The 57,671-nt window shown below is 41.5% G+C and carries 41 protein-coding genes (1 of these 41 running past the window's edge); 11 read left to right on the top strand and 30 right to left on the bottom strand.

The window, feature by feature from the left end:
• From DWX62_RS11855 to DWX62_RS11740, 25 genes are all read right to left on the bottom strand, one after another.
• Positions 1–518, bottom strand: partial view of a zinc-binding alcohol dehydrogenase family protein gene (locus DWX62_RS11855; RefSeq protein ID WP_007560927.1) — the 5' portion only. The gene continues 499 nt to the left of window position 1, outside the view; the window shows 518 of its 1,017 coding nt (coding positions 1–518); its start codon is at positions 516–518; its stop codon lies off the left edge, out of view.
• A gap of 37 nt (positions 519–555) precedes the next feature.
• Positions 556–1,809 carry an L-fucose:H+ symporter permease gene (gene fucP / locus DWX62_RS11850; RefSeq protein ID WP_007560929.1) on the bottom strand — a complete coding sequence of 418 codons (1,254 nt, stop codon included), beginning with the start codon at positions 1,807–1,809 and terminating at the stop codon, positions 556–558.
• Entirely contained in the window at positions 1,806–2,729 is a 924-nt protein-coding gene (locus DWX62_RS11845) for an amidohydrolase family protein (RefSeq protein WP_025018820.1), read from the bottom strand. The genes fucP and DWX62_RS11845 overlap by 4 nt, the downstream gene beginning before the upstream one ends.
• An 11-nt stretch (positions 2,730–2,740) precedes the next feature.
• Complete coding sequence (locus tag DWX62_RS11840; protein ID WP_007560932.1) at positions 2,741–3,673, bottom strand: aldo/keto reductase; 933 nt, start codon at positions 3,671–3,673, stop codon at positions 2,741–2,743.
• Between the two features lie 40 nt (positions 3,674–3,713).
• On the bottom strand, positions 3,714–4,097 hold the full coding sequence (locus DWX62_RS11835; RefSeq protein WP_007560934.1) for an L-rhamnose mutarotase: 384 nt from the start codon (positions 4,095–4,097) through the stop codon (positions 3,714–3,716).
• 193 nt (positions 4,098–4,290) lie between these two features.
• Positions 4,291–4,464 carry a hypothetical protein gene (locus DWX62_RS21965; RefSeq protein ID WP_007560936.1) on the bottom strand — a complete coding sequence of 58 codons (174 nt, stop codon included), beginning with the start codon at positions 4,462–4,464 and terminating at the stop codon, positions 4,291–4,293.
• Positions 4,465–4,526: 62 nt separating this feature from the next.
• On the bottom strand, positions 4,527–4,955 hold the full coding sequence (locus tag DWX62_RS11830; protein WP_117899356.1) for a hypothetical protein: 429 nt from the start codon (positions 4,953–4,955) through the stop codon (positions 4,527–4,529).
• A 163-nt stretch (positions 4,956–5,118) separates the two neighbouring features.
• A complete protein-coding gene (locus DWX62_RS11825; RefSeq protein WP_007560940.1) occupies positions 5,119–6,690 on the bottom strand; it encodes a hypothetical protein in 1,572 nt (523 codons plus the stop codon).
• 20 nt (positions 6,691–6,710) lie between these two features.
• Complete coding sequence (locus DWX62_RS11820) at positions 6,711–8,999, bottom strand: DUF2264 domain-containing protein (RefSeq protein WP_120172919.1); 2,289 nt, start codon at positions 8,997–8,999, stop codon at positions 6,711–6,713.
• A gap of 111 nt (positions 9,000–9,110) precedes the next feature.
• Positions 9,111–10,841 carry a fimbrillin family protein gene (locus tag DWX62_RS11815; RefSeq protein ID WP_007560944.1) on the bottom strand — a complete coding sequence of 577 codons (1,731 nt, stop codon included), beginning with the start codon at positions 10,839–10,841 and terminating at the stop codon, positions 9,111–9,113.
• A gap of 63 nt (positions 10,842–10,904) precedes the next feature.
• Positions 10,905–11,417 carry a hypothetical protein gene (locus tag DWX62_RS11810; RefSeq protein ID WP_007560946.1) on the bottom strand — a complete coding sequence of 171 codons (513 nt, stop codon included), beginning with the start codon at positions 11,415–11,417 and terminating at the stop codon, positions 10,905–10,907.
• Positions 11,418–11,654: 237 nt separating this feature from the next.
• On the bottom strand, positions 11,655–12,146 hold the full coding sequence (locus tag DWX62_RS11805; protein ID WP_007560950.1) for a carbohydrate binding domain-containing protein: 492 nt from the start codon (positions 12,144–12,146) through the stop codon (positions 11,655–11,657).
• Positions 12,147–12,192: 46 nt separating this feature from the next.
• The gene (locus DWX62_RS11800; protein ID WP_007560951.1) at positions 12,193–13,158 is read right to left on the bottom strand and encodes a family 16 glycosylhydrolase; all 966 of its coding nucleotides are present in this window, start codon (positions 13,156–13,158) and stop codon (positions 12,193–12,195) included.
• Between the two features lie 401 nt (positions 13,159–13,559).
• Positions 13,560–13,754, bottom strand: a complete 195-nt coding sequence (locus DWX62_RS21815) for a hypothetical protein (RefSeq protein ID WP_007560953.1) — start codon at positions 13,752–13,754, stop codon at positions 13,560–13,562.
• 410 nt (positions 13,755–14,164) lie between these two features.
• Positions 14,165–15,475: a hypothetical protein gene (locus DWX62_RS11790; protein ID WP_007560957.1), complete on the bottom strand. Its 1,311-nt coding sequence runs from the start codon at positions 15,473–15,475 to the stop codon at positions 14,165–14,167.
• Between the two features lie 5 nt (positions 15,476–15,480).
• Entirely contained in the window at positions 15,481–17,667 is a 2,187-nt protein-coding gene (locus tag DWX62_RS11785; protein ID WP_117713917.1) for a carbohydrate binding domain-containing protein, read from the bottom strand.
• Positions 17,668–17,717: 50 nt separating this feature from the next.
• Entirely contained in the window at positions 17,718–19,541 is a 1,824-nt protein-coding gene (locus DWX62_RS11780) for a beta-porphyranase A (protein ID WP_117892265.1), read from the bottom strand.
• A 95-nt stretch (positions 19,542–19,636) separates the two neighbouring features.
• The gene (locus DWX62_RS11775; RefSeq protein ID WP_007560964.1) at positions 19,637–20,191 is read right to left on the bottom strand and encodes a hypothetical protein; all 555 of its coding nucleotides are present in this window, start codon (positions 20,189–20,191) and stop codon (positions 19,637–19,639) included.
• Positions 20,192–20,206: 15 nt separating this feature from the next.
• A complete protein-coding gene (locus DWX62_RS11770) occupies positions 20,207–21,931 on the bottom strand; it encodes a hypothetical protein (protein WP_007560966.1) in 1,725 nt (574 codons plus the stop codon).
• Positions 21,932–21,936: 5 nt separating this feature from the next.
• Positions 21,937–23,973: a RagB/SusD family nutrient uptake outer membrane protein gene (locus tag DWX62_RS11765; protein ID WP_120172848.1), complete on the bottom strand. Its 2,037-nt coding sequence runs from the start codon at positions 23,971–23,973 to the stop codon at positions 21,937–21,939.
• A gap of 19 nt (positions 23,974–23,992) precedes the next feature.
• Positions 23,993–27,091, bottom strand: coding sequence for a TonB-dependent receptor (locus DWX62_RS11760; RefSeq protein WP_007560970.1), 3,099 nt, complete (start codon positions 27,089–27,091; stop codon positions 23,993–23,995).
• 132 nt (positions 27,092–27,223) lie between these two features.
• Positions 27,224–31,195: an ATP-binding protein gene (locus DWX62_RS11755; RefSeq protein ID WP_120172847.1), complete on the bottom strand. Its 3,972-nt coding sequence runs from the start codon at positions 31,193–31,195 to the stop codon at positions 27,224–27,226.
• Between the two features lie 264 nt (positions 31,196–31,459).
• Positions 31,460–32,632 carry an iron-containing alcohol dehydrogenase gene (locus DWX62_RS11750; protein ID WP_007560974.1) on the bottom strand — a complete coding sequence of 391 codons (1,173 nt, stop codon included), beginning with the start codon at positions 32,630–32,632 and terminating at the stop codon, positions 31,460–31,462.
• 24 nt (positions 32,633–32,656) lie between these two features.
• Positions 32,657–34,267, bottom strand: coding sequence for a sulfatase (locus DWX62_RS11745; RefSeq protein WP_007560976.1), 1,611 nt, complete (start codon positions 34,265–34,267; stop codon positions 32,657–32,659).
• The gene (locus tag DWX62_RS11740; RefSeq protein ID WP_007560978.1) at positions 34,245–36,038 is read right to left on the bottom strand and encodes an alpha-L-fucosidase; all 1,794 of its coding nucleotides are present in this window, start codon (positions 36,036–36,038) and stop codon (positions 34,245–34,247) included. The genes DWX62_RS11745 and DWX62_RS11740 overlap by 23 nt, the downstream gene beginning before the upstream one ends.
• Positions 36,039–36,333: 295 nt before the next feature.
• Here DWX62_RS11740 and DWX62_RS11735 point away from each other — a divergent pair, with 295 nt between their 5' ends.
• The gene (locus DWX62_RS11735; RefSeq protein ID WP_007560980.1) at positions 36,334–37,236 is read left to right on the top strand and encodes a family 16 glycosylhydrolase; all 903 of its coding nucleotides are present in this window, start codon (positions 36,334–36,336) and stop codon (positions 37,234–37,236) included.
• A 103-nt stretch (positions 37,237–37,339) separates the two neighbouring features.
• Here DWX62_RS11735 and DWX62_RS11730 read toward each other — a convergent pair whose 3' ends face one another.
• The 5 genes from DWX62_RS11730 to DWX62_RS21960 all read right to left on the bottom strand — a co-directional run bounded on the left by DWX62_RS11730 (position 37,340) and on the right by DWX62_RS21960 (position 49,238).
• On the bottom strand, positions 37,340–38,971 hold the full coding sequence (locus DWX62_RS11730; RefSeq protein ID WP_007560982.1) for a RagB/SusD family nutrient uptake outer membrane protein: 1,632 nt from the start codon (positions 38,969–38,971) through the stop codon (positions 37,340–37,342).
• 11 nt (positions 38,972–38,982) lie between these two features.
• On the bottom strand, positions 38,983–42,045 hold the full coding sequence (locus tag DWX62_RS11725; RefSeq protein ID WP_081458114.1) for a TonB-dependent receptor: 3,063 nt from the start codon (positions 42,043–42,045) through the stop codon (positions 38,983–38,985).
• A gap of 237 nt (positions 42,046–42,282) precedes the next feature.
• Complete coding sequence (locus DWX62_RS11720) at positions 42,283–45,543, bottom strand: glycoside hydrolase family 2 TIM barrel-domain containing protein (protein ID WP_120172846.1); 3,261 nt, start codon at positions 45,541–45,543, stop codon at positions 42,283–42,285.
• A 793-nt stretch (positions 45,544–46,336) separates the two neighbouring features.
• On the bottom strand, positions 46,337–47,962 hold the full coding sequence (locus DWX62_RS11710) for an IS66 family transposase (RefSeq protein ID WP_165859014.1): 1,626 nt from the start codon (positions 47,960–47,962) through the stop codon (positions 46,337–46,339).
• Positions 47,963–48,410: 448 nt separating this feature from the next.
• The gene (locus DWX62_RS21960) at positions 48,411–49,238 is read right to left on the bottom strand and encodes a hypothetical protein (protein WP_165859012.1); all 828 of its coding nucleotides are present in this window, start codon (positions 49,236–49,238) and stop codon (positions 48,411–48,413) included.
• A 220-nt stretch (positions 49,239–49,458) separates the two neighbouring features.
• On the opposite strand from DWX62_RS21960, the gene DWX62_RS11695 reads away from it, so the two are divergent.
• The 10 genes from DWX62_RS11695 to DWX62_RS11655 form a co-directional block, all read left to right on the top strand.
• Entirely contained in the window at positions 49,459–51,276 is a 1,818-nt protein-coding gene (locus DWX62_RS11695) for a DUF3945 domain-containing protein (protein WP_007560992.1), read from the top strand.
• Between the two features lie 53 nt (positions 51,277–51,329).
• Entirely contained in the window at positions 51,330–51,590 is a 261-nt protein-coding gene (locus DWX62_RS11690; RefSeq protein ID WP_007560994.1) for a DUF4099 domain-containing protein, read from the top strand.
• Between the two features lie 75 nt (positions 51,591–51,665).
• On the top strand, positions 51,666–53,435 hold the full coding sequence (locus tag DWX62_RS11685) for a DNA topoisomerase (protein WP_120172845.1): 1,770 nt from the start codon (positions 51,666–51,668) through the stop codon (positions 53,433–53,435).
• A 292-nt stretch (positions 53,436–53,727) separates the two neighbouring features.
• On the top strand, positions 53,728–53,943 hold the full coding sequence (locus DWX62_RS11680; protein WP_032946538.1) for a hypothetical protein: 216 nt from the start codon (positions 53,728–53,730) through the stop codon (positions 53,941–53,943).
• Positions 53,944–53,961: 18 nt separating this feature from the next.
• Positions 53,962–54,171 (top strand): hypothetical protein, encoded by a 210-nt coding sequence (locus DWX62_RS21810; RefSeq protein ID WP_004294135.1) that lies wholly within the window; start codon positions 53,962–53,964, stop codon positions 54,169–54,171.
• Between the two features lie 18 nt (positions 54,172–54,189).
• Positions 54,190–55,251, top strand: coding sequence for a PRTRC system protein E (locus DWX62_RS11675; protein ID WP_120172844.1), 1,062 nt, complete (start codon positions 54,190–54,192; stop codon positions 55,249–55,251).
• Between the two features lie 44 nt (positions 55,252–55,295).
• On the top strand, positions 55,296–55,517 hold the full coding sequence (locus DWX62_RS11670) for a PRTRC system protein C (protein ID WP_004326366.1): 222 nt from the start codon (positions 55,296–55,298) through the stop codon (positions 55,515–55,517).
• A gap of 36 nt (positions 55,518–55,553) precedes the next feature.
• A complete protein-coding gene (locus DWX62_RS11665) occupies positions 55,554–56,663 on the top strand; it encodes a peptidase (RefSeq protein WP_120172843.1) in 1,110 nt (369 codons plus the stop codon).
• 5 nt (positions 56,664–56,668) lie between these two features.
• Positions 56,669–57,370: a prokaryotic E2 ligase family D protein gene (locus tag DWX62_RS11660; protein ID WP_120172842.1), complete on the top strand. Its 702-nt coding sequence runs from the start codon at positions 56,669–56,671 to the stop codon at positions 57,368–57,370.
• Positions 57,367–57,671 (top strand): ThiF family adenylyltransferase (locus tag DWX62_RS11655; protein ID WP_207806023.1); only part of this gene is annotated, 305 nt, incomplete at its 3' end. The genes DWX62_RS11660 and DWX62_RS11655, both read left to right, overlap by 4 nt.

Raw genomic sequence — 57,671 nt, 5'->3', positions numbered from 1 at the left:
CCAATCATTCCGCAACCTATCACGGCCACAGTATCAATGTCAGTTACCTGTGCTCTTGAGACGGCATGGAAACCTACGCTCATAGGCTCAATCAATGCACATTCCTTATCCGAGAGGCCGGCAGCCGGAATAACCTTTGTCCAAGGGAGGACAAGGAACTCCTGCATCGAACCGTTACGCTGAACGCCCAAAGTCTCGTTGTGTTCGCAGGCATTGACACGTCCGTTGCGGCATGAGGCACACTTTCCGCAGTTGGTATATGGATTTACAGTCACGTTCATTCCCTTCTCGAAACCGACAGGAACGCCTTCGCCTATTTCCTCTATCACAGCACCCACTTCATGTCCCGGGATAACAGGCATCTTGACCATAGGATTTCTTCCAAGGTAAGTATTAAGGTCGGAACCACAGAATCCGACATATTTGATACGAAGTAAAATTTCTCCGACTCCAAGTGTTGGTTTAACTATATCAGCTACTTGAACCTTTCCGGCTTCAGTAATTTGAACAGCTTTCATAATCTATGTATTTATTTAAATTTGTTATTGTATTATTTTAATGATGTTTTTTCTCTATCTTATAACCTTTCCAGCCATAATATGCTGTAAAGAAGAAACATATCAGAGGTATTATATATGCCACCTGATAGAAATCCGCGTTATGATTCATCACAAATGCGGTAAACTGAGGGATACATGCATTACCTATAATAGCCATTACAAGGAATGCCGAACCACTCTTGGTGTCCTCGCCGAGGTCGCGTAGAGCAAGTGAGAATTGGGTAGGATACATGATTGACATGAAAAACGACACTGCAAGCATGGCATAAAGTCCTGTCATACCACCGAACATAATAATTACTCCACACAGTATGATATTTACTATAGCGTATGTAAGCAGCATATCCTGAGGTCTGAATTTCGACATTAGCATAGTACCTATCCATCTGCCGCCAAGGAAAGCCAGCATATACAGTCCGAAGAATGTGGTCGCCTCATCCTCCGACAGACCTGCATACATGCAGCAGTAAACCAGGAACAGGCTGTTGATGGCTGTCTGCCCTCCGTTATAGAAGAACTGTGCGATGACTCCCCATCTCAGATGCTTGCGTTTCAACACTGCAAAATTGATAAGCTTGCCCTTCTCTCCGTGCGATTCTTCGTTATCTATGTCTGGAAGTTTACACAGTGTAAACACTACTGCAAGAATGATGAGTAACACGGCAAGAACCAGATAAGGCATCTTCATGGAGTCTGTCTCCATCTGGATAAATCCTTCCCAGCCTCCCGGGAAGTCGGCAGGCAGCGTTTCGCGCGTATAGTTCTGTCCGGTAAGTATAAGCTTGCTCAGAAACATTGCGGAGATGAAAGCACCAAGACCGTTGAACGACTGTGCAAGATTCAATCTTCGCGAAGCCGTGTCATGTGTACCCAAAGCTGTCACATACGGATTGGCAGCCGTCTCAAGAAAGCACATTCCCGTTGCCATAATAAAGAAGATTACAAGATATGCCCAGTATTCCTTTATCTCAGCTGCAGGGAAGAAAAGCAGACCTCCGATAGCAGCAAGAATGAGACCGACTATTATACCCGACTTATAGCTGAAACGTTTCATGAACATTGCTATCGGTATGGGAAACAGGAAGTAGGCCAGCCAATAGGCAGATTCAGTGAACGAGGCCTCGAAAGCATTCAGTTCACAGGTTTTCATCAACTGCCTGATCATTGTAGGCAACAGATTACTGCTGATAGCCCACATGAAGAACAAGCTGAATATCAGTAAAAGCGGTATAAAATATTTGTTTTTCATTCTGACATGTTTTTAATATAAGGTAACTCAGGCAGATTCTTGAAACCGTAAAAGGCTTTCGCGTTCTCGCCCAAGAAAAGTTTTTTGCTTCTCTCTTCCAATTCTTTTGATTTAATCACAAAGTCGTACGACATTTTGTAGGTGATGGCTGTAATTGTGCGCGGATAGTCGGAACCCCACATCAGTTTCTCGAAACCGACAAGGTCGGCAGCTTCGTTGATAGCCCTTATAGCACCGTTGAACGGATAGAACTCGTCATTGAACAGCCATGTGATACCGCCAGACTCAATCATTACATTTTTATGGCGGGCAAGCATTATCTGCTTCTTCCAGTCCGGTTTTGTAACCATGCCGAAATGACCGATGGCTATTTTCAAACCCGGACATTCTGAAATGATTTCTTCCATCTCGCCAACCTGAAGGTCTCCCTCTATCATATCTATGGAAAGAATCACTCCTTTATCTTCCATCAAATGAAACATCTTCATCATTTCGTCCGAATTGAGCATCACCCTTCCGTCCTTTAGCTGCAGACGGTGTCCTGGAATCTTTATGGCCTTAAACCCTTTGTCTATAAGTTCAACAGTCTGATTAAAGTAACCCTGCTTCCTGAATTCACACATACCGCACACAAAAAACCTGTCGGGATAATTTGTCATGACCTCTAGTAGATAGTCATTCTGTATACCATCGATATACTCCTGAGTAACAACAGCTCCTCCAACCTGGGCATAGTTCATATTTGCCAGGAAAACCTCTGCCGTATTTCTTCCGTCAATCATAAAGGGAGGAAGCATTTGTCTCACCTCCCCCATAAACAATGATTGACCATTCTCTGTAGTTTTTATTTTCAGGCCATCTACTTCAGTATCCTGATAAAGCCACAGATGTGAGTGAGCGTCAATTATTGTATAATCCATAGCAACAGTATTTATGAATTTGCCCAACTTACTCTTTGTTGATCACCTATTATCTCCTTAACCTTTTCCACAAGACTCCAGTCGATAGGTTCCTCAATGTATTTAATATTCTGAAGTACAGATTCTGATTTTGCCGAACTGAACAGTGTTGTAGGTATTCTTGGGTTACTAACAGAGAACTGTACTGCAAGCTTCTCAATAGGATATCCCTGTTCCTTACAAAACTTCGCAGCCTTTGCACATGCCTCAATCAGTGATTTTGGGGCTGGATGCCATTCAGGAACACCTCTCTGTGTGAGAAGTCCCATACCAAATGGTGAAGCGTTTATCACCCCTACACCCTTTTCATCGAAATAATCGAGGAAGTCAACAAGTTTGTCATCGTTAAGCGAATAGTGACAGAAATTAAGCACCGCCTCAACTGTGTCCGGAGCTGCATGGTCAATAACCCATTTCAGGTTTTCAAGCTGAAGGTCGGTTATACCCACATGACCCACCAGGCCTTTCTCCTTCAGTTCCACCAGAGCAGGCAATGTTTCGTTCACCACCTGGTTCATATCCGAAAACTCAACATCGTGAACATTGATAAGGTCAATATGATCTATATTCAGACGTTCCATACTTTCGTATACACTTTCCTGTGCGCGCTTGCCCGAGTAGTCCCATGTATTAACACCATCCTTGCCATAACGTCCCACCTTGGTTGAAAGTATGAACGATTCTCTTGGCAACTCCTTAAGAGCCTTACCCAGTACTGTTTCTGCCTTATAATGTCCGTAATATGGAGAAACATCAATAAAGTTCAGTCCATGTTCTACTGCTGTAAAAACAGACTGTATAGCCTCACTTTCTTTAATAGAATGAAAAACTCCACCCAACGAAGATGCACCATAACTCAATACAGGCACTTTCAGTCCTGTCTTTCCCAATTCACGATATTCCATTTTGAAAAAGAATTTAAAGGTTAATTTTTTACTCTATTTATTATTCATACAGATAGAACATACGTTCCATCATCTGCCATTTCTCGTCCGATGTGGCTCCCTCGGCACACTGCTGAAATTTTGCCACATATTCCTCCCATTCGGCCTGACGAGGCAGAGTGGCAAGCTTTGCCATTGCTTTATCCCAGTCAAAATTCAGAGGAGTTTCCACTATCATAAAAAGTTTAGACCCCAATATGTATATTTCCATTTCCAGAATTCCCACTTCACGTATTCCGGCACGTATCTCAGGCCATGACTCTTCCTTACTGTGAGCCTTCCTGTAGGCTTCAATCAATTCCGGATTGTCACGCAGACTCAAAGTCTGACAATATCTTTTCACTGGCTGAGAATAACTTTTCACTTTATATCCTTCTGTCTTCATGATATTATTAATATTATTATGTTAGTATTACATTTCACTTTCTTTATATTTTCGATGATGCTAAAGTATGAAGTATCCATCAAAACAATAGAGGAGATTTTTAAAAAAGAAAGAGGGGATATTATACCCCCTCTTTTTCGACATTTTTACCCCTCATGAAGGAGATAAAAAGTCACCCCAAACTCTATAAAAATCAAAACAGATTGAACTGCATTCCTGTGTAGAAAAATCCCTGGTTGGATTTCGGATTCCAATACGTCATCACCGTCAACGGGATTTCATATTTCATTACCCGAAGTTTATAAATTACATTCAAGGACACCTGAGTAATTCCTGCCGATTCGGCATACATGGTTCTGTTCACCATTTCCCCACTTTCATTTCTTGAATTTCTTAATGCGAAAGCTGTTCCAATACCAGGACCGACCCTTAGCTTTTCGTTCTGATAGATGAGATGGTATAGCCCACATATACGAAACTGGAGTATATGTTCTTGCTGTTGTCCAGATCCCTGTCGCGACCGTAAACAAGTGTAGAGAGGCTCAACTCCAGCGGAAATTTCCTGTCGCCCGTATAATTGAGCATAAGGTCTATAAAACGTCCCGTCTCATCAGGCTTATAGTTGAAGAACTCCTTATTATTATATGTAGCCCCCGGCGAGAAATTATATGTATCTATAGCCTTAATCTGAAACCTGCCATGAGTATATATTATATACTGGCTCAGCTCCTTATAACTCCCCCTGGTGTTCGATCCGCCAAGGAAACCGACGGTAAACCTCCCCGATGGGTCGGAAACCGACAAATCGGACGAGAGAATCAGTCCGTCGGCCACTTCAATGCCACGCCATAGAATCATGTTCTGTAGAGTAGTACTGAAATGAAGCTGAGCCTGAACATTTGCTGACAAAAATATAAATACTGGAATTAACAGTCGCTTTTTATACTTACAGGTATCCAATGATAATATATGTATCATACTCAGAGCAGTAGAAAATCGGTTCTAAATTATTATTATGGATTTATTTGTCGAAATAATCTATAAGATTATAAACATTCCAGTTAATATCCGACATGTATTTGGTCAATGATGTATAAGGTTTATAGTTATAATCGAGCATACCTTTATTGCAATCCTCATCATCCAGATACTTGAAGAAAACCCATCCTACACAATTCTTGGCTTCGAGCAGTCCCAAGGTAAAATGCTGGTAAGCGAATCCACGGTTTTGCTGGTCGCGTACCACGAAACCGGCTCCACTTGAGTTGTCAAGCTTAGTATCCTCACCCTTGGTATAGAATTCCGTTACCATGAAAGGAGTACCGCCCGCCTGGTTCTTCCAGCCATCCATGTAGCCTTTTTCAGGCGACCATTTACTATAATAATTTATGGAAATGACATCACAATATTTTCCCGCTGCCTTAATTATATAACTGTTGTATTTAGGAAGGCTGTGCAGGCGTGAACCCAGATAAAGCAATTCAGGGTCCTTCGATGCCTTAACCGCATTCTTTATGGCAGAATAATATTTTTCCGCACAAATACCGGCAAACTCATTGTTCAGTTCATCCGTTACATCAGAAACATTTGCACTCTTGTCCTTATCCGTCATAAACTTGGCGGCTGCAATATAAGCAGGATCCTGCTTGTTTGAAATTTTCAGGAATCTGTCGAGCAGCCTGTTTCCCCATGTAGAGAAGTCTATCTCATTATCCGAGAAGAATCCCAACACATCCGGGTTGTTTCTGAACATGCCGAAAGCATCCGAATTGAGATACTCCTTGCACCATTCATCCCATCCATCATAAAACACAAGACCTATCTTAAGATTCACGTTCTGCCCCGGATAGCTAATTCCCTTGCTATTCTTGAACTCTGCAAGGAATGAAAAGGAAGGAGCCTGTGTCAGAGGACTTGAAGCCGATTTATTATAATCATTTACAGCCTTGTCGCCTTCTTCCTTACCGAAAGCGCAGACACTATGAAATCCTATTTCAGAGAATTGTTTCTGCGACTTTGCCACCCAGTCATCTACTGAACTGTAAAGCTTGCCGAAAGCTGAGCTGTTGCCATCCATTCTGAATGAGGCGATACCCCTTACATAATATGGATAACCTTCGGGGTCGACTATCCAACTTCTTCCATTTGAGTTTTTCTCAACCCTGAACCGTCCGGTAGCCTTGAATTTTTGCCCTTTTGCGTATGAGCCATATTTATTCACGCTTTGCAAATACTCATCCTGTGTTTTTGTCTGCTGTTCATAACCAACCAGGTATGGCAATATCCTTGTCTTTGCCTCTATAAAAGCCTTGTCAGGTTTTTCCGCATACTCGACAATTATCGGTTGATACTGCTTGGTGCTATTAGGATAGGTTTCAGCAGGACCGGGAACAGGCAGTTGCAGTTCCACATCATCATCGTCATTATCGCCTGCATTGTCGCCGGGAGTATTATAGTCCTCCACATTCCCCGGTTGTGAGTAAATAACCTCAGGCGGAATATATGAGAACTCTTCCTGAGGGTCTTCACATGACAAAGCGAAGAACGGAACACTCAAGCAAATGGTTTTAGTAATAATAGTAGAATATTTCATTGTTGCAAATATTTAGTAAATTAATATAAATCCCATGTCCTGATTGTATCCCCCCATCGGTGGTCTATCGGGAACTCCATTTCTCCCCATGCCTTAACAGAAGTCCAAGGTTGGTCGGCATCAGTCCAGAACGGGTCAGAGGCAGGCAATCCCAACGGAAGGAATGCAAGTGTAGTCATATACAGGCTGCCATTGTTTGTATAATGATTCGAAATGCCAGTCTGATGTCCGCAGAATCCTATGGTGAGGAATCCGCCCTCATTAAAGTTATTGCCCGACTTGAACATACGTTTCATACACGCTGTCAGCGCACATCTCACCTGTGCTTTCGATACTCCCGCCGGCAACTCATTATACCATGCTATAAGAGCCAGTGGCTGCATTGTTGCCATACGGTAAGGTATAGAGCGTCCGAAAACAGGGAATGTTCCTTCAGGAGATATGAAACGCTCCAGAATTATGGCGAACCTCTGTGCCCTCATCAATGCCCTGTCATAGTACTTGCGATAGTCGAAACGTGTCCTCACGCCCGATTCCATTATTGCATGTATAGATTCGAGATACATAGGATGGAACACATAACTGCTATAATAATCGAATGCAAAGTGCTGTCCGTCTGCGTACCATCCGTCGCCTACATACCATTCCTCCACCTTGCGGAAAGTAGAATTTATACGATATGTATCCTGTCCGGCATCAATTTTGGCAAGGAAGCTTTCAATGGTGGCCGAGAACAGCAGCCAGTTAGTGTAAGGAGGGTCAATGCGTCGGAGACCTTTGAACTCTTTTATGTAGCGTTCCTTTGTTGTCTGGTCCAGCGGTTTCCACAGCTGGTCGAACGCGCGCAGGAAACTTTCCGCAATATAGGCAGCATCAACCAGTGCCTGACCATGACCGTTCCACAACAGATAATCCGGACTATTAGGGTCCACCGCATTTGCATAACTCTTCAATGCCCATTCTTTCAGTTGCTTGCGCTGCTGTCCTTCTGCTGTATCATCGTCAGGCAGGCTCAACCATGGAGCTATACCGGCCATGAGACGTCCGAAAGTTTCCATATATGCAACCTTCTTGTTACGGTTATCCCAGTTTGGACTTACCTCAAGAATCATATTTTTCTGTAGTTCCCCTTTCGCCATATTGCTCAACACAGGAGCAGCCATCCTGTAAGCCATATCCGTCCAGTATTTTCTTGTCTCGTTGTTGTTTGCCTCGAGATAACGCACATACTCGCAAGCGGCAAGAAGGAATGCGCCTACCCCAAAGTTGGCAGTCGACTTGGCGTCAACCACCTGTCCCGGAATAGCCTTTTCACCGATTGGCTGGACATAACCCACCGACCAGTCTTTCTGCAGTGCAGTCTTGGTAAGATATTTCCATGCTTTCTCCACTACAGGCATAAATTCATCCTTGTCAAGATAACCGTTGTTTATCCCCCAAAGCATACCGTAAGTGAAGAAAGCGGTACCGCTTGTTTCCGGTCCCGGAGCATGTTCCGGATCCATCATACTTCTTGTCCAGTAGCCCTCCGGCTGCTGCAGACATGCAACCGCCTTTGCCATACGCACAAACTTATCCTCGAAAAAAGACAGATGCTCATAACCCTCCGGCAGGTCCTTCAGCACCTTTGCCAGAGCGGCAAGCACCCATCCGTCGCCTCTTGCCCAGAAATCCTTCTTTCCGTTCAGACTCTTATGCTTGGGATAAACATATTTTGCGTCGCGATAATAGAGTCCTTCCTCCTCATCATACATTATTGAGTCCGACGTACAAAGATATTCATACAGTTTCTTAAGATACCGGTGATTATGCGTAATCTTATACATCTTCGTCATTACCGGCATCACCATATAAAGTCCGTCGCTCCACCACCAGTAATCCTTACGCGGTGTGCTCATCTGGTACTCCATGACTTCGCGTGCACGCTTGATTTTATAATTCTCCGGCATGATGTTATACAAGTCCGCATAAGTCTGGAAGCACACCTGATAATCGCCGAACAGCACATAATCATCCTTTACCCCGTATTTATACTTCCATTCAGATTTGTTGTTGCTTTTCGCACCCATCCACTGGTTATACTCAGCCCATGCCTCCGAATACTTTCTGTATTCTTCTTTCCCAGTAAGGAAATAGGCTTCCATATTACCGGTGTGATATGCCGCATAATCCCAGAAAGACCTTGCTTCGGGGGCATGATTTTTCTGCCAGGCATCGTTCACTTGTTCAATCATCTCCCTAACTTGCTGAGCATCAGTTTTTTTTGCGAAGGAAAATGAAGGTAAAACGGCTATAAGGATGTATAACATCCAGTAGTATCTATAACAGTTCATCTTTGTGATATTGTTTACATTTTCTAAAACGAAATGGGGAAGAATATATATTCCTCCCTCATTTCACGAATAATTGTATTATTATATTTATTTGTTAGGAGTCCATTCTGCTCCGTTGTTGAAACCTTCTGTTGTAGAGTCAAAACTTGCATCTGCTCCTGTACTTGGTCTTTCTGTAATTTCTTCAATCTTAAAAGAAGTGATTTTAGCGGTTCCAGTAGCATCAGTACCACCAGGGACATTAGTCTGTACAGTTAAAATAACGTTCTCAAGAACCGGCCACACAAGTGAACCATCTGCTCTTGAAGCTGGAGTTTCAGCAGAAGTAGAACTACTGATTGTGAATGTATTTGTATAGGTTCCACTTCCGGTATTTCTTCCAATCCAGAATTTATATTTATCAGATGCTCCCAATCTGAATGTTGTTGCACAGTCGTTAGATGCGTATGTATAAGTAAATTTGTAAGTACAACCATCACGGAATGACATTGATTTAGTAACTGGGAATTGATTATCTGCTGGAACAATTTCCAATTCTCCACTTGCATTAATTTTTTCGGCAACTCCTTCTGCAAGATATTCCTTAACTGCATCTATGTTAGCGAAGTTAAAATCAAAAGCATCTGCATGAGTCAAAGCAACATTGGCAGATTCAATCTTGATATTAGCATCTTCGTTGTTTTCGTTTTTAGCAGTCAAAGCACTAACAGCATAATCAGTGTTATAACTTACGCTAATATTTGCGTCATTACTATAAATCTTATCACCAAGAATAAGAGTCATAGTAGTTCCATTCACAGAACCGGAAGCAACAGGAATTGTTTTTCCTGCTACTGTTATGGTAAATGCTTTGTTAACAGCATCAGTGAATGTTCCAGAAACTTCCTTATCGAGTGTAAGTTCAATTCGGTCATTACCTGTTGTCTGATCAGGAACAATTTCTTTAGCTGAAGAAACGGCAACAGTAGTTTGTTTTTCCAAATCTACAGGAGGTTCACCGCCTCCTTGATCATCATTCAATACTATCGTTACAATCTGTCCTTTAGTAACTATAAGGTTTTCACCACTGAAGTTATAAGTTTTAGTACCAGAATTTCTTGTAAGTTCCAAAGTAAATCCATCGGTAAATGTCACCGGAGCTACAACCATTGAGTATTCCTTGGCATTTTTATTTTGTTCATTAGGACCAACAAATGTTCCCTCTTTAGCGGTTAGAGTTATAACATTAGAACCGGATTCCACTGTCAGGTTTGCTGAAGCATCAATTTTTACGTTCCCTGCAATCTTTACATCACCACCAGCAGTAAGTTTAATACCTGTAAGGTCAGTAAGATTATTTTTAAACTTAACCAATCCACAAGTATTCTGGAAAGTTAAAGATTTGTTATTATCTGTTGCAGTAGCATAAGATATATTTGCATTTGCATCGAATCCCCAAGCCGGAGCTGTCTGTTCAGATGGCAGTGTAGTAGTTACGACACCTTCAAGACACACAGCTTCGGCATTATAAGGATAAAGAGCTGTATACGAATTGTTAGGTGTAGCCTTACCTGTAAACGTTGTAACTGTGCTACCACCTGTAGCGGTAGTAAACTTGTTATTTTCTTGGCCTGAAAAGATATTGATTGCATCTCCTGTTGTCCACCACACCGTTGTTCCATTCTGCAACGAACTACGGCTTGAAGGCGTACCGGCAACAAAAGTCATATCCTGAGGACCACTGACTGCATTTACATTCGACAGTTCGTCTTTTGTACAAGACTGGAGCATTGCAATACTCATCAAAGCCGCTCCACAAAATAGCATCGTATTTTTCATGACATAAATTATTTGTTAAACAGTTTCAATAATAAAAAATCACATCACTTGTTATTCATATTCTTATTCTTTAGGATCAGGTTTCCATTCAGTACCGTCATCTTCAAAATCATCATGACCGCCATCTACAATTCCGGGAGGTATTGATATTCGGCATACCGCACTTTTTATTCCATTACCCGTATCTACAGAAGCACCGATATTAGAATCTCTGCCCCCGTCGATTGCCACGACCGTACATCTCATTTTATCGTCCGATGGTGTAATCATCAACACATCAGGGAAAGAAGTTCCCCAAACTATTGACTTGTAACCGGTATAAGGGAGATTATCCTTGGTTATATTAATACCCAACTCCACAGTGCCACTATATGGTAATTCTATATAACTGACAGGTTTGTTGTCAGTCTGCCCATCCTTGAACACTACATATTCAATTTTTATCTCCTCAGCCGGTGTTCCATCACCTCCACCTACGCCATCATCATCCTTATCACACGAGATTGCCGTAAACTGTATAAAAAGAAGTATGAAAAGGTTGTATACTGACAGAATCCGTGGTTTTATATCAACCATAATAAAATGTTATTTAAGCGCCAAACAAAATTTTCAATATTCAAAAGGCATAAGAGGAAACCCTGAATATGCCTTATTACCATGAAAACAAATCAATCTACCTTTTTCAATCCGGAATCAGAAAAATATGTTATTTATTTAGAACATATTTTTCCGATTTGCCAGATTACAATCACAATAAATAAATCAACAACTAAATCTAATTACCTAATCTTATAACTAAACCCTCAAACAATGTTATTTAACCTTTTCTATCTTGACATCATCAAGCAGGAAGCATCCACCATTACCTGAACCCGGAACAGCTGTGAAACGATATACAAAACCATTTTCCTGCAATTTGAATTTAACTGTTGTAAGATTGTAATTCTTACGGTCTTTCTTGACCTCAGCAGTGGCAATTTCTTCCAGTTTCTTTGAATCCGGATTATAGTACTCAATCCTGAAGTTAGGTTTGTCACCCCAACTGTATTTGGTATAAGCTGAAATCTGATATTCTGCTCCAGTTTCATAGCTGATGTTTACAGCCTGCCACATACCAACCTTCACCTCAACAGCATAGTTGCCTGAATGTGCCTTTTTCGCATCAACTATTTTGTTATCTTTCTTTTCCCAGACATTCCATGATGTCAAGTCACCTGACTCAAAATCACCGTTCTTAATTTCCTGAGCGTATGCAGAAGTCATCATCATTCCGCAAGCCATCATTGCTAAAATTTCTTTTTTCATTTTTTCTAAGGTTTTTAATTTAAGTATTATGTTGTATCTATTAAAATCACTCTTCTATTGGAACCAACTTATAAGCCCTGACCCAGTCATAATAAGTAGTACTTTTGTCCTTATCCTTCAAGTCCTCAGCTGTAGGTACTTGTTTTTCCCAATCGTATGTTTCAGTAACTATATGTATGAACATAGGTCGGTCAAACGGAGTATCTGTATATTTTGTTGTAGGCTTGATAGTGTACATATACTTTCCGTCATAATAGAATTTCACGGTATTTGCATCCACCCACCAACAACCGTAAGTATGGAAATCTTCTGCCGATGGGTCTGTCATATACGAAACCACATCCGAACGTTTCGCCGTATTGTCAGTACGTTTGCCTCCTTGTTCCTGATACCAATAGTGAGTATTACTGTTCATCTGCATATTCCATGTCTTGTTCCACGGATTATCAGGGTTGACACTTCTTATTATACCCATTGTTTCTATAATATCAAGTTCCTGACTGCTCCATGTCTTTATCTTCTTGCCGCCTTTCATTATTTCCTTCATTACCGGGCGGTTGGAAAGCCAAAAAGTAGACGACATGGTAGTGAGCGAAGCCTTCATCCTTGTTTCATAATACCCATAATGTGCCTGGTTCTTTACAGAAGCAACCGCTCCACCGGCAAGACGATATTTATCGCCCGGCTTTCCATCAAGTCCTTCTGTTGGCGACAAAACGGTATTGATTATACGAAGACAACCTTTCTTGACACTAACATTCTCTGCCTTGAAAGTTGCAGGCGGCCGACCGTTAGTCCAATAAGGACTTTTAGCATGCCATTTAGCGGCATTAAGACGTTTACCATTGAATTCATCAGTATAATCTTCGTTAACTACCCATTTATAACCCTCAGGAGCCTCAGGCAAATTTTTTATATGCTCTTCAGCCAAAGAATATTCCTTATCATTTTTTAATGTATAAGATGACAGGAATAAAGATGCAGCAGATAAATACAATACTGTTTTTCTCATAAACTTTGTCGTTTTAGATTTTTTGTTACACGACAAAAGTATATAAGTTTCATGAAAGCATTAAGGGGGATTTACATCGTAAAAGGTGGGGTAAAATTCTACCACTCCCTGAAACACAATTATTTCACTCATGAAACCATGTGTTTTTACGATATATAAAACCCGACAGAAGAATAATACCGTATTACCGGCTAATTTACATAAGAATAACTTTTCAAACCGCCATATACCCCACTTTACGTCCGTACCCTCAGTCCTCGACTCCGGCAATATGTTTTCCATATCGAGATCTATGGTTTTCTGCCTCGGATTCAACCACTAACTGTCGAGCATGTGGATTGCGTATCTGTCATAGAATCTCTTTCCGAACCATATTATCTCGTCTGTGCTAAGTATGTTGTTCAGACGGATAATCCTTCCGGTATTTTACCACCTACTTCTCTTGCAAATCCTGATCTGATATAACCGGATACTCTCAATTCATTGATTTCCGACTTGTATACAGTCTGCGAAGAGGCATTGAAACTACTGCACAGACTGAACAGCAGCAGGGGAAATAATTTAACCGATTTTAACAGTAAATATTCTGTGTTCATAATATTTCATTTTAATGATTACGTTTCTGACTTTCGTCTGATGCAAAATTATGAGGTATCGGACGGGGTTGTATCTTTCAGTAAAAATCAGTAAAGTCTTGGCAAGGGGTAAAAAACTTAACATCTTGTATATAAATATATTACAAACAAGGTGCAAAGATTTTCAGTAAACGATGGCGAATACAGAACCTATATATTTACACGCCATAAAATGAAGAAAAAGCAGTAGGAAAAAAATGCGGGCAAGTTCCGGATAAAATGTGGGCAAGTTTAAGGTAAAACTTGCCCGCATTTTAGATAGAATGCGACCGCATTTAAAACAAGTAAAAAACGAAGAAAAAAATATGTGTTCTTCACAGAACACATATTTCAAAAATAGGTATAAACACGCTAAACAATGTTAACAAAATCTATTTATAAAAAAAGCTCACATCAATAATATCTGCAACATTTTTACAATACTCCATAAATGAAGAGACCTTGGGATGATTTATACACAGAGCTATCTGTGATGTAGGCGAAAAACGTCCTGTCCCGTCAAGAAACGCTGTAAGCTCAGATGGGAGGAGTATACTGCCAATACCTGGATTTACGTCAGTCAGAACGACTGTATTTACAGCTTCCACCGCTGACACATCAAGATAATCGAGTGCCGGAAGATCTGCGAAGTGCAATTTTCCTATCATATTGCCGCCTTTGCTGCCCTGAAGAGAGACACGCTCCAATGAAGAACAACCGGATATATGGATTTCACTGTCGAATATTGAAGTTTCGGAAACATCATCATTAAGTATAACAGAAGGAACAACTACCAATTGAAGCGAACTGTTATTCTCCACCCTAAGTACTTTCAATGATGATGCGGAACTTAAATCCATTCCCAAAGGTGTATCAATATTAGAGATTGAAAATACTGAAACTCCCGAAGACGGCTTGACATACGACATGGAATAATGCTTGGACTTCACTCCCGAAATGTCTACTTTTCCTCTGAAACCGGGATTTGACAATATATACTCCACACCCTCAAGGTTAGCTGTCTGCGACAGGAAAATGAGGTCGTTCCCTTCGGTTATCCTCTTCGTGACATCAATCTCCAACGATGAGACAAACACCGACGGGAAGTTTCTGTAAAGATATGAACGGAGCAAAGGATCCGGTACTCTTCGGTTTACTGTATATTCAGTGTAATTTCCATCCTCGTCCGACATCACGACAAGACATTTGTCCGTCATGGCTTTATAGAATGCAGGTATGACATCTGTATTCCATTTTGCAAAGTAAGGAAGTTTCAGATTTGTAAGACTTTTACAAAGCACCGTAGTGCCATCGGTTGAAATAAGATTGAGATACGAAGTTATGCCGTCATTGCCGCGTAAAGCTACCGATTTTATTCCTTCGGGCAGGTCAGCAAAGTCGAATATAGAAAAACTGTTACACTCAAGATTGACATCTGCGAGCGAAGGAAAACTCCTCAAACCGCTAATAGATGTAAGTTCGCATCTACTCAAGTCCAAAGAAGTGGTATTGAGAACTTGATTGTCACAAATCAGCTCTCCGTTTTCGCTGAAATTAAATCCTTTCCGGGTCAAGACATCGCGTAACTTTGTATCAAAAGTCACTTCAGACACTTCAAAGTCGGAAATTTCTGTTTCATCCTTACACGAGATTATTGTGAAACAGAGAACTATCAGTACATAAAAGCTAATAAAATTCCTCATAACAATCAGTTTTGTGGTAATAAGACTATATTATCAATCCAAGCCGCGTCGTTCTGTCTTTCGCACACAATGGCACACACTACTTTTTTCACTGTAGAATTAAAATCGAAAGATACGGCTTTATAATTGCCGGGAGAAGAAAATTCCTCTGTATATACCGTTCCTGTAGACATATCCTGTAGCATGACTTTCAACTTACATGCTCCTTCGGTCTTTACATCAGCAGAGAAGCGATAAGTCCTGCCACTCTCCATGTCAACCCTCTGCATGAGTCCTGCATGACCAGATATACAGGCTACATTATTGCCTGCATTGTCAGTCTGTACGCAAACCGTACCATAGTTACCCAATGGCTGCCATGCTGAAAGTCCTTCGCTGAAGGTTCCATTCTGCAAGGTAGAGACAGTATATTTCTCAACCTGCAGTATCATGGACGATACGTGACCTCCTCCGTCGGAAAAGGTGATGTCGACATTATTATCGCCATTCTTCAGCAGCAGTATGTCGAACGGTACTTCTATCATACCGAAAAATATATTGCGGTTGCTCTGGCCGTAGCCTTTCCAGTTGTCGGGAACACTCACAGCGGTACCATTAATCTTTACCACCGGTTTCTTGGAAGCAGAGACAGGACGGCCTATCGACATACGCAAGCTTGCTCTGCCCGAACCGGACTCGATTCCTGTGAAGGGGAACGAAAGGGATGATCCGGCGGAAATCGGTTTCAGATACTCACTGCTGTAATATTTATTGCGGATTATGGAGTTCGTGAATGCTGACGAAGACACATCTGCTACAAGGACTATGGTCTGATTTGGGACAATTGAGATGCTTTCAGGCATGGACGGGACATTCTGTTCCGTATATTCTATACCTGCGTTATAATTGACATATAGAGAACGCTTTGTGACATTCGATACATCCTTCCAGCTATTCTTATTGTTCAGATATACAGTCTGCGGGTTATCATCAAGATTATCAAGGGCGATATAGAGTCTGCCTCCATCCTTGAATGCCTGTACCTGAATATCAGGATTACTGCTGGTTATATCAACACGTTCGCCTTTTACATTCTTCCAGAGTTCGAAGAAATATTTTTTGTCATTAAGCCTCCATGTGGTATTCTTCAGATTCTGAGGATTGTCGGGAATAAACAGTGCCGCACTATATGAAGTATAATTGTTTGCAGCGGTGATATGCCACTCAGCCTTATCTGAGACAAAAGGTATTGAGATAAACAAATTGTCCTGACGTTCCATCAGATTAAACAGAAAATGATTAAACGACGAAACACTCCGCACACTGCTTATGTCATCATAGCTGTCGTCGGGCTTGCTGTTGTCAATACCTCCAAACTCGGAAATGGCAAGAGGCTTGACATGTCCGAACTTAATATAGGAATACGCCTCAACCATATCAAGAACTGCTTCGGAGTTACTTCCTGAACGTTTCGTATCGGTGCCGGTTACATTTATTCCATCATAAAGATGTACAGAGAATCCATCCATATATGCACCTGCACGATCGATGAACATTTTCATGCGGGTGTTCCAGTAATTGAAGTTCCCATCCTCCCAGGCGGGGTAGGCTGCGGCATAGCCTATCACCTTCATCTTTCCGTTAAGACGCGGATTATTGTGTATATGTTTACCTATTGAAGCATAAAAATCGACCATCAGTTCGCGCATAGCCTGTCCCTGAACGGTAAAACCGGCATCATTTGCATGAACGAACGGTTCATTGAGGGGTTCAAAAAACTCAGGTACCAGCTCGCTGTTGGAATAATACTCAGCCGACCATGCACCTGCAGCCTGAACGTCTATGCCGCCCTGTATGTGCTGTACATAGGGATGCTCTGTGGCAATATATCTTTTTACGGAAATATTTCCGCTGTATGGTTTCATCTGAGGATATTTGCCTACCTCATGCGTCTTGTTATACGCATACGAGTATGGTCCCCAGAACTTTCTTCCAAGACCGACCTGATAGTCGGCAAGAAACTTGCCTACATCCTTATCATCATCGGAGGTGGAATGAATATTGAAATATTTAGAACGGTCGAGTTCTGAAACACCGCTCAAAAAGCGACGGGTATTATAGTCGACAACCACCTCGTTCCTTTCCTGACAATAAATACCGGGAGGAACACCTAGGGTAAATGCCGATAACAGAAAAATATATTTATAGCTCATAATTTCTTTCCTTTTAGACACAGAAACTTGTCAGTCCTGATGTGGATACATTATTTTCTCACTTTCTTATCGTAGCGTTCAGTCTGAAGAATCATAGTAGCCACACGGCCTCCATTATCCGGGAATGTTACTGACACCGAATTTTTTCCTTTTCTGATTAACCGGTAGTCGAAAGGTATTTCTATCATACCGAAGAAATCGTCTCTGCCAGTCTGGTCATATCCTCTCCAATTGTCGGGCATGTCGACTTTCTTGCCATTAACCATTATTTCAGGTTTCTTCGACATCTCGTGCTTCCTGCCTATTGACATACGCAGAACAGCTCTTCCTGTACCCGGTTTCAGACCATCGAAATCAAACACAATTGGTTTTCCGGCTTCCACCGGCTGAAGATAAGTGTTGCTATAATATTTAGTACGAACTATTCTGTTTGAATACTTTTTACGGCTGATGTCGGCACACAATATTATTGTCTCATCTTTTATAATGTCAATACTTTGAGGCATAGAGTTCAGCGTCTTTTCATCATAAACTATACCTTTATCGAAAATCATCTTCAAAGAGCGCACTGAAACATTATCTACACCCTTCCAATTCAGTACGTTTTTCAAGTTTACCTTATGTGTATAGTCATCAAGATTGTCGATAGCTATGTAAAGCCTGTCATCGTCCTTAAAAGCTGCCACCTGTATGTCCGGATTGTCGGAAACAATATCTACACGTTCGCCTTTCACATCCTTCCATAACTTGAAGAAATATTTCTTGTCGTTCAGTTTCCATGCGGTATTCTTCAAGTCGTAAGGATTGTTGGCAACAAATAAAGCAGCTCCGTATGGTTCGAAATTATATTGTTTCGTTATATGCCATTCGGCCTTGTCAGAAACAAAGGGTATTGAGATGAGCATCTTGTCTTCGCGTTCAAGAAGATTGAACAGTATATGATTGAACGAAGCGACAGTTCGTACAGAGGCTATCGGATGATATCCTTTGGAAGTGTTGTCTATTCCTCCATATTCGGTTACGGCAAGAGGAAGAACTTTCCCCAAGCGGATGAACGAGTAGTTTTCCATAAGGTCGAGAATAGCTTCGGAATTACTTCCCGAACGGCGGGAACTCTTGCCTACTATGTTTATTCCATCGTAAAGATGTACCGACAAGCCATCCATGTACTCCCCGGCACGGTCAATGAACATCTTCATAGTATTATTCCAATGGTCGAAATCGCGCAACTCCATAGCCGGATATGCCGCGGCATATCCAATGATTTTCATTTTTTTCAGACTTGGCTCAGCGTGAATATGCTTTCCTGTCTGTGCATAAAAATCTGCCATGAGCATCCTCATTTCCTGACCATGCATATTGAAACATTTGTCGCGTGCATGGACAAAGGGTTCGTTAATGGGTTCGAAAAATTCAGGAACTGCCCCTTTCACATGCTTGGAATAGTATTCGGCAGCCCATGCACCCGCCTTCACTGGGTCTATGCCCCATTGTATGGTACGCGCGTTGGCATGTTCCGTAGCGACATATCGTTTTGTTTCCTTCAAATCAGTGTAGTTCAAAGGCTTTTCTGAAAAAGGATATTCGCCAACCTTTTTTGTCTTGCCATATGAATAAGAGAACGGTCCCCAGAAAGAGCGGCCGATTCCTACACCGTAATCTGCAAGAAATTTCCTGACATCTGGATCAGAATCTTTAGATGTGTGTATATTGAAATATTTACCTCTGTCAAGTGCCGATACATCATTCAGGTATCTCTGAGTGGCATAATCCACTGTGACAGTAGTGTTATAAGTCTTATTCTCGGAAGATGATAAAGGAAAAACCGAGAAAGACAAACACACAGACAAAGCTGTAAGAATTATGTTATTCATTGTATTATCAAAATTTAAAAGGCAGAGAACACTCCGATAGTTCAATTAAAGTATTCCCTGCCATTAAGATTATCACTTCTGTTTAAACACTAATATCAGAAATCGGCCGGTTTGAGTACATCGTTCAGCACCACTTCATATTCAACTTCTGTTCCGTCGTTTTCAGTAACAGTAAGATGGCCGTAACCGCCACTTGAGTTATTTTCTTTCTTACCTTCAAACATGAACATTCTCTTCTTCGTCACTTCCTGTTCTTCTTTATCGCCTGTTTCAGGATTGATAACTTCTTCCTTTTCAGTATAGACTTCATTGAAAGAGAATGAGAGATATTTTTCTGTATCCGAATTGATTTTCAGCCACTCGGGCAATTCCGAAGGAGCCTCAGACGACTCGGCAAAGAACTCGATCTTATTCATTCTCAAAGTCTGATAGTCATTCTTCCAGGCAATGAGGTCGAACAATTCGCGATAAACAGAAAACTTGGAAACCTCGCCTGTCTTTCCTGTTTCCACATTCTTGAGATAGGTAAGTTCATACACGGGAGTAGAATCAAGTTCTACCTCAGCCCATTTGTCATTATCACATGCTCCGAACAAAACCAAAGCACATAAGAATGTAATTGTCTTATAAATTTTATCTATTAGCTTCATTGTTACTATAATTTATTATGGTCTTACTTCAATATATCCGAAGAATATATCGTCAAAATAAATATTATCCTTAAAGGCATTAAAGCGCATACTGAGCAATATATTGTCCATTTCAGCCTTTGAAGTCACAGTGGTTGTGGCCGACATCCATTTGCTGTCGGAGCCATTCACAATGCCGCACCATGGTTTATTGCTCTGCCATGTCATATCTTCAGCTCCTTCTTTACCTGCCGGAACGAAATACGGACTCATACCCTTACCCTGTTTATACCCCGGTGTATAATATTTGTAGCTGAAAGTATATGTACCTTTACCACCAGTAAATGTCTTGGAGAGTAATGCCCTGCATCGGTCAAATGCTTCGACAAACATACATTTTGCACTGTTGTTTATTCCATCCTTCAGAGGATTGTCCACAACCTGTGAAGGAACTACAGGATGTGTTTTGGTATCGGCATCAATAACTTTCCAGTCGGCATATGTGTCAGGATTTTCAAAATCTTCATCCAGGAACGCACCAAAAGTAGTCGCTACGTTTGGAGCTGTAGCCTTTATCTCAAGGTTCTGATTTCCAACCAACGCTTCAGTTAAAGTTCCTGTAAGGGTCAGTTCATCTGTGTTATAGATTTTCTCAACCAAAGTAAGAATCAGTTCATATCTGCTTTGCTTGTTTACTTCTGCTGCTGTGATGTTTACGCTACCCCTGACAGCTGACGGTCTGTTATACGAGTTGGAGTAAGTAAGCTTTAGAGATGATGGATTTATCTCTTTATATCCAAACTCAGAATTATCCAAATCTATAGCAATGTGTGTTTGGTCAATCTGACGGATGTTATAAGTAATAGGATCATCACTAGGTACTACTGTAATAGCCAAAGGCACAACAAGAGTTTTTGGCGAAGCTTTTGGAGTGTACTTACCTTTACCCTCACTGGCAGAAGTTCTTTCTATTGTCATGGAAAGAAGCAATGGCTTATCGCTGAATTTCTTTGCAGTGAACTGGTATGGAGTGTCAAAACTGGTTAATTCGTCATTTACGCCAGTATCCGCACATTTGAAAGTCCATTTGTTAGGCAATCCGTATGAATCGTCCTTAATATAGACAGACTTACCATATTCAAGTTCGTATTTTTCGTATTCGGGAGCTTCCTCAGTTCCACCGACTATTCCGGTCTTTATTTCCTGTGTACACTCCGGATCACTGTATACCTTTACGGCCGGTACGAGGTTAGGATCATACACGCGGATATGGAAAGTTGTATCCATCACATATACATCACCCTCCTGCTTAGCATAACAATATTTTTTGATATATCCTCCGGTATTGTCGTCATACACCGAATATGGATATACAACCTGTCTGCGGAAAGTATTGCACAAACGTACCGTATGGTCACCAGGTTTAGTGAAATACACATGTATGGTTTTCAAATCGTTGGTATGAGGGATGGATTCATCAATCAGGTTTGTATAGTCTGTCTGTCCCCACTCCATCTTACCATTAAGGAACTTTGTACCATCATCCGACACAACCCACTGATGCGACAACATGCCTTGGGATAAGTCCATTATACTTATATAGTTATTAAGATTCAGCTGAATAGGTGAAACGTTTTCCTGATCTGTACTCACATGCCAGGTACATTCAGCCACGTTATTCAACGGTTCAAACTCATCATCCTTACAAGATGTCAGAACCGAGATTAATGAAAGAGCAATATATAAAAATCTATTTTTCATCGTATTTATTTATTAATATCAGGATTTGATGTAATTTCTATATTTGGAATAGGCCAGTATGCCACTTGCGGACCGTAGTTCAATGATGCTTGGAAATAATCCACAAAAGCGTTTCCTCTCTTTTCTGGCGGCAGCTCATAAAATCTGTACTGCTTTCCAAAGTTGAATGCTGATACCAAAGCATTAGGGTCATCAGGATTAGGCTTAAGATATTTGGTCTGAATCATACAGTACTTATATTCGTCGGATGCCAACTGTTCAAACCTTTCCTTAGTTATATTCCAGCGTCTCAAATCAATGACACGTATGGCATGTCCTTCCATACACAGTTCAAGAGGACGTTCCACATACATCAGATGATTCATTACATCACTTGCAGCATATTCCTTCTCATCGTATGTATATCTCTTGAATTCTCCCTGTTCCGATTTTCCGATAAGCACAACTCCAGCACGGTGACGTACCTTGTTGATGGCATTGATAGCTGACTGAACATTTCCATCGCTTGCACCGCCTTTAATCAGACATTCTGCATACATCAGATATATATCTGCCAAACGGATAAGACGATAGTTTATTCCTGAGGCCATAGCAGGCTTAAATTCAGTTTCACTCTTACGTGTATCCCAATTTGATAATTTTCTGAAATACGCTGAAGAGCCACGGTTGAATTTTGATACCTGTTGTGGGAGAGACTGATAATATATCAGACTTTCATCGCCGTTTATTGCAAGAGAGGCAGATGCACGCATGGAATAGCTTCTGAGGCGATATGCCTGACCGTCTTCCCATTTAAATTCCGGAACTATGTCATCGTAGCCGGTAATCTTATTGTATAAAACTTTATTATCTCCGACAGTTGAGACGAGTCGTTCGCGTACTCCAACATATTTTCCTGCTGTTGCATCCCACGTATAAACGTACGTTCTGTTATATACGACACCCTGACGGTCCACCTGCGAGCTGAAAGTTGTTCCCAACTGGTCGTATATAATATCCCTATGTTCAGGATCACCATAATTGTCGGACTGCGTTTTTATCCAGTTACGTTCATCAAGTCTGTCCACCGGCTCTGTTTCGAATGCTTCAACAAGCCAAAAAGCAGGAACAGTGTTAAGCCAGGCATCGCCCAAGCCATTTACATTCATTCCCCATATATTATATAAGGTAGACTCCGACCATGTACCGAATTCTGTATTATACTGTGTAGAATAGGAAACCTCGAGAATAGATTCCGAATTGAATTCATTGGCAGCAGTAAAATTATCGACTATGTCATCAACCAAAGCAAAACCTCCATTATCAATAATATCCTTAAAATATTCGGCAGCTTTATTATACTCTTTATCATAAAGGTAGCTTTTGCCTAATATTGCCTTTACAGCCCAAGAGGTGATACGTCCCAAATCGGTTTTCTCCCATTTGTCATTCAAGCCAAGGTCAAGAGCTTTCTGTAAATCTTCTCTGTAATATTTCTTGATTTCATCACTTGGTGTAACCTTTTTATAGTAATCTTCTTCTACCTCTGCAATTTCATTAATATAAGGAACATTACCATTATTGAATGAATTATTGAGATAAAAATAAAACAAGCCACGCAAAGAATATGCCTGTGCCTCAATCTGAGCAAGCTTGGTTATTTGAGGTTCATCTGTAACATTTGGACGGATTTTCTCTATACTGGCCAGAACCTGATTCGCACGGAACACACCAGTATACAGTGCAGACCATTTACCACGGACTGTTCCGTATGAATCATTAAAGGTTTGCTTATAGGCTTCGTTATCAAACTGCTTTCTGTCCTTATTACCTTCAACTGCTATATCACTTCTACGGTTCTCATCGAGCGGATGATAAATATTGGTATTTTTCAAAGCATTATATACAGCAGCCAGTCCTTTCTCGCAGTCGCCTATTGTTTTATAAAAATTCTGTGTTGTCAGCTGATGTATGTTTTCCTGCGTAAGGAAATCGTCGCATGAAACCAATGTCATGCCCGACATCAACAGACTGAATACTATTGTTTTATATCTGAAGTTCATATATTTATATTATTAAAAGTTAGAAATTAATCTGGAATCCGCCACGCATCTGGATACTTATAGGATATGTTCCATAGTCCAAACCACGACGTGACAATCCATTACTACCGACCTCAGGGTCGTATCCGTCGTATTTTGTCAGTGTAAGAAGATTATCGGCTGCAACGTATAAACGGAACTTGCCCAATCCAAGCTTTGATACCCAACTCTTGGGGAATGAATATCCTAACATAATATTTTTAAGTCTGACAAATGAACCGTCCTCAATCCACATATCAGTATGAGCACGATAGTTGTTATGACCCTCTGTACGATAAGAAGGAATGGTAGAGGTATAGTTGGTAGGGGTCCACATGTATATCAGTTCCTTATTGGTTCTTCTTTGATATGTATATATCTTCGTACCGTTTATTATTTCATTTCCAACTGAAGCATACCAGTTCATAGAGAAATCGAAGCCTCTATAGTCGGCCGAGAAGTTCAAACCAAGTTCATAATCCGGCATACCACTACCGGCATAAACACGGTCGTCATCATTAAGAACACCATCATTATTGGTATCGATATACATAAGGTCACCCATACGGGCACTTGACTGTAATTTCTGATATTCTGCAAGCTTCTGTTCAGTATTGATTACCCCTGCGGTTGGCATAACAAAGAAAGCACCGGCTTCATATCCTTTCTTGATTGCAGTTACATAATCACTTCCTGATGAAACAGGTTTACCGTCGGGGAAGAAATATAACTCATTTTTTCCTGCCATAGACACAATCTCATTCACGTTTTTGGTAAATGTACCAGTCAAGCTGTAATTAACACCACGTATTTTGTTGCGGTGAGTAAGTGAAAACTCAACACCACGGTTTTCCATATCTCCGGCATTCAATGTAACAGTTGAACTCTGGCCCCCTCCATTTGACGGTGGCACGACCATCGGGAAAAGCATATTCTTCTTGTTACTCTTGTACAAATCAAGACCTAAGATAAGCTTGTTATTATATAAAGCCATGTCGATACCGGCATTAAGCTGCTGGGTTGTTTCCCATTTCACATTCGGATTGGCAAATCCCAATTGGGTAAAACCATTTGCAAGAATTTCGGAAGTTCCGGTACCAAAAGTATAGTCGTAGTTTTTGTATATAGCTGGTGCGTATGAATAATCAGGGAAGTTCTGATTACCGGTAGTACCATAGCTGAATCTTAATTTTAACGAATTTACTAGCCACCTGAATCTGTCGAAGAATGATTCCTCAGAAATATTCCATCCTACAGACAATGACGGGAACAATCCCCAACGATTTTCTTCGGAGAACTTAGATGAACCGTCGCGCCTGATACTGGCACTTGCCATGTATTTGTCTGCATAGCTATATTGTAGACGACCCAACATACCAACCATTGTACTGATACGGTCCTGTCCCCACTGGCCACTGCCTGTACCCACAGTCATATCGGATGTTCCCGCATTTAGGTTCGGAATCTCGTTAGTAACCAAATCCATTATACTGGCATAGAACATCTCGTATGTATATTTCTCCATACTGAAAACTCCGGTAAATTTAATATCATGCTTTTTTATCTTCTTATTATAATTTACCATTGTTTCCCAAGTGAGACTGGTATTCTTTGAATGAGTATCTTTTAATTGCGAACGGTAATTAGAGCTGGTTACCTTTTCGCCTTTCTGATTATATACCTCAAACTCAGGTCGAATTGAGACAGCTTTCTGATTGTTATATCCAAAGCCCAAACGTGTGGAAACATTCAGTCCGGGAATTACATTATAAGCAAGATAAAAATTACCGTTAAATGATTCTGTGTCCTTATGATTTTCCTCTTTCAATCTTCCCAATGTATAACTTACGCCCTGTAAATCTGCAGGATCGCCAGCTGCATTTACTATACTTGCCTGTGGATAAATCTGAGAACGAGTAGGCGAGTAGTCATAACATTCGTTCAATAACCCCCAAGCCGGAGATAACTGGTTTTCTATCTTCATAGCGATGTTAGTGTTGATAGTCCATTTTCCGCGCTGAAAATGTGTATTCGAACGAATATTATATCTTTTGTAATCGGAATTTATCAACACACCTTTCTGGTCGAAATAGTTCGCGGTAAGGTTATATGTCAAATCTTTCTTGCCGCCATTCGCAGTAACAGAATAATTCTGTATTGGCGCGTTATTATTGACTACATATTCATATAAACTAGAGTTGTTGAAGAAATTCACAGGATATGTTTTCAGATTAGACCAGGCCAGGTCGTCTGTATTCTGGTTTCCTTCCATCATTCTGTTAGACATCACTTTTACAAATATACTCTCGTTGGCATCAAGCAAATGAATATTCGAAGTAATGTGCTGTACACCATAATATCCGTCGACAGCTATCTTCATTTCTCCTTCCTTACCCTTCTTTGTGGTAATAAGGATAACACCGGAAGCACCGCGAGTACCATAAATGGCAGCCGAAGCAGCATCCTTAAGAATATCTATACTTGCTATTTCGCTACTACTCAATCCCGGGTCGCCCTCGAACGGGACACCATCGACAACATATAAAGGAGAACTGTCGCCTGAGATAGAACTTAAACCACGAATCTGGATGTTGGATTTGGCTCCAGGCTCACCAGAACTTGCCTGAACGTTAACTCCGGCAACCATACCCTGAAGAGCTGTACCCAAGTCGGAAGTACTGATCTTAGTAATCTCATCTGAGTTTACACGTGCCACTGCACCCGTCACCTCTTTTTTACGCATTGAGCCATAACCTACAACAACCACTTCATCCAACACTTTTGTGTCTTCCTGAAGCTTGATATTATAAATCTGACCATTCTTGATTGCAGCTTTTACAGTTTTATACCCAACAAAACTGAACACTAAGTTACCTTTAGTCGGTACCCCTTGAAGAACGAAATTACCATCCATATCAGTAATAGTTCCAAGAGAAGTACCTTCAACTTGAACAGCTGCGCCTATAACTTCAAGGTTATTGGCAGCATCAATCACCTTTCCTTTAACTGTTATCTTCTGTGAATACATAGACAATGTATAGAAGATAAGCATCACGAACAACATGTACCTGCCATGGTACCATTTTTTCTGATTTCTCATTTGTAAAAATTTTAATTTAGCAATAGGTTATGAAATTCCTTTTATAACTGACGCTAAATTATTTATTTATAATGGTACAAAAGGGGAGAATTATATATTTAAAAAGGGGGTAAAATTTTACCCCCACTTATATTAAGAATCCAAATCGGTCTGTATACTCTGTTCTTTGTACTGTTGCGGCAATACACCGAATTCTTTCTTGAAACATTCTCTGAAATACTTCAAATCATTGAACCCTACATCGTATGTCACCTCTGATACAGAATACCGTCCTGTCTTCAACAGTTCTGCCGCTCTCTTCATTCTTATTGAACGTACAAAAGCATTGGCTGTTACTCCCATAAGTGCTTTCAGCTTCTTGTTCAGAACCAAGGCCGTCACGCCAAGACCTTTACATATATCCTCTATCTGGAACGAAGAGTCTGTAATGTTGTCCTCTATTATCTTTACAAGTTTCTCAAGGAACTTATCGTCGGTAGATGTAGTGCTTACCTCGGAAATCTTTATTGCCGGAACTTTCTTGTGTTGAAGAATCCGCTTCCTGTTGGTTATAATGGAATTAAGCAGCTCTTTCATTATCTTGTTGTCGAAAGGTTTAGGGCAATAAGCATCTGCATGGAATTTATATCCGATGAAATAATCCTGCAATGTAGTCTTGGCTGAAAGCAATACTACAGGAATATGAGATGTCCTTACATCCTGCTTGATTCTCTCACACAGTTCCAGACCATTCATGCCCGGCATCATTATATCGGATAAAACAAGATCCGGTTGCAAATCTGGAATCATGTTCCATGCCATCTCCCCATCATGGGCTATCATTATCTTATACTTATCCGACAACAGTAATGACAACATATTACATATATCCTTATTGTCATCAACAATCAATATAGCCGGAGATTCTCCGTCCACTTCTATGTCTATCATCTCTTCATGCTCGCACGATTCACTTCTTAACACATCAGCAAACTTTTCATCCTCCCCACTGTTGGCAGAGATATTCTCCGTAACCATGTCCCCCTCAGTTATCATAGGAATTACAACATGGAAAACAGTGCCTTTACCTTCCTCTGATACAAACGTAATATTTCCATTATGTATCTCTACAAGCCGCTTGGTCAGAAACAGACCTATACCGGTACCTCCTTCAGCAGAGTTTTTATTCTGACTGTAGAAACGCTCGAAGAGGTGTGTTTTCAGGTTGTCGGATATTCCGTTTCCCGAGTCTGCCACAGAGATGTTTATTTTGTTATCCTGTTCATTGACAGTAAACGATACAAATCCTCCGGCAGGAGTATGCTTAATGGCATTCGATACGAGATTATAGATTATCTGTTCCATAAGATGAGGGTCGAACAGAAAGCTTATATCACTGCGTGAGACAGAATATTCCAGCCCTACACCTTTCTGTTTTGCCCAATACGTGAACTGCTGAAATACTTCTTTTGAGAAAGACGAGAAGTTGCCATATTTGAGATTCAGACTAAGCATTCCTTTCTCGCTCTTTGAGAAGTTCATCAGCTGGTTGACAAGACTTAACAGGAACTTACTGTTATGCTCCATTGTCTGCAGCATGCCGGCAAGATACTTGTCGGACGAATACTTGCCCGATTCAATAATCATACTAAGTGGAGAATGAATAAGTGTGAGTGGTGTCCTCAATTCATGCGATATGTTGGTAAAAAATGTAGTCTCCTTTTCAAGAAGTTCTTCAGTCTTGCGTTTTTCCATGTTTGCTATATATAGAGCATTTCTGCGCTGCACCCGTGAGGTATAATACACCTTGAACCGGTATAAAGACAAGACAAGCAATATAAAATAGAGTGTATAGGCATACCATGTACGCCAGAAAGGAGGGTTAATAATGACAGGTATGGAAAGTTCATTCAAACTGTAGACTCCATCGCTATTCCTGACCCTCAGTCTGAACATATATTCGCCTGAAGGAAGCTTTGTGTAGAAAGCCTCACGATGAAAAGCGGAGGTGGAAATCCATGAATCATCTACGCCTTCGAGCATATATTCGTAACCAACCTTATAAGGACTTCTGTAATCCAGGGAGCTGAACTGGAATGAGAAAGTGTTTAAATTATAAGGCAATTCAATGTGCTCTGTAAAACTTACACTTTTGTCGAAATAAGCTGAATATGTGGAATCTGCCTCAACGCTGTGATTGAAGATTTTAAAATCAACGAGTGTAGGACTACCGTTGAAATCTATCACATCAAAGTCGTCAGGTCTGAAGACGTTAATTCCGTTTACGCCACCGAATATCATTGTTCCATTCGTCATTACTCCAGCAGAAAGTTCCATAAATTCATAATCCTGAAGACCATCGAAAATATCATAAGATCTTATTCTCTGTGTGTTGATATTCAACGAATTAATTCCTTTATTGGTAGAAATCCATAATGTTCCATCCGTGCCATTAACAATTGATTTTATTGTATTGCTGCTCAACCCGTCTGCAGAGCTAAAATTTTCAACGCAGGCATTATGGTTTTCATCCAAATCCACGATTTTCCTTAACCCGCGTCCAAGTGTTCCATACCAGATATTATGATTCAAGTCTTCACATACAGGCATTATATAGTCGAGTTCATCAAGTCCCTTGACTGAGTTCAAAACAGGATTATCTATATACAAATCTGCAGATTCCAATACTTTAAGACCGAAGCTGGAAGCTACCCATATATTACCCTTATGATCTTTAACGATGTTTCTTACTATCTTAAGTTCTTTATTGTCAGATGTTTTGATTTCCTTCATCACACCTGTGGACAAATCATATCTAAAAAGACCTTTATTATATGTGCCAATCCACAAATATTTTCCATCGGCAAGCATTGCGCGCACATTTCTCAAGCCTGAGATCTTTTTATAATCATTATCAGAAGTGAAACTGTAAATACCATCGTACATCAGAGACACATACATGCAGTCGGTGTAGTTTGAGTATGCTGTTGAGTATACTATCCTGTTTGCCGTGAAAGGAATAAGTCTGGCATTACCGGTAATGGAATTAAAATGATATAGCCCTGAGCCTTCTGTACCTAAATATATATCGGATTTGGCAAATGTATAAACGGACGATATATGGTCATTTCCTATTCCTCTGAATAAATCTATAGGTTTATTATTTTCGCGTATACTCATAAAGCCACTCTTGAAAAATCCTATCCAAAGAATATCGTTTTTATCAAGAACTACAGTTTGCGGATAGCTGTAAGAATATGTAGCAATAACCTGTGGTTTTGACTCGATGGCATGCAATACATCAAAAGTCAACACATTCACAGTGCTTGTAGTGGCATAAAATAATCTTTTGTTTTTATATACCATTTTTCGTATATCGCAGTTTTCCAACAGGGTACTTACCTTGCAGGTATGCTTGTCGTATAAACATAATTGATGATTTTCCAGATTTGAGTACAATATTTGAGAAGATGAGATGACTATGGCTGAAGCTATAGGGCATCCCAATAGTTTGTTAAGCAGTAATTCATCTCCATCGACGTTACATTCGTACAGGCCGTCTTCGGAGGAGAGCATTATCGTATTATCTATTTCTATGATGTCGGAAATGTATGGTAATTTTAATGTTGATCTTAAGACAGTATTTATTTTGCCATTTTGAAAATCATAATTTACAAGGTATATACTCTCATCAGAGGAATGAAACCAGACTCTGTCTTTAGAGTCGACAAGAATCTTATCGCAAGTGAAATTTTTATCAATACCGCTGTGACCAAGATTTAATGAAACGAATTCGTTCTTTACAGAATTGAACAGGAACACTCCTCTATCGGCTGTACCTATCCACAGATTTCCATGTGAATCTTCGTCAATACATACTATCAGATTACTGTTAAAACCGTTTGACTGATATCCGTAAACCTTAAATTCATATCCGTCAAACCTGTTCAGTCCGTCGTTCGTGGCCAACCATATAAAGCCTTTAGAGTCTTGATAAATACATTGCACATCATTTTGGGAAAGTCCATCAAGAGTAGTGTACTTTCTTGTGACAAACTCATTGGATGCAAAGGATTTGCAAACTATAATCAGAACTGATATTAAACTTAAGATTAATCTAAACATATAACTATGTATTCTTTATATTTCATCAAGATTACAAAGTTATTGATTTTATCTAAAACATCAAGTATTTACAGTAGTTAATAGATAATTATAGATATTTTCCACTTTAGAATGCGTATCAAAATCAATCAAGAAAAAAATAAATCTTTAACTTCATTTCATAGTATAAAACAAAAAAGCATCGTACCATTACACTCAATAATAGATACGATGCCCGAAAGAAATTACAGTAACAGACTGTATTGGGATTGTTCTTAAAAAGACTTATCTGTATGACTTTATATATATGTCGAGTATTTCGGTATCCGACAGTTCATGAGGGTCCAGACTGAACAATGCACCCATGGCAGTTCGCGCATTATCAATCATCTTAGGGAAATCTTCCTTTACTATTCCCCAGTCGCTAAGCTTCAAATCGCGGACATTGCATTCCTTCTGCATTCTCACCAAAGCATCTATAAAATGTTCGGGATTAAGGTTCTTGCGTCCGGTCATAACATCTGCCATGCGCATATATCTCTTTGTCCTGTCATAAATAAAAGTAGAGAAATAGGCCTCGCTTATAGCTATCAGGCCAGCACCATGAGGAAGAGCGGGATAGTATGCGCTGAGAGCGTGCTCGAGAGAATGTTCGGAAGTACAACTGGATGTGGATTCAACCATTCCCGCCAGCGTACTTGCCCAAGCCACCTTTGCCCTCGCTTTCAGGTTATTTCCATCCTTCACCGCAACAGGTAAATATTTATACAGCAGTCTGATGGCCTCAAGAGCGAAAATATCACTTATTGGGGTTGCACAATTGGCAATATAGCCTTCGGCTGCATGAAAGAATGCGTCGAATCCCTGATAGGCAGTCAGATGTGGCGGAACTGAAACCATCAGTTCCGGGTCGATTATCGACAGACATGGGAAAGTTAAAGTGGAGCCGATACCTATCTTTTCGTTTGTTTCCAGATTGGTTATGACAGTCCATGGGTCAGCCTCGGTTCCGGTTCCGGCTGTTGTAGGAATGGCTATGATGGGCAATGCTTTGCTGTAAGGAAGCCCCTTGCCGATACCTCCTTCAACATATTCCCAATAATCGCCATCATTACATGCCATGATTGCAATGGATTTGGCTGTATCTATCGAACTTCCGCCTCCCAAACCTATAATCATATCGCAATTTTCCTCACGACAGATTGCCGCACCTTCCATTACATGGTCTTTTATTGGGTTAGGCAATATCTTGTCGTACACCACGGCATCAACATTATTTTCTTTCAGCAGACCAATCACCTTATCCAGATAACCATATTTACGCATTGATGTTCCGGATGAAATGACTATCAAAGCCTTTTTGCCGGGCAATGTCTCTGTTGAAAGACGTTTAAGTTCGCCACATCCGAAGAGAATCTTCGTCGGAATATTATAACCAAAAACAAAATTATTGTCCATAAATATTATCAGTCAGTCAACTTACTATCTTAAAGCCTTATCAATCACTTTCTTGAGTTCAGGATAAGCCTCATCTGTATCGCCCACCTGTTTTCTCAACTCACGCAGTTTCTTTTTCATGTCCTTAAGAACTTTGGCGTATTTAGGATTATCAGCCAGGTTTACCATTTCGTAAGGGTCGTTCTTCACATCGTAGAGTTCGAAAGAAACCAGAGTAGGAACAATCTTGTGGCTGTTCTTCAACCATGACATTGATTTCTGTCCGTAACGTTTGTCGTCGTAATGACGGCCATAGAAAAGTATCAGCTTATAGTTTTCCGTGCGGATACCTATGTGTGCCGGAACGTCGTGATGAATCATGTGCATCCAGTATCTGTAGTAAACAGCATCCTTCCAGTTTTCTGGCTTTTTGCCTTCGAACACAGAGGCAAAGCTCTTTCCATCCATGTATGAAGGTTCTTTGCCACCGACCATCTCTATAAGAGTTGGAGCAAAATCAATGTTGTTAATCATCAGGTCCGACTTGGCTCCCTTGTAAGGACATCTCGGGTCGCGGACTATGAAAGGCATTCTCTGAGATTCTTCATACATCCATCTCTTGTCCTGCAGGTCGTGTTCGCCAAGCATCATACCCTGGTCGCCTGTATATACGATAATGGTATTTTCCCAGAGTCCTTCCTTCTTGAGATAGTCGAAAAGACGTTTCAGGTTGTCATCCACACCCTTTACGCAACGCAGATACGATTTCAGGTAATGCTGGTAGGCAAGGTATGTATTCTCCATTTCATCACCTGTATTGCACTTATATTCCATTACATAATTGCGGATTTCATGACGGCTTGAGACAGAAGTTCCGATGAAGTGACGAAGTGAATCGTTCTTGCCTCTTGTGCCTTCGGAGCCCCATTTGTCTGTATCGAACAATGACAATGGAACAGGCACTTCCACATCGTCAAGATAATATTCATAGCGCGGTGCGTACTCGAACATATCGTGCGGTGCCTTGTAATGATGCATCATGAAGAAAGGTTTGGACTTGTCGCGTCTGTTCTTCAACCAGTCAATAGCAAGGTTGGTCACGATATCCGAGGAGTAACCCATTTTCTTTATCTGGTTATTAGGCCATTTCTTGTCAGTTACGTCACTTGTAAGGAAAGTAGGGTCGAAGTATTCGCCCTGTCCGCCATGACCGTTGAATACAGAATAATAGTCGAAGTGCGACGGTTCGCATCCCAAATGCCATTTACCGATCATGGCAGTCTGATATCCCATATTATGGAACTCATCAACCAGATATTCCTGGTCCGGCTGAAGCACTTCATCCAAAGTGAGCACCTTGTTACGATGGGAATACTGTCCGGTCATGATACATGCACGGCTTGGGGTACTGATGGAGTTTGTACAGAAACAGTTCTCGAAGAGCATACCGTCCCTTGCCAGTTCATCAATTGTAGGAGTAGGGTTCAGTACTGCAAGACGACTTCCGTATGCGCCGATAGCCTGCGAAGTATGGTCGTCCGACATGATGTAGATGACATTCATCTGTTTCTGCTGTGCTGCGACACCAACACATACAGACAGGAATGGCATAACAGCCATTCCCTTCATTATATTATTTTTTAAATTCGTTTTCATAAGTCAGATTATCATTGAAATAGAACTTGCAAGACATATCATCGAATGATTTTACGTCCTTATTCTGCATTTTAACCCATTGTTCTGATTTAGCCTTGACAGCTACCTGAGTTGAAACCTCATTACCGTCGACTACACTTTTAAGAGTGACATTTGCATCCTCTGCATTATGGTTTGCCACACGTACAGTGATAAGGCATCCGTTATCAACCTTATCGTATAGCGGTTTGGAAACCACCACCCCTTTAAGCTTAATCTTGAACACATGTGCATATTCAGTAGGTTTGTTCTTAGGGAAGTTTACTACAAGACCCTCGTCAGTCATCTTATAGTCAATCTTCTCTGAGCTTCCAAGCATTTCAACCGACTCAATTTCTACGTTCCGGCAATACTTAGTAGCCAATGACTTGATAGTAACACTACCATCTGTCCAAGCCAGAGACACGGCATAGAGGTTATTGTCGCATGTAGTAAAGCGAATGTCGTCCGCTGTATATTCAGTTTTTGTATTGTCTGTCATATAACCTGCGGTGCCTGCGTTATGTCCTTCGGAAGCAATCACCCATGGTCGTGAGCCATAAATAGCCTCACCGTTAGTCTTCAACCATTTACCTATCTCGGCAAGTACGTTCTTCTGTTCGTCTGTAATAGTACCGTCGGCCTTAGGACCTATATTCAGCAATAAGTTACCGTTCTTGCTGACAATATCAACAAAGTCGTCGATGATATGGTCAGGACTCTTGTTTTCCTCGCCCACACAATAGCTCCACGATTTCTTGCCTACAGAAGTATCAGTCTGCCATGGATATTCACGGATTCTGTCGCTCTTACCTCTTTCTATATCGAACACCTGGATATTGTCGCCATATCCGAATTTAGTGTTAACCACAACTTCTTTATTCCAATCAAGAGCCGAATTGTAATAATAAGCCATGAATTTATAGAAAGTAGGCTGGAACGGATATTTTCCCACAGTCCAGTCGAACCATATCAATTCAGGCTGATATTTGTCGATAAGCTCGTATGTATGCATAAGGAACTGACGGCGTGAACGTTCGTTCGAGCCTTCATACTTACCACAATAAGGTGTCATACCCTGACCTTCGGGCTCATGCAGTCTTTCGCCATACAGAGTGATTGTAGTGTCCTGAACATCAGAAGGAGTTTCCATTCCATATTCATAGAACCATGCATTCTCGCATCTGTGAGAAGAAAGTCCGAAACGCAGACCGGCTTTCTTGGTAGCTTCCTTCAATTCGCCGATTATATCCCTTTTCGGTCCCATATCCACAGCATTCCACTTATTGAAAGTACTGCTGTACATGGCAAATCCGTCGTGATGCTCGGCCACCGGAACAATGTATTGTGCTCCAGATGATTTTACCACTGCCAGCCACTCGTCGGCATTGAAATTTTCGGCTTTGAACATAGGGATGAAATCCTTATATCCGAATTTGGTCAAAGGACCGTAAGTCTGTACGTGATACTTATTAATAGGATGACCTTCCTTGTACATCCAGCGGGAATACCATTCACTGCCGTATGCAGGAACGGAATAAACTCCCCAGTGGATAAAGATACCGAACTTGGCATCCTTAAACCATTCAGGAATAGTGTAATTTTGAGCAATCGATGCCGAATCGGCCTTGAACACATCAGTACCTTTTAAAGATACAGTAGAATCTACATTAGGAGCGTATGTAGAATTGCACGACGCCAACAGGCTTAATGCCGCAACTCCTAAAACCGTTTTCATGGATTTCTTATTCATAATAATCTTATTACATTAAATAATGACATTAATTTTTTCTGTAAGCAAAGATACACTTGAGTTCCATTTACAATAAATAATTTAATTACTATAGTAAGGGGTAAAATATTTACCACCTATTATTGAACAAATTTACCCCCTCTCATATATGATAATAAACTGCCAATATCGAATTACAAGTAAATATATATTTCAACAAAAAAGGTTTAGCCTATTATTACACAACAATTTCACCCTAAGAATAAAATATATATAGAGTAAATTTGCCAATATAACAAACTGTAAAAACAAATTTATGAAAAACTATTTGATTTACTTACTCGCAGCAGTATCGTGTACAACTGTAGCAGACCTAAATGCTCAAGTCAGTACAAAAACAGGTAATGAAACCACAGAACTTACAATTCCGAAAAAGTTCTACAAGGACAGCATTGATTTCAGCAATGCTCCGAAAAGACTTAACAACAAGTACCCTCTTTCCGACCAGAAGAACGAAGGCGGATGGGTTCTAAACAAAAAGGCCTCTGACGAGTTCAAAGGAAAGAAGCTGAATGAGGAAAGATGGTTCCCGAACAACCCTAAATGGAAAGGAAGACAACCTACTTTCTTTGCAAAGGAGAATACTACATTTGAAGACGGCTGTTGCGTGATGAGAACTTACAAGCCGGAAGCAGGATCACTGCCCGAAGGATATACTCACACTGCCGGTTTCCTGGTAAGCAAAGAACTTTTCCTTTACGGATATTTCGAAGCAAGACTGAGACCAAACGACTCGCCATGGGTTTTCGGTTTCTGGATGTCGAACAATGAAAGAAACTGGTGGACTGAAATAGACATTTGCGAGAACTGCCCCGGCAATCCTGCCAACAGACATGACCTGAACTCGAACGTGCATGTATTTAAAGCTCCAGCAGATAAGGGTGATATAAAGAAACATATCAACTTCCCTGCCAAATACTATATACCATTCGAATTGCAGAAAGACTTTCACGTATGGGGACTTGACTGGAGCAAGGAATATATCCGACTATATATAGACGGAGTACTGTACAGAGAAATAGAGAACAAGTACTGGCACCAGCCATTACGCATCAATCTTAACAACGAATCGAACAAATGGTTCGGAGCCTTGCCGGACGACAACAATATGGATTCTGAATATCTGATAGATTATGTAAGGGTGTGGTACAAGAAATAAGAAATAACATAATCTGAAATTATAAAAGGCAGTCTTCATTATCAGTATGCTGATGATAAAGTCTGCCTTTTTAACAAGAAGATAAAGATTTTAATCTGCCCTATCACTCATTTACTTCATCCGGATACTCTGTAAGCGAGTTTCCCGAATTGCTTATTTCAATAGAGCCGATAGGAAGATAATTGAACTTCTTGCTCCATGCAGAGATACCATAATCTCTTCTAAGAATAGGCATCATGACCTCCTCGGCACGTCCTGAGCGGACGAGGTCAAACCATCTGTCACCCTCGCATGCCAGTTCACAACGACGCTCATACCATAGAACATCAATTACGCTTTTAAATCTGTCAGGATACATCTGCATTAGCTTGTCAACATCAATATAACTTCCGTCGTCTGCATGAACATGCTTCTTTCTGAGTTCATTTATGTAATACTTCGCTTTTGCTTCATCAGGATTAGTACCTCTGAGATATGCTTCGGCAAGCATCAGATACACTTCACCATATCTGATGACCCTTACGTTTCCAGGCTTGTTTAGATTGGGGTTTCCTATCATATCGTAATTTTTGAAAGGAGGATATTTCTTCTGGGCATATCCCTGGAAATCAGGCCCGTAAGAGCCTGTCTCCCAAACAACTTTTTTTGATTCATCCTGAATATTGGCATTAGGTTTGGTTACAAGTTCATCGTAAGTAAATATCGCCGCATCACGACGCACATGGTCATCCGGAAGGAAATAATCATACAATTCCTTAGTAGGCAGACAAAAGCCATATCCATTATCATAATCAGGACTATTTTTCAACTGTCTCGGTCCGCAGAAAGTCACCCACATAGCACCTTCGCCTGCATCAATATTACCCCAGTTTGTATTACCAGATTTGGTAGAGGTCTGTATTTCAAATATAGATTCCTCGTTATTCTCCTGATGAGCCGCAAACAATTTAGAATAATCATCCGTCAGAGTATAATTACCACTTGAAATTACATCCTCCAATAAAGGTTTCGCTTTGTCAAAAATCTTAGCATCATCGTTGCTCCAGTCAGCCCAATAAAGATAGACCTTGGCCAACAGGGCTTGAGCCGCAGTCTTGGTAATACGTCCTTTCATTGTGTCCGGGAAATTATCCTTTAGAGAAGGGATAGCTTCAAGAAGATCTTTCTCTATTGCTTTATTTACATTTTCGCGAGTATCTCTCGTAAACTTGAATCCTTCAGGATAAAGAGTCTCAAGACTGATAAAGCATGGACCATAATATCTCAACAATTCAAAATGATACCAAGCACGTAAGAACTTAGCTTCAGCTTTATAAACTTTAGCTTCCGGACTGTCATACTCTGAATTTATTACAAGATTACATCTATATATACCACGGTAACGAGTTTTCCACAAATTATCGGAAATAGAATTGACACTCGTATTTGAATAATCCTCTATAGCCTGCATGTAAGGCTGATCCTGATCAGAGCCACCACCAGTACGAGCATTATCCGAACGGATTTCACCCATAGGTACAATGGAAGCAAGTGCATTACCCGAAGCACCACCTATGTGAGCTAACGGATCATAACAAGCAGTAAGCGCTTTGAACATCTGTTCATCGGTCCTATAAAAAGAACTTTCTGTTTCGGACATTATAGGAGCTGTATCCAGGAAACTGTCGCTGCAAGATGATGATGCAATAGCAGCAAACATGAGGACAAGAATATTATTATGTATTTTCGACTTCATAATTTTCAATTTTAGAAATTAAGACTTAAACCAAATCTGAATGTACGGGCCTGAGGGTAAGTACCATAGTCAATACCTGTGCTAAGAATATTGCCACCTGCCATATTTCCTACTTCAGGATCCATAAACGGATAGCTGGTGAAAGTGGCAAGATTATCAATTGCTGCATAAATTCTTGCTTTATTCAGCATCAACTTGTTTATTAATTTAGTTGGGAATGAATAGCCTACCTCAAGTGAAGAAATCTTTAAATGCGAACCATCATAAAGATAAAAATCGGATGGTTTGCCAAAGTTTCCATTAGGATCTTTGGATGAAAGACGAGGCACTCCATTATCATCACCTTCTTTCCGCCATCTGTCAAGATAGAATGATGGAAGGTTGCTGCGTCCGTATGCTTCCTGTCGGTAAATATCAGAGAAGACTTTATATCCAGCTTTTCCTGTTAAGAAGATTGTCATATCAATACCTCTCCAGTCGGCACCTAAATTCAAACCGAATGTCCATTTTGGCCAAGGATTGCCACAATCGGTTCTATCTTCATCTGTAATCTGCCCATCGTTATTTGTATCTTGCCATATAAAGTCACCCGGAACGGCATCAGGTTGTATCACTTTACCGTCTTTTGATTTATAGTTCTGTATCTGCTCTTCATTTTGGAATATTCCTAAGTTCTTATAAAGGCGGAAATAACCCATAGCATGACCTTCCTCCATACGCGTTACATTAACAGATGTTCTCCAGCTACCACCATCAGTATATCCATTTGCATTTCCTATCTTTACAACCTCATTTTTAAGATATGAGGCATTTGCGGAAATAGAGAAGTTGATTTCGTTCCAATTTTTATTAAATGTCATCTGCATTTCCACACCCTGGTTTGTTATATTACCAAGGTTTCTAAAAGCTGCATTATTACCTCTAATGGCTTCAACTGTTGGCTGGAACAACAAATCCTTAGTACTTTTTTTAAACCAGTCGAAACTTGCTCTAATCATACCATTATAGAATGTCATATCGGCACCAACATTAAATTGTTCAGAAGTTTCCCATTTCACGTCTGGATTAACAAGGTTATTAGGAGCAGATCCCACAGTGATGGCATTACCAAACGTGTAATTATAATTATTGCCAATAATAGAAGTATAGGAGAATGGAGAAATTCGCTCATTTCCGTTCTGTCCCCAAGAGAATCTAAGTTTGAAGACATCAAAGTTCTTAATTTTCCAGAATTTCTCATTTGAAACATTCCAACCTAATGAAACGCCCGGGAAAGTAGCATATCTGTTATTGGGACCGAAATTTGAAGACCCATCGCGTCTGACCACAACTTCCGCCATATATTTTTCAGCATAATTATAGCTTAGACGAGCAAAATATGAGAACATACTATGTCTAGGATTAGCACCGCCACTATTAGCTGATGTCATAACATCACCAGCATTAAGATACCAGTAATTCTCATTGGTCATTGCTTCATTTGGATATTTATTTCGTGTTCCGGTCATAAACTCATAAACATCTCTTGATGCAGAAGTACCTAACAGGACAGATGTAGAATGTTCACCAAAAGATTTTTTATATCGCAATGTATTCTCCCACTGCCAACTACTATTAGCATTTGTACTTTGTTCTACCCTAGAATTATCTTCTTTACATTCTGCAGAATGAAAAAACTTTGGTGCAAACATTCTTCCACGGAAATTCCGATGATTAATACCAAAATCTGTGCGGAAAACAAGGTCTTTAATAAAAGTGATCTCAGCATAAACATTACCAAAAAATTGCTGGGTAATATTTTTATTCTTAGGTGCCTCATCCATAAATGCAATAGGGTTCCACATACGGCTATAAGGTACAGGAGAGACTCCATATCCGAAAGTATCGTTGCTATTCTCATCATAAACCGGAGTAGTAGGATCAATATTATAGGCGTATGATATCGGATTATAACCATTGATACCGGTTGCCACTCCACTATTCTCTATATATGCATAGTTGACGTTTGCACCTACACTTAAGAAATCATTTATAGAATAGGAACTGTTCAGCCTTGTGCTGAATCGTTTGTAAAATGACGCATCTTCACCGATAATACCATTCTGGTCTAGATAATTCAATGAAAGCAAGCTTGAACCCTTATCACTGCCAAAGTTAGCAGTAATGTTATGCTCAGTAACAGGAGCTGTATTCAATATTTCATTAAACCAGTCTGTATTATAACCTGTTGGAGCAGTAGGTACACCACCGGCAAGCGGCATATCATCATTGTCGGCAAACTCTTTCATCAGCATAATGTACTGTTCATCATTCAGCATGGTTGGTTTCTTTGCTACTGTAGAGAAACCATAGTAACCATCATAAGCAAGCGATGTCTTTCCTTTCTTTCCTTTCTTTGTGGTTATAAGGACTACACCATTAGCGGCTCTGGCACCATAAATAGCAGCTGAAGTTGCATCCTTCAAGACTTCCATGCTTTCAATGTCGTTGGGATTTACACTGTTCATGTCGTCCATAGGCAGTCCGTCAATTACAAAAAGAGGATTAGAGTTTCCATTTGTACCGACACCACGAATTACCAGCTTGGGCGCTGATCCCGGCTGACCTGAATTTGTCACAACGTTCACACCACTAACCCTACCGCTCAATGCATTTACGGCATTTGCAGGCTTGGATTGCAATAAATCATCGGAATCGATGCTGCTGATGGCACCTGTAACAACACTTTTTTTCTTAACCTCATATCCTATTGCTACAACTTCATCGAGTGCAATGGCGGAGGTTTTTAATTGAACGTCTATTGTAGACTGACCTTTATACACAATATTCTGTGTATCATATCCTACGAAGCTATAAATCAATGTCGATTCCATTGGTACATTTTCCAAAACATAAATTCCGTCCAAATCCGAAATAATACCGTTTGTTGTACCCTTAACTAAAATGCTTGCACCTATCACAGGTAAGCCATCGGAATCTGTTATACAACCAGAAACTCTCCCGTTCTGTGCTTTTAATGGTAAGCTGAACATTATAAGAATCAGCATACACATTAATGATAGTGTTCTGTTCATAATCTAGAGTTTTTTGTAATTAGTGTTTTTCTTAAAATAAAAAGTTTTGTTCTATCAGTTGCGCGCTACTTACTGACACTTGCAAATATATATACTATGTAATATAACCAAAGGGGGAAAATTTCATTTAAATAGGGGGGGGGGAAATAGATTAACTAAATATTTTAAGGAAAAATGGCTGTTAGAATCCATTCCCAGACTCCAACAGCCATTTTATCACTAACAATCGCCTGTTAATCAATATATTTTTCTGCCCATTTCCTTAAGATTTGCATCCCTGCCCAGTGGAACAAAAGTAAATCCGTATGAATAGCTTCCCTTCAGAAGACGCTTGTCTATTGAAGGACGGGCTTTCAGACTCCAGCTATCTGTTCCGCCCACTCCAGCCTGAACCAGGTCGATATTAAGAGTATTAGAATACAAGTCCTTTTCAAGTTCATTTATATGTTTAGCCTTATCAATCGCATTCTGCGACATCTCCCACACTGAAACAGATAGGGGTTCATCGCCGACAATCATCACACCTGCCTTATCCGACTGCAAGGCAAACCATCTCACGTCACAACGGTTTCCGTTTTCCTGCGGCATTACATAGTCAAATCCCAGAGCGGACACCTTGCAGTTATATATAGACACCATTGCAGAGGCTTTTCTGTCGGAATAGTTTTCCCATGGGCCACGTCCATAATATGTCACATCCGACAAACGATTGGTACATTCGCATTGCAATCCTACGCGCAACATTTCTGATATTTCAGGAGACTTCATCATTGAATAATGAACGCCTATTGTTCCGTCTGCTTTTACTTTATAATTCAAGGTAAGTCTCAGTCTTTCATCTATAGCCTTTAGCACCTTAACCTCAAGATTGCCTTCCGATTTGCGTACATCTATAGAAACTGTCTTTAGCTTTAATGGAGCATCTTTCCAGAATGCAAACAGTCTATCGACCTTCCATCCTCGCCAGTCATTGTCTGTTGACGCTCTCCAGAAGTTTGGTTTCAGAGCAGATGTGATGATACTTTCATTATCTATCTTATACTGACTGATATAACCATCACTGATATTCAGATAAAAGTTCTTTCCCTTCACGCTGATGTCTTTCTTGTTATCTGAATCGATTTCCATATCCAATGTAGTATCAACGCATTCTACTATCTTTGGTAAAGAAAGATACTTAAACTGTTCCCAGGCAACCTCGTATCCAGCTTTGGCATACAGATTGTCATTCTTGAGCCTGGCACTCAGGCATAACCAATATTCCGCACCGTCATCGGCCTTGAAATTCTGAATAGGAAGTTTTAGTTTACAGCTCTCACCAGCTGGTGTTGTCGGCACAATAATCTCACCTTCCTGCAATACACTGTCTTCGTCCTTCAATTGCCAAAAATAACGATACTCATCTGTTGAAAGGAAGAAGTTTCTGTTTTTTACAGTTATCTCTCCACTATAGACATTATCAGTTGTAAATGATACAGGAGCAAACACGTACTTGCATTCCTCAGTAGCAGGTTTAATGGAGCGGTCGGCACTGATAACACCATTTATACAGAAGTTTTGGTCGTTGTGCTCCCCTTTCTCATAGTCACCACCATAATTCCATGATTTCTTATTATATTTCCGTTCATTATCCAGCAATCCCTGGTCTATCCAGTCCCAAATATATCCGCCGGCAAGCGCATCATGAGAACGTATTGCATCCCAGTATTCTTTCAGCCCGCCGGTAGAGTTTCCCATAGAATGTGCATATTCACACATTATTATCGGACGGTTCATGACCGGATTCTTAGTCATTGCTATAAGCTCATCGACCATAGGATACATACGGCTAATGACATCGACGTATAAAGGATCATCGGGATTGGCATACACACAAAGCTCTTTCTTTGCCGGTTTGACATCTTCGTTCACATTAAAATCTATCTCACTAGTAACGATTGACGCTTCCTTACGTCCGATAGGTTTGTATAAAGGATTTTCCGGCTGTCCTTGCGCCCCCTCGTAATGAACAGGACGGGTTGGGTCATAATCTTTCAGCCATCCTGACAGAGCTGCATGATTAGGGCCGCATCCAGACTCGTTGCCCAACGACCACATAAACACAGAAGGATGGTTCCTGTCTCTCACAGCCATTCTTACCACTCTCTCCATGAACGAGTTAGCCCACTCAGGCCTATTGGACAGATACCCCCTTTGATGATGAGTTTCAAGATTAGCCTCATCCATTACGTATATACCATACTTATCGCACAGTTCATAGAAATAAGGGTCGTTAGGATAATGCGATGTGCGGACTGTATTGAAGTTATAACGTTTCATAAGCAGAACGTCTTCGAGCATCTCCTCGCGGGTGACAGTCTTTCCTCCTGTCTCGCTATGGTCATGGCGGTTTACGCCAATGAGTTTAATAGGAGTGTCATTCACCAGAATCTGATTGCCTTTTATTTTAATATCCCTGAAGCCTACCTTACTACTTCTCGCATCCACCACATTGCCCTTATTGTCTGTGAGCTTTAGAATCAGAGTATATAGATAAGGGTGTTCAGAATTCCATAACTCCGGCTTGGAAACGATTCCCTCCATCATTCCGTAATAAACATTATCGCGCTGAGGATAAGGTTCGTTCACCACATAATCGGCAGTAACGGTAATATCTTTTCCAAACACCGGTTTCCCATCGGCATCATATAATTGGGCTGACAGATTCCATCCCTTCAAATCATCCATATTCTGATTTGTTATTTCCGGACGGATCTGTAACCGTGCAATATTCTTCCGGAAATCGATGCGTGTCCTTACTCCATAATCATATATTGCCACCTGCGGAATGGACATGATATATACTTCACGATGGATACCAGCCATTCGCCAGTGGTCGGCATCTTCCATATAACTTCCGTCGGTCCACTTATACACTTGCACCGCCAGTTTATTCTCCCCCTTCTTAACGTATTCGGTAATATCAAATTCAGTAGGCAGACAACTGTCTTCGGAATATCCCACCTTCTGTCCGTTTATCCATACATTAAATCCCGAATAGACGCCTCCGAAATGGAGTATAATCCTGTCGTTCTTCCACTTGTCAGGAACAACAAACTCCTTGATATAACACCCCGTCTGATTATTCCTGTCAATATATGGCGGACGAGCAGGGAAAGGATAAATAGTATTTGTATATATAGGATAGCCATATCCCTGCATCTCCCAACATGAAGGAACAGGAATAGTTTTCCATGATGATGAATTGTACTCCACTTTATAAAAACCGGCGGGAGCCAATGCCATATCCTCGGAAAAGTTAAACTTCCATTGGCCGTTCAACGACATATACTCCGATTTCTCTCTGTCTCCATCCAAAGCCCAATCCACTCTCCGGAAAGAATAAGTAGTACTGCGGGAAGGTAAACGGTTAATTCCGTTTATGGTCTGGTCCTGCCATACATTCTGATTGTTTCTCCACTGATTGGCACCATTGTCCGATGCAGACAGAGATTGCATAAAGAAAAATAACACAGAAAATGAAAAAATAGATTTTAAGTTCAAGTTCATAAATTCGCATTTTAAGTTTCTATGCAAATATATAAGTATAACGAACAATGAATAGGGGGTATTTCTATCTATATAGAGTGGTATTTTTAAATATGAGCTTAGACTTTACAGAACATCGTCCGGAATACTATGCTATGTAGCACTCTATATGAAAATATTATATATTCCCAAGTCACAAGCCTTTTCAAACAATTTTTATATATTCTCATCCTATCCCTTACATCAAAGATAAATCCCAATCCAGCTTTGCCAGCCGCATTTATTTCTTTTTTCAGGAGAATTTTCTTTATGGCTATCGCCATGAAAATTCACCTGAAAAAGAATGCGGCGGCAAACGGATTGGCATTAAAGAAAAGATTACAGGGATTAACTGCGACCGACGTGACGCATAGTCGTGAATCAAAGGCGGCTATCCTTATATTCTATATATAGCCTCACAAATACTGTGAAAACCCACTTTCCCAAATAACAAAACATAGTCTGTTTATCAAATCCCGAAATAAGACAGGGATTTCAGCTCCCTCCGATCTGCATAGTCCTGTGGCTTTGCTATGCTTTTATTCCAACTCTTCCTACTTCTTTTCATTCTTTTTCTACTGTTTCTACATTCTTTCGTAAGCGTCTCCGCGATGACGCAAAACAATGTAAAATAGTCCTATTAAGATACACAAAAGCACTTGATAACGATAATGTTATCAAGTGTAATTAGGTCAGACAAGAGTAATCCTGCTGAAAAGTATAATTATGATTTATGCCACTTGTCAGGCAAAAGTTCCCGATACGCTTCAATAGATGCAGTAGGTGGTAATGTTGCCGAACGATTCATTATATCAGAGATATACTCGAAGAAATTTATCCCTCTTTGGCGGCATGAACATGCCAGTGAATAATAAATAACAGCCCGGTTTGCCCCGGCATGGCTTCCGAAGAACAACGAATTGTGCCGCATAAGTGATATGCAACGATTAACCCGCTCGATGGCATTATTATCAAGTTGGTAATTTGGTGAGGTAAATATATTCCATATATCCGACATTTCGTTCTGCATATACGTAACGGCTTCATAAATATCGGAATCTGGAATGTAACCGGGGCGTTTTGTAATTTTGGAAAGCTTTTCTTGAATCTCATCAAGTATCGGCGGAGCGTATTTTTGTCGGAAACGTAGTTCTTTTGCCTCGGTCCACCCATCCACTCCAATTGTATGAAGGTGATTGTTGTGATAAAGCCGGTTAATGAGGCTTACAATCTCCTCCGCATCGGGATCTTTTTCGCAATCCTTGAATTTTCTTTTTATATGCTGGAGGCATGGCAGCCTCATTATATTCGGAAATCCTTGTTTCCCTAGTTTACGATAAGCGGTCAGACCGTCACTTTGAATAGTTCCTTTATAGTCCTTCAAAAAATCAAAGATAATTTCCTCTTTTCTGGAACCGTCTTCATAGAAAAAATAAACCAGTCCCAAATTATGAGCTACCGCCACCCAGACATAACCTTTTTTGACATGTAGACCGTTCTTGCCGGGTTCTTTAATGAGGACTTTGGCGTAGGTCTCGTCACATCCCATATATTTGTCTGATAAGACAGCCATGCGCATGGTATTGTAAAGATTGTCAAGAAGTACTGCCGCTTTCTTGAGCAGGTTATGCGCAGTCGACTTGGGCAATTCAAATCCGTTGTCCTTGAAATATTTAACGATACGCTCCACCGGCATTGTGTACATATAGCGTAACTGCGCCATTCCCGCAATGAACGAACCGTCATAGTTGGAATTGAATAACGGCTTGGCCGGAAGCTTACCGGAATATACCGTACCGTTCTGGCTGTAGAAATATTGCCGACGTATGCGCTTGATGAATTTCCCCGGTATATATTCATAGGATATGGAATCCCTGAATTTCATAAAACGGGCCAACACCGGATTAAAATCCTTGTCCGTGGGATACAATTCCTCCATGACAGTCTCAATATCGAAATATTCCTTACGTTTTACGCCGTTGTTCCCTCTTTCTTTGGGAGCATAGGCACTCTTGGTCGGAGAAGAGGAGGGCATGGTTTTATTTTCAACTTCCGAGGAGGTCATAACGGATGGTTTGTGCTTTTCAGACTTGTTGGATACAAGCTTTGACAGCCCCTTGTTTATCCTCTTCTGCTTGTTTACGTCCGCATCCTTTTCCAATAATGCTTCCTGCATGGATGTTATGGTCGACATCAGTTCCTCGCGTTTAAGATTGGCTATGGCGAGTTCAGTCCGGAGTTCCTCTATGGTCTTTCCCAGGTCGTCAATGCGCGCCAGCAAGACCCGGTTGGTCTCGTTGGCGACATCCAACTGTTGTTGTAGAACCAATGTAAAATCAGAACTTTTCATACCATAAAAATAATGAAAAAATCTGATTTTACCAAGCGGATTTTGATATTATTTCTTTGTATATCAAATAATTATCAGTTGCTACAGGCAATTCTAAAGCGTTTTTTAAAACGGAGTTCTTGAGCAGTTATCCCTCGCATTATGAAATAAAACGTGTACCAGTCAAGTTCGTACACGCCTTTTTCCGTGCTATAACGAGGAAGGTCAAAAGTGCCTCTTGTGAGCCGTTTATAATATAGGATAAAACCGTCTCCATCCCAACGAAGAAGTTTTATACGTTTCCGGTCATGGGAAAAGAATACAAATATATCTCCTGAAACCAATGAAAGTGCAGGATGGGTATAAACTAGTTTGGAAAGGCCGTCAATACCATAACTCATACGGACAGGTTCCGGAAAGAAAAAGTACCGGTTGTTTTCTGATAGTTCAAACATGGTGTCGGGAGTATTTATTTTCGTCTTTGGTCTTTATCATAAGTATACAGGAATGTACACAATTCTATGACAGAGCATTCCTCCACATGAATGCTCTTCCCGTCAGGACAGCTAATAGTCACTCCTCTGAACATATCAGAGCGGGTCCCACCATTGGGCCGGAACTGAACCATGACCATGGAAGACTGCCGGGGAATCTTCGCATTGAGGCTTGCTGCCTTTTGCAATTGTCTGACGCTAACCTTCATAAATCTCATCCAGCGTAACATGTCATAATAACTTGTTCCCATTCTGGCGCAATGAACTTTCAACGAATAACGTGGATTGGAATCCAGCTCTTTCCGGTATGTATCCAGTGTCTTTCCGAATCTTGCTTGTGCCTTGTCCCCGTTGGAAGGGTGCGGAATATAAGGCTGTCTGCTGCCTTTGGGAACCTCTATGCCTTTGGCTGCACATATTTGCGCCCGTATGGAGAAAAAATCCATATTGTTAATTGCCAGCCAATTCGCCATTCCCCTATAACTGATATTGTGCCTTTCACAAAAATCAACGAAACGTAGATTAATATCATTATCAAGTTCAGTCTTCAAGAGTCCGAGGCTGTTTAAGTACAATTCATTTGAATTTTGAGGCAGACCGGTCTTCAGGCGTACTTCATTGCATAGTCTGGTGAAGCTTCTTCCGGTGGTTCGGAGCCATCTGTTAAAATGGTCATAATTGATTGAATGCTTTTCGCAGAACGATACTAAGGATTTTTTAGGATCTTGAGCCAGTTCTTTTTTTAGAACTTCCAACAATGTAGGATATTCCAAGGGAATCGGGTTGGGATTTTCTATTACCATGATTCGTTTTTTTATTGATTTATGCAAAAGTAAAAGTCGTTTTTGAGATGCGCTATACGTCATCGCGGAGACGCTTACCTTCTTTCCTATTCTTCGTATGACATTTGATGACACCTGATGACATCTAATGTCATCTATTTGTAAATCAATTGTTTACTCAATTTATCACTTTACATTTGGACTGTGAAACAAATCAAGTAGTCACTCAAAACAAAAGATTATGGCACAAGAAAACAGTCCTGACAAGGAAAAAAGGCAAGGCCGGACTAAGAAACCGGAAAAGCCTTATGTGGAACAAATTGACGAACTTCTGCTGGTACATAACAAGAATGACCCAAAGGAGGGTTTGAGAGTAATCAGTAAGATGGACGAGAAAGGCAATTATCAGACGGTTACACCGGAAGAGAAGAACGAGAACTCATTTTTGAAATTCGACAAGAATTCGAGTATTCTCGAAAACTTCATCAAGAACTTCTGGAGCCAGCTGAAGGAGCCTACGCATTTCAGGCTTATCCGCATGACCTTCAACGATTACAAGCAGAACAAACAGGCTCTCAAGGACCTGGCCGAAGGCAAGAAGACAGACGCGGTAAAGGAATTTCTGAAACGCTATGAAATCGTACCGAAGGCAAACAATCAGAAAAACAGTCAAACAAAAGAGGAGGAAACAACAATGGCAAAGAAACAGGAACAGACAACACAGGCTCAGCCTGAACAGGTATCACAGGTGGAAGCTGCCGCACAGGGGCGCGAACAGCAGGAACCACAAGGTCAGCAGACACCCACGTACCGCTACAACGAGAACATGATTAATTGGGAGGAACTGGGTAAGTTCGGCATATCCAAAGAAATGCTGGAGCAGTCCGGACAGCTTGACAGCATGTTGAAAGGATACAAGACCAACAGAACCATGCCGCTGACACTCAACATTCCTGGGGTACTGACCGCAAAACTTGATGCACGCCTTTCGTTCATATCCAACGGCGGGCAGGTCATGCTGGGCATCCACGGTATCAGAAAGGAACCTGAACTGGACCGTCCTTATTTCGGACATATCTTCACGGAAGAGGACAAGAAAAACCTGCGTGAAAGTGGAAACATGGGACGCGTGGCTGACCTTAACCTGCGTGGCAACACGACAGAGCCGTGTCTGATTTCCATTGACAAGAATACCAACGAACTGGTAGCCGTACGGCAGGAGCATGTCTATATCCCGAATGAAATCAAAGGGATAACCTTGACTCCGGACGAAATCCAGAAACTGAAAAACGGAGAACAGATATTCGTAGAGGGAATGAAGTCCAATCAAGGTAAAGAGTTTAATGCCAATCTGCAATATAGTGCGGAAAGAAGAGGCATCGAATTTATCTTCCCGAAAGACCAGGCCTTCAACCAGCAGACACTCGGCGGTGTGCCGCTTTCCCCCATGCAGCTCAAAGCGTTGAACGAAGGACACACCATCCTTGTAGAGGATATGAAACGAAAGAACGGCGAACTGTTTTCTTCCTTTGTTACCATGGACAAGGTTACAGGCGGGCTCCAATATACGCGCCACAATCCGGAAACGGGAGAAATCTACATACCAAAGGAAATCTGTTCGGTACAGCTCACACCGGAGGACAAGGAAGCGTTACGCAAAGGGCAGCCCATCTATCTTGAGAACATGATCAACCGTAAAGGTGAGGAATTCTCGTCATTCGTCAAGCTGGACCTGGCAAGCGGAAGACCACAGTATTCCAGAACTCCGGACGGTTTCAACGAACGACAGGCACCAGCCATCCCGGCTGAGGTTTACGGACACCTGCTTTCGGCACAGGAAAGAGCTAATCTTCAGGACGGAAAGGCTATCCTCGTAACGGGTATGAAAGGTCCCAACGGCAAACCGTTCGATTCCTATCTGAAAGTAAACGCAAACACCGGACAGCTGCAATATTTCCAGGAAAATCCGGATGTGCGCCGCAATACTTCACAGCGTGCTTCACAGACTGACAATACCCAGCAGCAGGAACAGAAGAAGGGAGCAAAACAGGCTGTCTGACCTGAACGGGATTCAAATCATTCAAATCATCAACTACTAAAAAAGGAAAGAACATGAACAAGACCAATCATCATATCTACAAGACTGAACAAATCGACTGGGAGAAACTGGAATCGGTAGGTATCAGCAGATCGCAAATTGAAAAGGACGGAAACATGGACCTGCTCCTTCAGGGAGAGGAAACCAATGTCATGTCCATTAAAATCAAGACTCCTGTATTTTCACTGACCATGGACGCCACACTCAGTCTGATTGAAGACGAGAATGGAAATCCGGTCATCAGCGTAAACGGTATCAACCCTTCAGGTGAATAAATAAGAAACCATAATGTATCATCTCTCTTTCCATACGGACTTACCGTATGGAAAGAGATAAAAACAGAATTTATCATGATTGCCATATTAACAGACAAACCAAGTGTAGGAAAAGAAATCGGAAGAATCATCGGTGCAACCAAAGTAAGAAACGGATATGTGGAAGGAAACGGCTACATGGTTACATGGACTTTCGGGAACATGCTGTCACTGGCCATGCCGAAGGACTACGGAACCCAGAAGCTGGAACGGAATGACTTTCCTTTCATCCCGTCCGAATTCGAACTGATGGTACGGCATACACGCACCGAGAACGGATGGATACCGGACATTGATGCCGTGCTCCAGCTTAAAGTAATCGAGAGGGTGTTTCAGGCATGCGATACCATCATTGCGGCTACCGATGCCAGCCGTGACGGGGAAATGACATTCCGCTATGTCTATCAATACCTGAACTGTACACTGCCTTGCTTCCGTCTGTGGATTTCCTCTCTTACCGACGAGTCTGTGCGTAAAGGCATGGAAAACCTGAAGCCGGACAGTTGCTACGACAGCCTGTTCCTTTCTGCCGACAGCCGCAACAAGGCGGACTGGATTCTCGGAATCAACGCCAGCTATGCCATGTGTAAGGCGACTGGCCTTGGCAACAATTCCCTCGGACGGGTGCAGACACCGGTACTGGCTGCCATCAGCAGACGCTACCGTGAAAGGGAGAACCATATTTCATCGGACAGCTGGCCCATCTACATCAGCCTGCAAAAGGACGGCATCCTCTTCAAGATGCGCCGCACACAGGATCTTCCCGACAAAGAATCCGCAACAATGTTTTTTCAGGACTGCAAGCTGGCACATCAGGCACAGATTACAGGTATCAGTCACAGCGTAAAGGAAATACTTCCACCGGATCTGCTTGACCTGACACAGCTTCAGAAGGAAGCGAACATCCGCTATGGTTTTACCGCATCAGAGGTGTATGACATCGCCCAGTCCCTTTATGAAAAGAAACTGATTTCCTATCCGCGGACTTCCAGCCGTTATCTGACGGAGGATGTGCTTGACTCGCTTTCACCAATCATGGCGCGTCTGCTATCATGGGAGCTGTTCCCTGCCGCTAAAGGAACTGGAGGTATTGACATATCCAGTTTGTCCCGCCACGTAATAAACGCAGAAAAAGCCAATGTACATCATGCCATCATCATTACAGGTATCCGTCCCGGAAATATGTCCGAAAAGGAAATGCAGGTTTACAGACTTGTAGCCGGAAGGATGCTTGAAACATTCATGGCTCCATGCCGCATAGAAACGACAAATGTTGAAGCGGTTTGTGCGGCACAGCATTTCAAGGCCGAACAAACAAGAATCATTGAAGCCGGCTGGCATGATGTGTTTATGCGTTCCGACATGATCCCGACATCGGGATATTCCGTCAAAGAACTCCCCGAAGTGGAGAAAGGTGATACCCTGAATGTATGCGGATGTAACCTGGTACACAAGAAACAGCTGCCGGTAAATCCGTTCACGGATGCAGAACTGGTGGAATACATGGAACAGAACGGACTGGGCACGGTATCCTCACGTACCAATATCATCCGTACACTGGTTAACCGTAAGTATATCCGTTATTCAGGTAAATATATCGTTCCGACCCCGAAAGGCATGTTCACCTACGAAACCATCCGTGGAAAGAAAATTGCGGATACTTCACTCACCGCAGACTGGGAAAAACAGCTGGCCGGACTTGAAAGCGGAATGATAACCGGACAGGACTTCCTGAACAGGATCAGGACTCTCGTCAAGGAAATGACCGATGACATTTTCAACACCTATTCCAAAAAAGAAGAATAACATCCATATCAATATAACCATAAGAAATGCAGGCCGGAAGGTCTGCATTTCTTGTGTCCGTACAGAAAAGAATCTGTTTTTCCGCTTTTAAGCGGCAAAGGTCTTGGATTGCCTGCCTTTTGCCGCAAGGCTGCCCTCAAGGGCTTGGCTGGACAGGAAAAAATCATCCTCGCTGCGCTCCGGTATTTTTTCCTGCCAGGCCTTGCGCAAAAAGGCAATCCAAGAGGCCGGAGGCCTATAAAATCGGGAAAACACATCCCGATGGGATTATTCATTCATAAAATTAAGTATTATGAAACTACAGATTATCGAAAGTATCAGCAAGCATGCGGTAACCCTGGTACTGGTTATCGGAATACTTATGCTGACAGACAAAGGTATCATGCCTACAGGTATGATTGCAATGCTCCTGCTCACCGGAGGAATCATAGGATTTCTTTTCAGAGCTCTTCTACTGATTGTAAGGATAGCATTTATCTTTTTCATTGTCGGACTCCTGTTTTTCTAACCAATAAAACCAACAGATATGAAAACAAGTACATGTATATCTTCTGCTCCTGTCATGCCGGCTGTATGGCCACAGAGTGAACATATCAGACCGGTCAAAAGACGTCTGCCCAATACAGTTGATGAGCCTAAAAACATCGGCTACTATCTGGAATCGCTGCGTGATATTTCCAGCAATCCTGACAGAGAGAATGTCCTGAAAGAATTCTTCAAGGAAACTTATGTATAACCATAAAATTTTTCAATTATGTTTTTTCAATCAATTTATCAGATGATTACAGCAGGTACGGATCTGAATATCAATATCCGTAAAGTGGACAACAGCCTGAGCGTAGCAGTCATGCCACGTCGGAACAGCCTGAAAGAGGATACGCGGCAGAACATGGTGCCGCTGGTAGTGAACGGAACACCGGCAGAACTGGATATGGGCTTCCTGCAGACCATACTCCAACCGATACAGAAGGTACAGGGACTGCTTGTCAATGCGGAAAATTTCGAGAAACAGGCAGAAAAGGCAACGGCACAAGCCAAATCATCCAAGGCTCCAACAGTACCGGCCGAATCAAAGGAAGCCAGGGAAAAACGGGAAAAGATGGAAAAGCTCCTCAAAAAGGCTGATGATGCAACTGCCGCAAAAAGGTTCTCCGAAGCAATGACATGGCTGAAACAGGCACGGGTACTGACTCCTTCAGAAAAACAGAAGGAGATTGACGAAAAGATGCAGGAAGTACAGAAACAGGCCAGTGCAGGAAGTCTGTTCGGTATGGCAGAGGAACCGGCACCGGTAATTCCCCAACCACAAGGCAGCATAAACGGTCAGCCACAGCCCGGTATGCAAACAAGCATATTCCCGGAGCAGCAGACCCATATTATGAATCCTGAACCTGTCATGCAGCCTGCTCCACAACAGATTCCACAGGGAATGCCTCAACCGGTATATGGAACGAACGGAGCATATATCCAACCTGCTCCAAACCGCCCCGTAATGCAAGGAACAAGTATGCCACAAGGAGCTACAATGCAGCCCTATCCGCAGCAGCCGGCTTACCAGCCTGAGACGGTTCCTTATCCACAACAACATGTACGGCAGCCGACAAACGGCCATATACCGAACGGAACAGCACAGGTACAGAACGGAAACGGACGGGAATACCAGACTGCACCGGCTACACATGAGACATTCTGCTTCGATCCGGAAGACGAGAATGACAGGGAACTTCTAAGAGAGGACCCATATGCGGAATATCCGGATTTTCCGGCTGAGTACCGGATGAAGGACGAGGCACAGGTAGAAATGGTATACTGCTGATATACAAAATAAATGATTTGTAAAACCAATAAACTATAAACAATATGGCACTGGAAATTAAAGGAATGAAAAGAGTATTCAAGATGAAGAAAAACAGTCAGGAAATCGTACTGGACGATCCGAACGTAAACATGTCTCCGGCTGAAGTGATGGACTTCTATTCAATGAACTATCCGGAACTGACCACCGCGACCGTACATGGGCCTGAAATTGAGGACGACCGGGCGGTATATGAATTCAAGACAACCATCGGAGTGAAAGGGTAAGGACATGAAAAAAGGACAACTTAAAGACAAGAAACCATGTACACAACTTACGGAACGGGCTTTGGAAAATTTAGCCAGACTTATCATATCGGAACTCGAAAATACGAACATAAGCCGGGGCATCAGGAGCAGAAAGAAAAGAAAACTCCCTCCAGTAGAAAGCCTCATGGTTTTCTGAACACGAGAATACCTTCCATCGCTCCCGACCTGTATGTGGAGAATGACAGGGATGCAACGGTAAATGTCACCACCAAAGAGAATCTTGATTTCCTGTACCGTTCAGCCATGAAGTATGCGCAGCTCCTGGATGTGGAGCTGCCATACCATCCTACAGGCAGGACTTCCACAAGAGAGAAAATATGCCTGCTATATAATGCGCTGGATTCCATAGTATCTCATCATGTGAATCTGGAACTTGTCGGTGACAGGCTCCAGTTCTGTATCTACCATTTTCATGAATGGCCGGATTATACGCTTTTCTTTATGCCGATAGACTTTACGGAAAGGCTGCACGGTGAAATTAAAAAGGTCGCACTGGAGTTTATCAGGCGGTTCATCAAGCATCACTGGATGATGGATATAACCGATACCCCATATTTTGAGATGTCGGAATCTTATATTGACTGTGTGGACTTTGAGCAACTTGATAACGAAGAGAAAAAGGATTTGTACAGAAAGGAAAAACTCTTCAGGTCATATGAAAAAGGAAGAATCCACAGAAAACTGTGCCGGATGTACACCAAAGCATTTTGCAGGAATCTGGAAGAGCATATCCGAAACTGTAATCCTTCCAACGCCAATGAAAGAAGACTGCTGGAGCTGATTAATGAAGGAATGTCCCTGATCTCAAATGACAGTCCGCATATCATGAATTATGACTATGATTTTGCAAGCGAAAAGGAAAAGGATTTTGAACCACCACCGCTCAATTACCAGATACTACTCGTATATTCCATCACGGATACGGTTACAAAAGATGTTGAAAGCTGCTTCAGTGCCGACTGTCAGGAGACATATAACCAGACTCCCGTATCTTTTATCTTCATCACACCGGAAACAGAGGAACTGTTCAAGCCGGACAACTATCCGGAACGGTTTGAGAAATGGTTTGAGAAATTTGTAGAACATGTTACCAATAATTTATAAACACCATGAATGAACTGACAAAAAACATACAGAAAATGATGGTACCGAAGGCTGCTATCATCGCCTACAAGTATGAAGACAGAAGAAATTCTGACACCAGGTACTTCATAGAATTGCGTCCCATCGGAAAAAGCGGACAGATGGGGGCAGGTATCCCCGTCACATACGAATTCATGAATACCCTGCTGGAATCCTATACGGAGGAAATGAGCGGGATACCGGCAGGCAGAGCCCCTGAAAATATGCTGGCCTGCAATCCGAGAAAAGGACAGGAAGAATATATTTGGTACAATCCGCCCAGAAAAAGACAGATGTTCTTTCACAAGAATCTCAATATACAGGACGGCATGTTCAATCTGCCGGGAATTGTCTACCATGTAAGAAACGGAAGCATGGACGTGTTCGCCTTCAAGGGAAAACGTCCGGTGGAAACGACACCGCTGTTCCGTGCCCCGTTCTTCAACGTGACCGGATCAAGTGTCTGCCTTGGCAGCAGCTCTCTGGAAAAGCCACAGAACCCGACTTTCCTTTCCCTGCTGGAATACTGGGAAAAACGGTTCTGGCTGACTGAATTCTCCCATCTGGGAGGAAATGTCAATCCTACCGTTTCAAATCTTGTCATCGTCACCGAGAACATAAGAAACAATCCGTTCGATATAAACGAACTCAAGCCCATGAATCAAAAACTTAAAGACATACTTCCATGAAAAAGATACATTTTACCGACCGCTACCTGCTCAATCCGCGTCATCCGGTAACAGTATTCGTCATCGGAGCCGGAGGTACCGGCTCACAAGTGATAACCAATCTGGCACGCATGAGCATGGCACTTCAGGCATTGGGCCATCCCGGACTGCATGTCACCGTATTCGATCCCGACACAGTAAGCCAGGCCAATATAGGACGCCAGCTTTTCAGTGAGACGGAACTGGGACTGAACAAGGCCGTATGGCGAAAACGGAGCATACCCACCCACTTAGAACGGCATAATCCACCCACAATTATTGC

Source organism: Bacteroides sp. AF20-13LB, assembly GCF_003603065.1.
Lineage (GTDB): Bacteria > Bacteroidota > Bacteroidia > Bacteroidales > Bacteroidaceae > Bacteroides > Bacteroides uniformis.
This window is presented reverse-complemented; position numbering and strand designations above follow the sequence as displayed.

What these genes read in the sequence shown, in the direction of transcription:
- fucP (WP_007560929.1), bottom strand. Translation starts at nt 1,809, where the DNA reads ATGAAAAACAAATATTTTATACCGCTTTTACTGATATTCAGCTTGTTC.
- DWX62_RS11845 (WP_025018820.1), bottom strand. Translation starts at nt 2,729, where the DNA reads ATGGATTATACAATAATTGACGCTCACTCACATCTGTGGCTTTATCAG.
- DWX62_RS11840 (WP_007560932.1), bottom strand. Translation starts at nt 3,673, where the DNA reads ATGGAATATCGTGAATTGGGAAAGACAGGACTGAAAGTGCCTGTATTG.
- DWX62_RS11835 (WP_007560934.1), bottom strand. Translation starts at nt 4,097, where the DNA reads ATGAAGACAGAAGGATATAAAGTGAAAAGTTATTCTCAGCCAGTGAAA.
- DWX62_RS21965 (WP_007560936.1), bottom strand. Translation starts at nt 4,464, where the DNA reads ATGGTGAACAGAACCATGTATGCCGAATCGGCAGGAATTACTCAGGTG.
- DWX62_RS11830 (WP_117899356.1), bottom strand. Translation starts at nt 4,955, where the DNA reads ATGATTCTATGGCGTGGCATTGAAGTGGCCGACGGACTGATTCTCTCG.
- DWX62_RS11825 (WP_007560940.1), bottom strand. Translation starts at nt 6,690, where the DNA reads ATGAAATATTCTACTATTATTACTAAAACCATTTGCTTGAGTGTTCCG.
- DWX62_RS11820 (WP_120172919.1), bottom strand. Translation starts at nt 8,999, where the DNA reads ATGTTATACATCCTTATAGCCGTTTTACCTTCATTTTCCTTCGCAAAA.
- DWX62_RS11815 (WP_007560944.1), bottom strand. Translation starts at nt 10,841, where the DNA reads ATGAAAAATACGATGCTATTTTGTGGAGCGGCTTTGATGAGTATTGCA.
- DWX62_RS11810 (WP_007560946.1), bottom strand. Translation starts at nt 11,417, where the DNA reads ATGGTTGATATAAAACCACGGATTCTGTCAGTATACAACCTTTTCATA.
- DWX62_RS11805 (WP_007560950.1), bottom strand. Translation starts at nt 12,146, where the DNA reads ATGAAAAAAGAAATTTTAGCAATGATGGCTTGCGGAATGATGATGACT.
- DWX62_RS11800 (WP_007560951.1), bottom strand. Translation starts at nt 13,158, where the DNA reads ATGAGAAAAACAGTATTGTATTTATCTGCTGCATCTTTATTCCTGTCA.
- DWX62_RS21815 (WP_007560953.1), bottom strand. Translation starts at nt 13,754, where the DNA reads ATGAACACAGAATATTTACTGTTAAAATCGGTTAAATTATTTCCCCTG.
- DWX62_RS11790 (WP_007560957.1), bottom strand. Translation starts at nt 15,475, where the DNA reads ATGAGGAATTTTATTAGCTTTTATGTACTGATAGTTCTCTGTTTCACA.
- DWX62_RS11785 (WP_117713917.1), bottom strand. Translation starts at nt 17,667, where the DNA reads ATGAGCTATAAATATATTTTTCTGTTATCGGCATTTACCCTAGGTGTT.
- DWX62_RS11780 (WP_117892265.1), bottom strand. Translation starts at nt 19,541, where the DNA reads ATGAATAACATAATTCTTACAGCTTTGTCTGTGTGTTTGTCTTTCTCG.
- DWX62_RS11775 (WP_007560964.1), bottom strand. Translation starts at nt 20,191, where the DNA reads ATGAAGCTAATAGATAAAATTTATAAGACAATTACATTCTTATGTGCT.
- DWX62_RS11770 (WP_007560966.1), bottom strand. Translation starts at nt 21,931, where the DNA reads ATGAAAAATAGATTTTTATATATTGCTCTTTCATTAATCTCGGTTCTG.
- DWX62_RS11765 (WP_120172848.1), bottom strand. Translation starts at nt 23,973, where the DNA reads ATGAACTTCAGATATAAAACAATAGTATTCAGTCTGTTGATGTCGGGC.
- DWX62_RS11760 (WP_007560970.1), bottom strand. Translation starts at nt 27,091, where the DNA reads ATGAGAAATCAGAAAAAATGGTACCATGGCAGGTACATGTTGTTCGTG.
- DWX62_RS11755 (WP_120172847.1), bottom strand. Translation starts at nt 31,195, where the DNA reads ATGTTTAGATTAATCTTAAGTTTAATATCAGTTCTGATTATAGTTTGC.
- DWX62_RS11750 (WP_007560974.1), bottom strand. Translation starts at nt 32,632, where the DNA reads ATGGACAATAATTTTGTTTTTGGTTATAATATTCCGACGAAGATTCTC.
- DWX62_RS11745 (WP_007560976.1), bottom strand. Translation starts at nt 34,267, where the DNA reads ATGAAAACGAATTTAAAAAATAATATAATGAAGGGAATGGCTGTTATG.
- DWX62_RS11740 (WP_007560978.1), bottom strand. Translation starts at nt 36,038, where the DNA reads ATGAATAAGAAATCCATGAAAACGGTTTTAGGAGTTGCGGCATTAAGC.
- DWX62_RS11735 (WP_007560980.1), top strand. Translation starts at nt 36,334, where the DNA reads ATGAAAAACTATTTGATTTACTTACTCGCAGCAGTATCGTGTACAACT.
- DWX62_RS11730 (WP_007560982.1), bottom strand. Translation starts at nt 38,971, where the DNA reads ATGAAGTCGAAAATACATAATAATATTCTTGTCCTCATGTTTGCTGCT.
- DWX62_RS11725 (WP_081458114.1), bottom strand. Translation starts at nt 42,045, where the DNA reads ATGAACAGAACACTATCATTAATGTGTATGCTGATTCTTATAATGTTC.
- DWX62_RS11720 (WP_120172846.1), bottom strand. Translation starts at nt 45,543, where the DNA reads ATGCAATCTCTGTCTGCATCGGACAATGGTGCCAATCAGTGGAGAAAC.
- DWX62_RS11710 (WP_165859014.1), bottom strand. Translation starts at nt 47,962, where the DNA reads ATGAAAAGTTCTGATTTTACATTGGTTCTACAACAACAGTTGGATGTC.
- DWX62_RS21960 (WP_165859012.1), bottom strand. Translation starts at nt 49,238, where the DNA reads ATGGTAATAGAAAATCCCAACCCGATTCCCTTGGAATATCCTACATTG.
- DWX62_RS11695 (WP_007560992.1), top strand. Translation starts at nt 49,459, where the DNA reads ATGGCACAAGAAAACAGTCCTGACAAGGAAAAAAGGCAAGGCCGGACT.
- DWX62_RS11690 (WP_007560994.1), top strand. Translation starts at nt 51,330, where the DNA reads ATGAACAAGACCAATCATCATATCTACAAGACTGAACAAATCGACTGG.
- DWX62_RS11685 (WP_120172845.1), top strand. Translation starts at nt 51,666, where the DNA reads ATGATTGCCATATTAACAGACAAACCAAGTGTAGGAAAAGAAATCGGA.
- DWX62_RS11680 (WP_032946538.1), top strand. Translation starts at nt 53,728, where the DNA reads ATGAAACTACAGATTATCGAAAGTATCAGCAAGCATGCGGTAACCCTG.
- DWX62_RS21810 (WP_004294135.1), top strand. Translation starts at nt 53,962, where the DNA reads ATGAAAACAAGTACATGTATATCTTCTGCTCCTGTCATGCCGGCTGTA.
- DWX62_RS11675 (WP_120172844.1), top strand. Translation starts at nt 54,190, where the DNA reads ATGTTTTTTCAATCAATTTATCAGATGATTACAGCAGGTACGGATCTG.
- DWX62_RS11670 (WP_004326366.1), top strand. Translation starts at nt 55,296, where the DNA reads ATGGCACTGGAAATTAAAGGAATGAAAAGAGTATTCAAGATGAAGAAA.
- DWX62_RS11665 (WP_120172843.1), top strand. Translation starts at nt 55,554, where the DNA reads ATGTACACAACTTACGGAACGGGCTTTGGAAAATTTAGCCAGACTTAT.
- DWX62_RS11660 (WP_120172842.1), top strand. Translation starts at nt 56,669, where the DNA reads ATGAATGAACTGACAAAAAACATACAGAAAATGATGGTACCGAAGGCT.